Raw genomic sequence first — 48,783 nt, 5'->3', positions numbered from 1 at the left:
TGATTTCCGTTCCGCCAGCGTCCTTTCCAGGGGGCGTCCGATGAGCCGCTTCACTCACTTCCGTTCGCTCCAGGGTCTCAACTGTGACGCTAAATCCCCTTGGAGTGACCTAACTCCACTCCAACCAAAATGTCTTTACTTTTCTCATGCTAGCATAGCAATCAAATAGTCCAATATCTGTATTCTTAGGGGGATGGGATTTTTATTTTCAATATGGAGAAGTGATGCGTGACAACACCTCTCCATAAAAAGTAGTGAAGACCTTTGCTAAAAAGGTAACACTTTTGTAGGTTGGAGTAGAAGGCTACTTGACTCTCATGGAATAGCTAGCCCACAGGAAAGCAAGTAGCCTGCAACGGAAATCCAATTCTTTCAATTGAATGTTTTGTTTTTCAATACTAATAGAGCCTTCTCAAATTTTGAGAAGGCTCTAATTTATATTACTTTTTATCGTTATATGCTTTTACAAATTCTTTTACTTTTTCGCTATCTGCTTGAAGTTTTAAACCAGTATCAATTAATGGAGAGACTGTAGATACAGCTGGTTTTTTATTGCCTTGATAATAGCTAATGAATTCATCTTGGTTAATAGAGTATAGAATTGCTTTACGTAAATCTGCAGAATCAGAAACTGCACGGCCAGATGTATTCATTTGTAGGTAGGACACAGCATTACTATCTGCCGTATTTAATGTTAATTTCGTATCTGATTTGACAATATCCAGTTTCGTTTCTGGTACTGTTTGCAGAACATGAATTTCACCATTACGTAATGCAGATAGGGCACTATCAACATCAGAGATAAAACGAACATTGATTTTAGCAATTTTCGGCTCGTATTCGCTGCCAGTACGATATGCAGGGTTTTTCACAAACTGTGCTTCATAATCATTTTTTTTCACCAAAATGTAAGGACCACTTGCATATAGCTGGTTATTGAATGTTGCTGAACCTTCCGTTACAGTAGCTTGATCACCATAGGCAATGTCCTTGTCAGGATTATAACTAGCTACATCATACGTATTAATACTTGTTACTTGTTTTTCAGATACGATACCACCAGATTGGTGTGCTAAGTAATTTAATACTTGTGGGAAAGGTGTAGGTGTTGTAATTTTAACAACTTGGTATGCACCTGATGCATTATTAACAGCACCTTTATCTTTTGCTAATTGCGCTACAGAAGCAGGTAGGTTTTGTGATAATGCTTCTAAAACGGATTGCTCAGAGCCTGCTACTTTTTTATTTTGTAATTCGGATAAATCAGAAACGATTTCGACTGTTTCAATATTTTCATGAATGCTGTAGGTACGATGATCCGGTACTGAATTAGCATCTTTTGCACGGTTTAGTGAGAAGACTACATCCTCAGCCGATACTAATTCACCTGTATCAACAGCTGCACCATCTTTCACAGCAGCAAAATTGATATCATCGCGTAAAATGAAGTAATATTCTTGATTCCCTTCAGCCATTACATGGTTATAAGATAATGAACCATCTGACACAACTTCATCTGTGTCTGTTAAGTTAACAAGACGAACATACATATTCGTGTTTAATGTGTTGATTGAACCATCATTCCCTTTAATCGGATCAAGTGAAGTAAGAGAATTGATTGTTTGGTGCAAAATTAAAGGTTCTTTTGCATTTTTAGATGGATCATTAAATTCGATTTTTTCCCAAACTTGTGCACGAGATTTTGGTAAAAGAACTGTTTTAGGGTTAACAAGTTCAGAGTAGATACCTTGATACTTATTGGAAATATATAAAGGCGCAATATAAGCCTGATCGAATACTAATAATTGCTCTAAATCTTTATATTTAGCTGCAGCTTCTTCACCAGTCAATGTGCTCGCTTCATCAATCAACGCATCTAGTTTTGAATCTGCCACCACACTGTAGTCACCGCCAGTTTTAAATAAACCACGAACAGCATAGTCAGGGTTCCCTGTAACTGTCGTCCAACTTGAAAGAGCAAGATCATAGTTACCTGCTTCTTTTTGAGCAGAGAAAGAACCGTAATCTGGTTGAATGTTAAGTTTTACATCAAAACCATTTTTCACTAATTGGTCACGTACAATGTTCATGTCTTCTTCAGAAGCTGCCATGCCTAATACTTCAATGGCAATCTTGCCATTGCTCTTGTCACTATCTTTTGAATCTTTACTGCCCTCTACGTCAGTTTTTGTTTGTACACAGCCAGCCAAAGCTAGTACTGCAACGAATAAAAATACAAGTAATTTCTTCATAGTTACCTCCGATTAATTTGTTTTTGGATCTAAAGCATCTCGTAAACCATCTCCTAAGAAGTTAAAGGAGAGGACAAGAAGCATAATACAAAGACCTGGGAAAATCGCGACATATGAATGTGTTTCCAGGTACGTACTACCAACTTTTAAAATATTGCCCCATTCGGGAATATGCGGCTCAATACCAAGCCCTAAAAAACTTAAACTACTCGTTGAAATAACAGCTCCACCAATCGTTAATGTTGCTTTCACAATCATTGGTGCTAAAGAATTGGGGACAATGTGCTTGAAAATAATAGCTGCATCAGATGCACCTAAAGCTCTAGCCGATTCTACAAACTCATAATTAGCAAGCTGCATAACATTTGCCCGCATTGTACGGGCATAGGTTGGAATTGCTCCAACACTAAGTGCAATAATAAGATTCACAGTATTAGCACCAAATGCGGCGATAATAGCAATGGCTAACAATATTCCAGGAATGGCATATAAAATATCGAGACTTCGCATGATGATATTATCAGTGGACTTACCGTAATAGCCTGAAAAAGCTCCTAATGCGCCGCCAATAACTGCGGGGATAATCGTGGAGAAAAATCCGACGATTAACGATATTTGTGCCCCGAATACTATGCGAGAAAATAAGTCTCGGCCATAATTATCTGTACCTAATGGGTATTCTAATGTCGGTGTTTGTAGCAATGCTCCATAATTATTTTCCGTAGCGAAATCATAGTCGAAAGTCCAAGAGCTTGTAACGGACAATGAGAACATGAAAATGATAAAGAATAAACCGAATACAGCCATCGTATTGCGTAAAATCTTCTCCCATATTTTTTGCCATTTCTCAATAGAAGATGGATTTGCCTTTCGAGCCTTTTGAATAAGGCTATATCCTAGTAAAGTCGCAAATAGATTACCAGTGAAAGTCGCCAATAGTAGGACAATACCTGGAATGAGCATCCATTTAGGTGCCTCAGTTGCTGTGACGTATTTTGTACATAAAATGGCCATCACGATATAAAGAAGTGAGAGTACTAAGAAAACGCCCATTGCCAGTAAAAAGGTATCTGTTACATATGGCTTAAATAAATTTAATGCTGCAATACCTAAGATGAATAGTTGTGTTATAAAGGCATAGGCAGCAAAAGTATATTCTGCAGTCTTTCTTTTTGACACAAGCATAAATGCAAAGGATGTCGAAAAAATATTGCCTGACAGTATCGTTATTAAAAGGGGATAGCCAAACATTCGAGTGCTTTTTTGAATGTCACCATACTTGGCTAAATCCTTTTTAATTCGCAAATTCACGAAGGCAACATATGCCGTGGTAATGGCATAAATAATAAAAAAGAGCAGAACAACAGGTCGCCAGCTATTGCTGGAAAAATTATAGCTATAGGCTAGAAATAGTAAAGAAAACAGTAAGGAAAAGACAAAGGTAAAATGAGAATTGACATATTCCTGTGTAATCTTCAAGAGTAGTTTGACATGTAAGATGTTTTTCACAGGCGATCCTCCTTTAAGACTTCTTCATTTTCGAGCGAATGCGTGGATCAAAAAAGGCATACATGATATCAATGAATAAATTGACAATTGAAATGGTGATGGCGATATAAACAACGCCCCCAAGAATGGCCGGAATATCAGGGATAAATTGTTTATCGACGATATAGCTACCTATCCCACTAATGTTGAATACCTTTTCTGTTACAGATGCGCCTCCCAACATACCTCCAAAAAGAAGTCCAATCACCGTAATAATCGGAATCATAGCATTGCGAATGGCATGTTTTGAAATCACTTTGAATTCATTTAAGCCCTTTGCTTTTGCTGTAATAATGTAATCCTCATGAATCACCTCAAGCATACTTGACCTTGTCATCCTAGCAATAGATGCCGTAATCGATGTTCCCAAGACAACAATTGGCATGATGAGCGATAGCCAATTATGAGGGTTATAGGTAGCTGGAAACCATTGTAGCTTTAAAGCAAATGTCAAAATAAAAATTAAACCTTGCCAAAAGCTCGGAATGGATAAACCGATTAAAGCAATAAACATAAATGTATAATCCAAATATGAATTTGGACGAACAGCTGAAATAATACCGACTGGAATGGCAATAGCAATAGCCATTAGCAAAGACAATACGGCGATTTCAAGAGTGACAGGAAATTTAGTAGCAATGCTGTGTGTGATATCTTCTTTACCTGCAAAGGATGTACCTAAATCAAATGTAAATAGGCCAGATAATGCGTTCCATAGCTGTGATAAATAAGGTTGATCTAAACCATGAATGCGATTAAAGTTCACTATTTGCTCGGGTGTTGCTTCAACTCCGAGTAGATTTCTTGCTGGATCAAATGGTGATAAATATAAAATGGTAAACACTAATGTAGCCACACCAACAATCACAATAAAGCTTTGTAAAATACGTTCAATGATAAATTGCAGAAATGGATTCGCAAATAAGATAAGTACTACATAAAATAAAACAGCTGGTAGAAAGGTAAGAGCCACAAAACGTTTGTTAGTTAATTGCTGATTAAAAAATTGGTCATAGGATAGTTGTTGTATGCCCTCTTTTTGTAAATCCTGATCCACTTGCTGTTGGAGTTTTCTTTGAGCTAATTGCTTGGCTGTGGACTGAATTTGTGACTCCAATACAGCCTCTTTAAAAAATGTAGCTTTTGCAATTTCTTGTTGCCCAAATTCCTTTTGCCATTGGGCTACCAATCCATGCTCTATATAGTACTGACTACGCAATGCAAAAGCCTGATCATAAGTGTTTGAATGATTTCTTTTCCGATAGATAAAGTATGTAAAAGGGTGGACTAAAATACTAAAAAGAAAAAGAAGTAGATGATAAGGCTTTTGATGCACTAGTTTTTGATAAACCGTAGAAAAGAAAATAAATTTCTCGGGTTTTAAATAAATTTTTGAAGTAACCATGCATTTCCTCCAAACGTAAATAAAATATTCAGCATTATATTGTATAATTCCTATCAGTATTGTAAAGTATGGATTATACTTGAAAGTAAGTCAATCACAAATTTTAAAAAGGATGGGTCGAATGAGTGAAAAGCTTTTAGAAATCAATAATCTTCGCGTATCCTTTATCACAGGGGAGACAGAATTTGAAGCCGTTAAGGACGTTAGCTTCCATCTAAATAAAGGTGAAACACTCGGAATTGTAGGAGAGTCTGGTAGCGGGAAAAGTGTAACGGCTCGCTCCATTATGCGTTTATTACCATCGCCACCTTCATTTTTGAAATCTGGCACTATTGTGTTTAAAGGGCAAGAACTCACTGAATTTAGTGAAAAACAAATGGAAGGGATACGTGGACAAGATATTAGTATGATTTTCCAAGATCCAATGACATCCACAAACCCTACTATACGAATAGGTGATCAAGTGGCTGAAAGTTTAATCAAGCATCAGTCAATGTCAAAAACTGAGGCCTATCAACAAACAATAGAATTATTAAAACTGGTTGGTATTAGAGACGCAGAAGAACGGTATCGACAATACCCTCATGAATTTTCAGGTGGTATGCGTCAACGCGTAATGATTGCAATGGCGCTTGCTTGTAATCCCTCGCTGCTTATTGCAGATGAACCAACAACAGCATTGGACGTTACGATTCAAGCTCAAATCCTAAAATTAATGCGCGATATGCAAAAGAAAATGGGAACGTCTATTATTTTAATTACACACGATTTAGGTGTAGTTGCAGGTATGTGTGATCGCATCATCGTGATGAAAGAAGGAGAAATAGTTGAACAGGGCACAACAGAAGAAATTTTTGCAAATGCCCAGCATCCGTATACCCAGAAATTATTAAATGCGTTACCAAAGCTGCATGAGAAAAAGCAGCCAAAAGAGATTGCTACAATTCAGCCAGGTATCGATCTACATAAGCCGTTAATCGAAGTAACCCATCTGTCCAAAGAATTTCCATTAGGCCGTGGTCAAACGTTGAAAGCAGTGAACGATTTATCATTCTATATATATCCTGGTGAAACATTGGGCTTGGTTGGTGAATCTGGTTCAGGTAAATCGACTACAGGTAGGACGATTCTTCAGCTTCATCAGCCTACAAATGGAGAGGTACTATATCAAGGAATACCTGTAACAAGGTTATCGAAAAAACAGCTAAAGGCAATGCGTCGCCATATGCAAATTATTTTCCAAGATCCCTATTCATCGTTAAATCCTCGCAAAAAAATCTTAGACATTATTGGCGAGGCTCTTGATATTCATGGTCTGGTGAGGACACATGAAGAGAGGCGACAACGGGTAGAGGAATTGCTTGAACTTGTCGGTTTGAAGAAAGAGCATGCCATGCGGTATCCTCATGAATTTTCAGGAGGTCAGCGTCAACGAATCGGTATTGCGAGAGCGTTAGCAGTTGAGCCAAACTTTATTGTTTGTGATGAACCATTATCAGCACTGGATGTTTCCATTCAAAGGCAGATTGTTGATTTATTAAAAGAATTACAACAAAAGCTTGGATTGACGTATTTATTTATTGCTCATGATTTATCCATGGTGAAGCATATCAGCGATCGTGTAGCCGTTATGTATGGTGGGAAGATTGTAGAACTGGCAGAAAGTGAAGAGCTATATGCTAACCCACAACATCCATATACACGTGCATTATTACGCTCCATTCCTATTCCAGATCCTGCAATAGAGAAGCAGAAATATAGTGAGGCTGAACATGCAGAAGATGTGAAAATACGTTATGAGGTAGAAAATAGTCAACTAGTAGAGGTTTCTCCTAATCATTGGGTAGCTGTGACTAGATGATAGCTTGAATGTAGTAGCTTGATATTTTACAATAGAAACATCGTGTAACTTGTTATCTTCATGATGATGAGGTACACACCTTATACGAACCGCTCGTATAAGAAATGATGATTAGTTGTGAGGGGCCTACTACATGAAAATGCAAGATATAAAAACATTAATAACAAGTGGTACGATTATTTTGGCTGTAGCATTGTACATGATATTTGGCAGATCACCTGCGGAAGATCAAGATACTAAATCAGTTACAGATCAGCAAGGTACTATATCCATTGAACAGGTGGAAGAAAAAACAGGAAATAAACGCTTTGAGCTAGACTATATTAAAGCATATGATGGAGATACGATTCAGGCGACAATTAATGGTGAGAAACGAAAAATTCGTCTGTTAATGGTGGATACACCTGAAATGAATTACAACAAAGGTGGCGCCCAACCATATGCTGAACAAGCAAAAGAGTATACGATCAATTTAATGGAAAAGGCTAAAAAAATTGAAGCGGTCTATGATGTTGGACCAGAAACAGACAATTATGATCGTCTTCTAGCCTATGTGTTTGTAGATGATGTATTATTGCAAGAATCTTTATTAAACGAAGGACTTGCAGTTGTACGTTATATTCATAAGCCAAACAACACATTCGAAGATGCCTTTAGAGCTATTCAACAAAAAGCTCAGAATGCAAAATTAAATATTTGGTCACATGATGACTACTTCCAAAACGATGGTTTCCATCCTGAAGTAGTTCAATAATCTACCCCTTTACTATACGCTTTTTAAAGGATAATTTTTTAATAGCTGCTAGGCAGTAGCTTCTATGTTGAAATATGACGATTTCATTCGCAGAAACTTTTGACAAGGTGAGAGGGCGTCCGATAAGCCGTACACTCAAAATATTGGAATTAAAAATCTAATGTTGGGGTGCTAGTTCATAATTACGCTCCTGAACCTCCTCATTTTTGGGAACGTTAAAAATTGTAGACGGCTCATTCTATTATAGAATGAGCCGTCTACAGTCTGAATCCATTTACTAATGAGTAGTAAATGGATTATCTTTTTATGCATCCACATCTTTCGTCCATTCGGCTACTTTATCTGGATTGTTATCAATCCATTTTTTCGCAGCTTCTGTGGCACTCATACCTTCCATAATATCAAACATTACACTTTCTATATCGTCGGCACTCCAGTTGAAACGGTCAAGGACACGATAGGCTTCAGGGGCATCCTCTTTTAAACCATTTCGCGCAAAAGTGCCAATATATTCTTCTGCTCCATATAAGCCTTTCGGGTCATCTAAATACTTTAAATCATAGGCATTAAAGATCCAGTGTGGTGACCAGCCTGTAATGATGATTTCTTCATTATTGGAAATGGCTTGGCTAAGGGCTGCGGTCATTGCACCAGCAGACGAGGTCAATACATTCCAACCTTCCAGATTCTTATATTCCTTATAGGCATTTTCAGTCGTAGCCATCATATTGGCTCCTGGTTCTATCCCAGTAATGGTTTGATTAGCTTGGTTTGTTAAATCTTCAATAGAATCGACATCCATATAACTTGGAACGACTAAACCAATCTTAGCACCCGTTAGATTTTCACCTAAATTCTCTATTTTATCTTTGTATTTCTCTACTTGTGGGGCATGTGTTTGCGGTAACCAGGCAGATACCATACCGTCTACCTCTCCGTTTGCAAGTGCCTCCCACATGATCCCATTGTCTAAAGGCGTCAATGTTACCTTATATCCTAATTCCTCTAATACTTGTCCTACTACATGTGTAGAAGCAACCTCAGTATCCCATTCAACATATGCTAAATTGATTTCACCTTTATCATTATTCTTTGTATCCTCTTTTTCTGAACCACATGCAGTTAACACTAAAATGCATATAAATACTATACCTATTTTCAATAATTTTATGATTCTCATATTACATCTCCTTTCTATTATTTCTTACATATAATTAAAAATATTTACAAGTAACAACCTAATTTTATAAACAAGTTGTTACTTTTGTCAAATTGATGGTTTATTCAAACAGTCGAAAAAGATGGTAAATAGTCAACTAAACTTCCCTGTGCCCATAAATTTTTTTATTGGTGACATACGATAGGTGAAAATGGAGAGATGGAGATTTGAGGAGGCTTAGTATGCATTGGATTACAATTATTCTAATAGGAATTGCTGCGAATTTAGATAACTTGGGGATTGGCCTAGCTTATGGCGTCAAACAAGTTAAAATCCCGATTTTATCGAATGCTGTGATTGCGATTATGTCGATGATTGTCACATATGTCGCAGTAACAGCAGGTAGCACAGTTGTTGAGTATATTTCACCGCATACTGCCAATTTATTAGGGAGTTTACTACTGTGTGTAATTGGTCTATGGACTTTGATGTCCAATAATCTTTCTAATCAGCGGATAGCAAGAAATCCTGAATTATTTGATGAAGATAAAAATCTAGTGATTTCAACAAGAGAAGCAATGGCACTAGGCTTCGTATTGTCAGCGAACTGTTTAGCAGGGGGTATTGCAATAGGCGCAAATGGCATCTCGGCCGTTTGGACAGTTATTTCCATCGGGGTATTTTCCTTTATCACAGTTGGGGTGGGAAGTAGATGTGGCTCTTTACTAGGAAAAACGTTTATTGGCAGGCATTCTACTGCAATATCAGGATGGCTACTAATTATGATTGGTATTTTTGAGATTTTTGCAAAATAATGTATGTTGTGCCAAATATCACCAAATTTTGGTGATATTCTTTTTGTTAGGAGGGAAATTTGACATATTGAGGACGAATTTGGATTAGTGTTGACATACACTGGTAGAGGAACCTATACGACCACAGTTTCATGATTTATTAGCGATCAATACTCATATTGTTGGGTGGATTTTAGTGGATGGGACAAAACTTAATAATCCGATATAACAAGCTAATACCAATGACTATTATTTAAAACTTTAAAGATCAGGAGAGTCGGGCTGGAAGTGTGTTTATGGATTACTGAAATAATATACTGAGTATGGACAAAAACACGGTTTTATATGGACATGCTATGAAGAATAATACAATGTTTGGTAATCTTAAAAATTACTTTAAGCAAGGCTATGTGGATAAACATCCAATCCTATACCTCGATACCTTATATGAGGGCTATGAACAGGAGCGGTCTGCTATTCAGATGGATGTTGATTTAAGTCCAGAGGATAAAATTCTTACTTTATCGACATGTAAGAATGCTGTGATGAGTGACGATTATCGCATTGTTATGCAAGGCAAGTTAGTAAAACGTGGAGGGTAGAATAGATAGGGATGTACCGATAACTCGTACATCCTTTTTTATATTTTAAAAATTTACTTTTAATTACTTGACGTAACTAAATTATTAATATATAGTAAGTTACATAAAGTAATTAAAAACTTTTCATAAGCTAAGATGTAAACAAATAAGTAACTACAAATGTTTATCCTATCCCATTTTGGGTAACATAAAAGATGTAGTTGCTTCATATTTTAAAATATATCTCGAAATCGAGATAAAATCAACCAATTGGAGGAATTTATAATGGCAAAATGGAACATTGATTTAGGACACTCAGCAATTAACTTTCAAGTAAAACACATGATGGTATCAAAAGTTAAGGGTGTATTTGACAGTTACTCAGCAGATATTGAGGCAGCAGATCTTGCAGATTTAACAACTGCTAACATTAGCTTTACAATCGACCCAGCAAGCATTAATACACGTAGCGAAGATCGTGATAATCATTTAAAAGCAGCAGATTTCTTTGATGCAGAAAAATATCCAACGATTACGTTTAAATCTACAAACATTGCTAAAAAAGCAGGCGATGAATATGCAGTAACTGGTGATTTAACAATCAAAGACGTTACAAAATCAGTAACGTTTGATACAGAATTTAATGGAAAAGGCACAAATCCATGGGGTCAAGAAGTATACGGCTTTGAAGCTGAAACAACAATTAATCGTGAAGACTTTGGTCTAACTTGGAATGCGGCATTAGAAACTGGTGGGGTCCTTGTTGGGAAAGATATTAAAGTAACGGTTGAATTAGAAATTAATCCAGCTTAAAAATAGATAGCTAGGGCATGTTTGAAATAATTTTCAAACATGCTTTTTATATAGCTTAAAATAGATACTTGTTAATGAATCAAACTAGTAAAAAGAATTTGAGAAAAATTACCAACAAATAAGTTTCTTGCATATTTTTAGTAATTACTGCATATAAATCATCATATTGTTTTTGGGGGCGATAGGATGAATGTATTAGTGACAGGTGGCTATGGTTTTATTGGTAGTGCAGTAGGTAGGCGCTTTTTTGAAGAAGGTGCGACGATTTATATTATTGATAATTTAAGTACGGGGCATTTACGGAATGTTGACTTTGAGCATAAATCCTATCTTTTAAATGTTGAAGATGAGGTTTGCGAGCATCTTTTTAAGGAAATAAACTTTGATGTGGTCGTCCATTGTGCAGCGCAAACGAGTGTGCAGCAATCTATCCAGGAGCCAGTAAAGGATATTTTGACAAATATCGTTGGGCTTAGCCAAATGCTCTTTTTATCATCTAAGTATAAGGTACAGCACTTTGTCTTTGCCTCCTCAGCAGCTGTTTATGGAGATAGTCACTATCCACCATTAGAAGAATCCGATGTCTGTGAACCAATATCTATGTACGGATTAAATAAGAGCATTGGCGAAACCTACTGTGAGAAATGGCAAAAAGATTATCGTTTGCCCGTTCTCATATATAGATTTGCCAATGTTTTCGGTCCAGGACAGCAAATGCAAGGTGAAGCGGCCGTGATTCCAAGTATGTTAAAAAGCAGTATAGCAGGTAAACCATTTACAATTTACGGTGATGGTGAACAAACGCGTGATTTTATTTATGTAGATGATATTGCTGATGCTATTTATGCAGGTGTATCAGCGCGTTTACAAGGCACGTATAATGTATCCACTAATGAGGCTTGGTCTATTCACCAAGTCATCTTACTGCTCCAACATTTAAATCATCCACTAGAAATTCAATATGCCCCAGCACGAGAAGGAGATATTGAGCATTCATTTTTAAATAATGATAAATTAGCGAATGCAATTGGTTGGAAGCCTAAAATTTCTTTTGCAGAAGGCATTGAACGTACACTGCACGCGCTACAAAATGAAACATTAGCAGAAATTCAACAAAAAAGTGGATAAAGTTTAAAGGCATATTACATTGCGTAATATGTTATGCGGGCTAGAAACCTTGTTGTATTAATGTTTCTAGCCTGTTTTTTTATTGATTGGCCCCACTTTTAGCCCCACTTGTTTGTAAACTTTGACTAAATAACAATACAGATTCAGTTTCCATTTCTTTTAATACATGGCCATACACCTTATAAACCATATCAGCAGTGTTACCCAATCTTTCAGCTATTACCTTAACATTTACTCCTCGATTCAACAAAACGGTACAGTGGGTATGACGTAAACCATGTACAGTTATTCTAGGGAGCGATGTTCTTTTAGTGATTCTGTCGACAATTCTTTTTGATTGTCCAGCTAAAACAGGTTCAGCCGTATATTCAGAAATAAATACATAAGTATTGTCATTTTCATTTAGCTTTTTCCCATACGATAACAATTTTTGTTTACACCATTTTTGATATGTCTTTAATTGTTTCATAACTACAGGATCAACTAAAATTGTTCTATAGCTATTTTTCGTTTTTGGTGAGCGAGCTCCTCGATCATCGCGGGTACGTTCAATTTTAATTGTATTATTAACAAAGTCGATATTTCTCCATTGCAAACCCATAGCTTCACCTTTACGAATATCAGTATAGGCGATAGTCAACAAAAAACTGTAACTAGTGATGCTTTCATTTCGTTTTGCATCATCTAGGAATGTAACTAGTTGATCAGGAGTAAGATAATTCAATTCCTTTTTCTCTTCTTCTACGTTAGAAAAAGTTACTTTTGTAATACGATTACGAGAAATTAGTTCATTCTCCACAGCTGCATTCATAGCTATTTTGAAAATTGTATGCCACAATCGAATTGAGCTTTGGTTAAACTGTCCATCTAGTTTATTAATAAATTCGCGTTCATAAGTAATTTTATCAAGCTTTTGAAGTTTATAATGGCCTAAGATAGGTGTTAAGTGAAGGCGAATGGCAGCTTCTCTTTGAAGACGGGTATTGACCTTCCACTTTTTATGGTTCGTTTTATACCATATATCTAGCCATTGGCCAACAGTTAGGTTATCATTTTCTATATGTTTTGTTTCACCACGCAGCGTTGCAGCCTTTACTTCCAGGAGGGCCTTCAAGGCTGCTTTTTCTGTTTTAAAGCCACTTTTCTTCTTTTCTCTCCGTTTATTAGCAGCATCATAATACTTATGGCGATACATCCATAATTTCTCTTTGTTTGCATTGAAATAGTGGTATATTTCAGGTTCTTTAGCAGATTTATATAACTTCACCTTGTCCATTCCTTTCATGCTTGGGCGAAGCGTGTGTACAGGAATAGGTAGGCGATTTGAAAGGATTAGTGATTATTCGAATTCTTTTGCTAAATTTCTAATTTCAATTTGTGCATTCTCTATTATAAAAGTTATTTTTTCATACAACTCATAGTTTAAACCTTCTTTAATATTGTCGTCTTTCAGATAATAAAAGTAGTTTACAGGAAGATCGTCATTCCTAAAATAGTCTGTGATTTTGTATTTGAAAAGAGAATCTAATTCGTCATAAGCAAAATAAATTGCATTCTCATTAGAGTAAGGTTTGTACTTGCGTTCTAATTCCGTTTTATCTAGATATTTTTCTAACAACTCCCTTGTATAACTTTTAACTCCGATATCAGTTAAACCATCAAAGTTATAATGTTTTACTAAATACTCTACAGTTTGTTTTTTAAACGTAGGATCATATAACAACTTATACTTTTGTGACTGATGTTCTCTTATTTCTAGCGTCATTATTTCATCTGTATATAATGCGACTTTTTCTTTTAACTCCTCATTTAGTCTGTTTAATACCTCCCTGGTCATATCCTCATAGCCAGCTTTAATCAAAAGTTCACCTAATGGTATCTCTAATTCGGAACTAATTTTTTTTAACACTTCAGGAGATGGGTTTTTCTTTCGATTATTTTCTAAATGAGAAATATAGCCTTGAGATAAATCAACAATTTCCGCTAATTGCGTTGTTGTTAATCCCTTCTTTTGTCTAGCTTCTCTTATCAATTCGCCTAATTGTGTCAACATTTCACATCCTAAAAATCATTATTGATATTTACAAAAATAATACCAATAGAATTAAAAACTTGCAAATTGTTTAATAATGGTTTAAATTAATTCTAATGGTATTAATACTGACAGACATATTAAGGGGATGTTAATTCTATGGAAAAAGTAACTTTATCAGTAAATGAAGTTGCTGAATTAATTGGTGTAAGCGCAGCAACTATTTATACGATGGTTCGATTGAATGAAATTCCATGTAAAAAAATTCGAGGTCGTATCATTTTCCATCGTGAAACCATTGATAAATGGCTAGCAACACCAACAGCAAAGTAAGGGGGCTATGAGATGTTACCAGCAAATATCGAATTGCAATTGGACAAACAAGCCATTCGGCAATACATAGAGAAACGGCTTGATGAAGAAGTGAGGGAAGTTTTCTTCTTAATCGATTTAAAAAAAATGTCTGAATTGCTTTGCATGTCGGAAAGATATATTACTGACGAGTTACTACATGACCCGAGGATTCGAATTTGCGAAGTGAGACGTAATCGAAAGCGATGGTGGAAATATAAGCCTTTAATACAGGCGATAGAGGAAATTGTTTCAGAATGGTGAAAAATATACAGCTTGGGCGAAGCGTGTGTACAGGAATGAGTGATTTTAACACGAGCGAAATTAAAGGTGGCGAGAAAAATGAATGAAGAATATTTAATTGGACGTATAACTGTGTATTTTGGAGTGGATATTGTTTCCTTAGTGCACAAAGTACATGGCCGTTATTCGTACATGGATTTAGTAGAAGGTGATCTTATCGAAGTAAAAGAGGGTGACCAATACAAGACTATTACTATTAAAGATATATTAAATAAAATTGTTGAACACGATTCAAGTCAGGTATGGAATCATGGTTCATCAATTTATGAAGGTGCTCAAGTTAGGGTGAAGATAGATCCTCAAGGAAACAAACTAGCAGTTTTAACGGAAAAAAGCCTAAAAATAAGTAAAGTAATGTTTACCCTTAAGAATGGGCTCATAACCCATGAAGAAGCTACACAAGCATTTTTGCGGCTTAAATTAGAACATGATGAATAAAAGAGCACTTACACAGTTTAAGCAACATAGGCATTGACAAGGTGGTGATATAACAATGCCTGATAGTTTCTATTTTCCAGTTTTCACTGGTTTACTAACAGAAGAACATGTCGAAAAAATTGGTCCAGCTTTATGGGAGTTCCTTTGGTTGATTGCGAAAACAACAAAAGAAACCACTGAGAACGGTGAAACTATCGGTATTGTTCTTGGTGGGAGACCAATTAAAAATATGGAAATAGCTGAATCACTAGGAACGAGTTTGAGGAGTGCAGAACGCAATATTTCCAGACTGAAAAAATATGGATATATTGATACAAAACGAACTCCATACGGAAATATTTTCAAGGTTAAAAATTCAAAAAAATTCTATAAAGACAGAACCGCCAAAAATGGCGGAACTAAAAAAAGAGAACCGCCAAATATGGATAGAGAACCGCCACTTTTGGTAGAGAGAACCGCCAAAAATGGCGGGAACAAAGAAGATATAAAAGATATAAAAGATATAAATACTACTCGTCAAAAAAAATATGACGAGGACAGCACCTATTTCAAAATGGCAATCTACTTTCATAAAAAAGTTTCTGCAGTTGCAAATGAAGCTGGCATATCTCATTTAATTAAAAAGTCTAATATGCAAACTTGGGCTGATGATATGCGAAAGCTGATTGAAATAGATCAAGTTGATAAGCACCAGGCTAAACAAGTCATGGATTGGGTAACAGAAGATTCATTTTGGAAAACCAATGTACTATCGGCCAAAAAGCTTCGTGAGAGATTTATGGAATTAGCTATAAAAATGAACGCTGATAAAAAACCTTCTCAACCAAAGCAAAAGCCGCAATATGATCCTAGAGATAAAGAAATAGAGTTCCAACGCTGGATACAAGACGGGAATGATCCAAATGACTTTGATTGGAGTGATTGAAATATAGATTGTCAAAAGTAAGAAGCGAGGATGATACCAATGGAACTATTAAAACACTTAACTAGAGCAGAGAAAGTGAAAATTCGTAAAGCTGTTGTAAAAGAATTGGCACGATATCGAATTTCTAAATTTACTGACCCAGATAATAATAATGTTGCCTTTCACCAAATGATCGAACGAGCTATTGAGAGATTACCGACACCAGAACGCTTTCTAATTGAAGCAAGGTATTTGTCAGCTAATAGTGAATACTTGACAGATTATCATGTCTACAATTTAAAGTTTGATCCACCAATAAGTTCAGTGACTTACACAAAGATTAGAGATACAGCTATGATAAAGATTTCATTGTTTTTAAATCTTGATACAGGTGTGGAAATTGAACATTTAATTCTAACAAACTATCCTGCTAGGTTTAGTTGAAAGGAGGCTGTGCTGCATGAATCAAACTATTATTTCGGAAGCTTTCGGTGAACAATTAGCGCTTATTACAGCTAACACACCTTATGCAATTGAAAGTGATTCAGATGATTTTGTTTCAGAGCTAGAACATAAAGTAAGGGAGTATATGTATTCATTGTGGATGGATGCTCAGGCCAACAAACTAGCAAACTATTTGGAGAAAAGACAAGCAGCACACTTTGCTCAGCTGTATGAATTTAGTTATGGCGTGTCTATGTATGATAATGATCAATCTCTTTCGAGTAGGGCAGATATTCTAGCATTTATGATTATTGACGAAAAAGAATCATATAAGAAACGCTTAGAACGCATACGGCTTCAATACAAGCGTTTCAAGGAGATATGTGAACTAATTGGTGCGGAAGATAGAAAACTGTTTATACGTTATTTTGAGCATTCTCAGAAGATGGATTATGAAACCTTAAAAGAAGCTGTCATAAATAATCTAACATCGATTGGTGAACGTTATAGACGTGATGAAAAAATGAAATAGGAACACACGCGTGATTCTCTCAATACTTAAAAGATAATGAGGTGAACTTATGAAAGAACTACGATGCACAAAATGTGGAAAGCTATTACTTAAAGCGAATAAAGAGTATGAAGTAAGTACAAGTGATTGCGATTTAGAAGTACAATGCACACGCTGTAAAGCAATCAATCATTACAAAGTTAAATAATATTAGAGACTCTCGAAGTCCAGTAGCTGCACATTGATGTGTATGTTATTGGCTTTTTTATTTTCTATTAAAAATATTATTTTGGAGAGTACCCCCCGGGTATTCGGTGAAAAATTGTGAAATTCCTGTACACCGACTGCCCACATTTGCTCTAAAAAAATTCCCTAAATGCAAATTTTTCTAGGAGTTGTGGTAATTGAGTTCAATTAGAAGTCCAGCCAGCTTATGGGTCCTCCTGAGCCTTTATAATCCATGCGGGGCTCGCGAGCCCCAAAAGTCAGCTATTTTTCTATTGAAAATTTTACTTTCGCTTTCGCATGAAGGAGCTGAGAGCCAAAACTTTAAAAAAAGCCCTTCATTTAATGCTTTAAATAATGAAGCAAGGATTTAAGCATAAAAGCGAAAGTAAAGAAAGAATACAAAGCGAAAGTAAGAAAGGGATTGAGAAAAAATGAATATTCATATTAGTGGTCCAATAATTTCAGATAGCGAGCAGCAGATTTACGATTACTTCAATATTCCTGCTACTAGTCCAGGTGTGATTAATAAACAACTGGAAACTGCTAAAAAAACAAAGACATCGAAATTGACCGTTTTAATTAACAGTGGAGGAGGTTCTGTTTTCAGTGCCTCGGAAATTTATACAGCTCTAAAATCCTATGCTGGAGAAGTAACAGTTCAAATTGTGGGTTTAGCTGCATCAGCAGCAAGCGTAATTGCGATGGCTGGTAGACGTGTTGAAATGTCTCCTACAGCTCAACTAATGATTCATAACGCAAGCGTTTCTGTACAGGGAGATTATCGTACGATGAATCATACAAGTGAGTTTCTTCAAAACATTAACAAGTCAATTATCAATGCTTATACTGCCAAAACAGGTTTGAATGAAACAAAACTAAAAGCCATGATGGATAAAGAGACTTGGATGAGCGCACAGAAAGCTAAAGAATTAGGCTTTATCGATGCGATCATGTTTGAACAGGAAATAGCAGCTGTTGCGAGTTTTGATATGCCACTGTTAACAAATGGTGTTTTACCACAGGCTGTAATTGATAAAATGCGCCAGGAGTTAGCGCAAAATAGTAACCAGATAGAAACAAATAATAGAGCCATTCCACCACAAAATAGAGACATGCAATTATTGAAAGCACATGAAAAGCAGATAGGCAATACGGCACCTCAATCATCTTCGTATACCAAAGAAGAGGGAGAACATGCCATCCAGGTAGCAAAGGCAATGAAAGTGTTGAGTGGAAAGGGGATAAAGTTTGATAATCTTTCACCAGAGCAAATCATGCAAACCTATTGGATGGTCGAAGCCTTTACAAAACATCAGTAAAATATTACTTCCAGTTTTTCTTATAACAAAATTAATAAAAGAAAGGTGATTACTTATGTCAAAACAAATAGAATCCGTTGAAAATATGAAAATCTTGTTAAATAATTTTTTAGAAAATACTTTGAGTACCGTTGCAGCTGAAAAGCAACGGTATGCAAAAGAAGAAAAAAAGCTTGTTGCAAACATTGAAGAAGTTTTACATGCAGCAACCGCTGTTACCTCCCTTCTAAAAAGTAAAGTGGGCCTTTTGAATGCAGATATTGAAGATATGGCCAATAAGCAGCAAGAAGTTGCGAAGGAAATCGCAGAAAAGGAAATGCAAGGAGACCAGGACGGCATTGAAAAACTAGAAGAAGAATTAACGAGTGTTACGGCCAAGAAAATGACACTGGAAATAAGAAGAGATACGTTAGGTAAACAGGAAACAAATATGGGTGCGGAAGAAAAGCAAAAAATTGTGGCAGCCATTCATAATTTTGGGGCAATCAAGTTTAATTCCACACTCGTGCATGATCGGGTTAAAACTTTAGAAAGTTTGATCGAACAACTAACAACCTACAAAGAGCAACTTTCACGAGAAAGTGATGTAGATTTACAAAACTTTAATTCGAAGGCTGCCTTACAGCTTGTAAGTAAACCATTAATCAAGGCTATTTTTACAGAAGAAGCTCGAAAATATATTAATGAAACACGTGAAATGAATGCTCATGATTATTCAGGAGTTCAATTTGTTGCAATGTGGTTAGATGATGAAGAAAATAATACGTTTACAGAGTTCTGTCGTAAATATCATAAAATTGTAACTGATCCACTTGGAGAAAAGGTATATTACGTGAATAAAGATATTAGAAACAATGGTTATCAATATAAACCAGGAAACATTTTAACTATCTATGACTTAAATGACTTTACGTCTGAAGGTATCGAGCGTTTAGTAGAAAATGGCGCCATTAGTTCGGAAAAATATTGATAGGTTCGCTGGTAACTCTTTAGTTTGACAGGGCCACTCGTTATGAGTGGTCTTTTACAACTGGTTAAGTGTGCCGAAGTTTGTAGATAAAGTCTATATGTGGGTTTTTGATGCATAGGAAGCCTGTACAGCGATTTTAAATGTTAGATGATGAATATTACTATTTAGGGTTTAAAACGCCTCGCAGGAAGTGAAATCAAGGGAAAATGCTTTGTGCATGGTTAGTGTAGGTTGAATAAAGGCTAAAATCAAACCCTAAACAGGTAAAAATAATTTTAAATATTCAAGTATCCGCTTCAATCGTAAGTTTTATTACAACATTATTATGTAGGTACTACATAACTTGATAGAGTAACTACATAAGAAAAGGGGGGCGTGTATATGTTTTGTGTCATTCAGAAAATACAAAAGAAGAAGCAGGATCCGTATGGCACCCACAAAGAACTGCAAGTGACAATTAATAATTGGAGTATAGGAAATAATAAGCCAGCTGTACATTATGGCTACATGTATAGCGATGAGCGTTATGAAAGGCCTATACTAGATGCCTATAAAATCAGTATTCACCACTCTTATAGAGAAGAGGGCAAAGTGAAAAAGAAACAATGGGTGATCTGTACAATGGGCTACTATGATTTCATAGATTCTTGGTACGGCGATCATTATTCTGACCGTACATTAAAGGAAAAACTAAAAGAAATGGGTATTGAAGAAGATACGTTTCATGAGCTTGTCCATACTAAACTAGAGCCATTAATAAAGCGAATTGAGCAGGAGTTTCAGCAGACAGAAGAATATAAAGTGAAGAAAGAACAAGAAGCGATTCTTGCAGCACACAGAACCGCAGAAGTAGCATTTGAAAAGGAATATGGTCAGGATGAATACAAGTACTGCTATGACGTATTTGGAACATTACGTAATCCTGCATACTTAGAGGAACTAAAGGTTAAGAAAAAGATGCAAGAAGAATACACAAGGCGTAGTTACGAGGGAAGCAATAAACGTAACTACAATTCGTATGGCAGTAGTAGTTACTACACCGCTTCACAAAGTAACTACACAGATGACGAAAAGAAAGTGCTGCATGAAATCTACAGAATGGCATCCAAAAAATTTCATCCAGATGTATCTGGGGATGATGGAAGTAAGATGAAGTTTTTGACTAAATTAAAAGAGCAATGGGATTTGTGAAAATGACAGGATATTAAGTCAAATTTGTATTAATGACTTCTACTTCTTATAGATTTAATATTGTAAATATATAGGAGGTGATAGAGTGATACTTAATACAGTTTGGATAACAGATACAATCAGTGAACCATTAGAAAAGTTCAGCAAGCAATTAATTACATTTGCAATAATTATTGTTGCTACATATTTAATATGTTTTTTGCTATTAAAGGCTATTAGACTTCCATATAAGCTAGCTCATTTGATTTCTTTAGGAGTCACATTTTTCGCTATGTATAAATCGTATTTTTATATCTTTTATGAAAGTATCTAGTTAAGGTACTAATGTCCATACGTTATATTTCTTATAATGACAATCCATTCCATTTATCCTATGATAAAGGTAGATGGGAGGTGATTTATACAATGAGAAAAATAACAACAATAACTACTTTTATACATGAATGCTCTTACTTAATAGATAAAAAAGTAGAATTCAGTGTGCAAGAAGTTAACAAACACATTGAGAATAAAGATGTCCTTGAATGGCTAGAAAAAGAATTCCCATCCGGTTCCGATATTATTGTAGATTTTAGTATGTTTAAAGATTCACATAGGGCTTGGATTCATGAAGAACTATATTCTCTTTTGGTTGGTTATGAAGGTCAAGAGCGTCGGAAATGGGGTATTGAAAATAATGGTTTGTGTTTATTGATTAGTTGGTCTATTGAAGTGGTAAGGGATATACATGGAAGATTTGGAGAAACAAAAGAACATGAAGATGAATGGTTATAGATTTTAAAGTCACATCTAACAAGGTGTGGCTTTTTATTATCCTTCATATTTCTAGTAGTGACATATGATTCCATTAACACTGTGATTAGTGTGGGGGTGATAAAATGGATGGAAATAATCAAATTAACTTAAATGTTGTTCATACGGCAAATCCTCAAGTAGGAAAACAAAATGAAGTAAACAACATTGATGTTTTTAATGAGTTAAAAAGAAGATTGGATATTACTAGAAGGGCAAGAATTAAAGCTTCAACTAGATTACGAGAGAAGCATGAATTTTACGAGTTGACGTCATATGTCTATTCATTAGCAGTTCTAATATTATCAGTTTGGGTTATTGGGATTAGTGGTGACTCGTCGGATAGTACAACAAAGATGTTATTAATAGCTTCATTATCATTAACATTTTTCACAATGTTCTTAGGCATAAAAAATTATAAAGAACGAGCTAGCAATATTGAAAGTAATTATCAACAGTTAAATGTTTTAATTAATAAAATGCAGAGACTTGAGGCTGATCCAGAACGCATTACTCAAAGTGTATTAAAAGAGTTACATCGTGATTATGAAAAATTAATTGTAGGTAACGAAAATCATTTACCAATAGATTTTATGATGTGCAGTTCAGATAATGAAGCAAAATTTAAAGATGAAATAAAAAAGTTATAAACGATGGTATAGAGTAAAAAAAGTTTTATTATACATACCTTTAGTTTTTCTTTTTGCATTTGTTATTATCCAGCATTTCAATAATACAGCATCTCAATAATTGAGGTGCTTTTTATTATGCATTAAAAGGTGGTGAGAAGGTCATGAGCATGATTGTATACATGACACTAGCATTGGACTTAATCATACGTGCGCTATGTGTAATGTTGTTGATTGCTGGTATTGTTCATGTAGTAGTTTCTATTGGAGAGAAAAAGAAAGCTGTTAATGAACTCAATGTTATATCTAGACGGCTTCACATACTAATGGACATTCCTATTAAGAAGGCTAGAGAGTTCATGAAGGGTAATGATGATCACAAATAGTAATACGTGAACCATCATAAACCCAGTGATACCAAGGATTTGGGTCCTTCCTGGGTGGGTAGGGCTAAGCGGGGCTAGCGACGCCCGCGGCTTGCCTATTTTTATTTTAAAAATTTTACTTCGGAATTGTAAGTATAGAAATATTGAGCGAAAACGGAGCTAAAAATGTTTTACGAGTTATTGAACCGAAGTGATGTTATATTACAAAAAGTTAAAATAATTTAAAGAGCAGAACGACTTGCTTTAATGATTATTGCGGAGAAAGAGAACAGGAAACGACAAATAGACCGTTTAGAGAATGCATACGAGCGTTTTCGTTCCATTTTGGATAGTTTACCTCCACAAGATGTGGAAGTGCTACAGCAGTACTTTAAAGAGCGAAAAAAGGTTGATTATGAATTGTTACGTGGAGTTGTAAAAAAACACCTTAAATTTATTGAGGCATACTATGATACGGACACAGAAGCTGCAGAGCAGCGTTCAAAAGTAATCAGTGCAGCTATCGAGGGTCCAGCTCCAAAAGTAAAGTCGATAACGGTGCAACAGCTGGAGAAGAATATGAACAGAGCTGTGAAACAACTGAATAAATTGTTTAAATAGACACTTACCTTTGGGTAGGTGTTTTTCTTTTGTCATCCTCCGTGTTCAAGCCGGAAATTTAAAATGCGCATTATTAGACATATTTCGGTATTTTTCCTATAATCGGTAAAATTAGTTTTATAGATTCTCAATTTTATTTTATAAGAGGTGAAAATAATGTCTGAATTTATTAAAGAGGAGAGCAAAGAGAATTCAGAAGTGGCCAGTAATCCTATTAAATCGCTTAAAAATAATTTATTGAAAGGTATGACTTTATATACATTCCCTCAATATTTCCTACTTGTTTTAATTTATTATTTAATGGTCAATTCTATTTTATTAACTGTTTTTAAAGATATGAAAAATGTCCAAAGTATGATTCCAAGAATAGCAATTGAAAAGAATGAAGAAATATTAGCGTTGATTCATACTTGGTTACCCTTTATTGGTTTATTAGGTATAACTTTATTTGTTTCTGGCTTATTTATAGGTGTATTAATGCATATTCCAGGTTTCTTAGGATATAGGGTATTTTATAACTCGAGTTTTGGAATAACAATTGGTCCGTGGTTAATATTGAGTTATATTGCTTATTTGATTTTTACTATTAGCCAAATATTATTTATGTTTAGTATTATAATAAGTTATTTAATAATAGAGGGTATAAAGTTATTGAACAAAAAATTAGGAATTAGCTTTGGATAAAAAACAAGTAGAGTTATTACATAAAAAGCGTTACACAGTTAAATGATGTGGCTTTTTATTATGGTGTTTGTAATTAAAGAAAAATGCTTTTATGTATTTTGTTAATTAAACCGTATGACAATGCCTTTTCCTTTAGCATTGTCACCTTCTTAACTAAAAGAAGATTTTTTCGAGTAAAAAGAAAACCAAAAGTAATTCAGTACAAGTGAGCTTTAATTCAACTTTCATATTCTCACCACCTTTTTATTCAGTTAAAAACTATTCTGTACTGTGAGGGTAAATTATATTCAAACTATGAAAATAATTGTGGAGGGATGAACAATTGATTCCAATCAAAGTTCTGATTATTAATTGAAGTCGTTGCTTATTGGTCATGGCTAGATAAATTTGACAAGGCTATATTGATATTATTTGGTGGTAGTAGAAAAGGGGGAAGGCAGAATTATGTTAGTAAATGAGATTACAAAATATTTTGATGAGAATGGAGAAATAGAAAAGGCAAAAGTTTCGAGGTCTGACAATAGTGATGTTGTATCAACTGTTTCTATTACAATTGGAAGTGAACTAGTAGTAGCTAATAAAAGGTTAAAGCACTTTGAAAGAAAAGTTAAAGTAATAAATTTTAAAAAAGAGATTGAAAACAATGAAAAATACGGACTAAGGGTGAATGTGAAATTCCTTGATAATGGTAGACGTGGAATTATTTTTGCTGAGGACTTAGATGTAGAAGTTTAATGATTCCATCGTTAATACAGATAAGACCACTCCATGGAGGGTGGGCGATAAATAGGCATTATCAAAACACTTACTTCGGTAGCTGTTTTTAATTTATCACTTAATCAAGTAATTAGGATTACTAAAATTTGTAGTCTTTTTTTATACAAGCATTTCTTCGGAAGTGCTTTTTACTTTAATTTGAATCCCTTTTAGGTGAGTTACCGTATTAAGAACAAAAAATAGTTAGGAGGTTATGGTATGGAAGATAAAATAAAAATTGTTGAAGGAATATCAGTTGCTTTGGCTTTCTTCATATGTTCAATTTTATTGTATTTGAATCCAACATTTTTAGGTAATGAGTTTATTACCAGCCTTATTGGAGCTGTGCTAGGATTCATTGGTATCGTAGGTTTTTTACTAGAAATTTCAAAGGTTTTTAAGGAATCATTAAAGTCAGCGATAATAGATGTGGGAGTAGCACTTTTTTTCGGAACCATCTTAGTATTATTACATTATTTCTTCTCAAATATTTTTGTTAATTGGGTAATAATTATATTATTATTGATAGTTATATATGGTTTTTTTAGAGGGGTACTTAAAATTGTTATTCTATCTAACTTTAACGGGAAAAATATATTATTAAAGGTTCCACTTTTACTTCTAAACTTATCTGTTTTTACAGTATCTATACTTCAAATTCTTAAAATGTTCAAGATACTTTAGTAATCCAGCACCCTTCTAAGGGGTGCTTTTTACTATGCCTGAAAGATCTGGTGCAGCATATAGAATCAAAGCTATATCTATAAATGATTGAGGACAATAACTTCCTCAAAATGAATTAGAACATGTTACTAGTACATTAAGAGTAGTATTTGAAGGGACGTATAGTAAGGCTGTGGAGCGTTCTAATAGAAAGTCGATTAATTTTTCATCTGTGGAGGATATAGCTCACAAAGAGATCCTATGCCTTTGTACAATTGGTAGAAAGAAAGGGATAGCCTTCCACAATTAAATAGTAATAGAACTGGTTGTTTTGGTGAAAAGGTAAATAGAACATGACTCATTTTGAATACATGGAGCAGCAAGGAAAATTAACGATTTAGATGTTAATAAATTTAACAGTTTATGAACTGATTAACTAAGTATATATGAAAAATTGTTATTAAATAAAAGGGCTGTTATATTTAAATATGAAAATTTAATTATCAAAAATATTATTTATAACTAGAGGTGATAGAATGATCGATTCAGCGTTCAGATGGATTGGAGGATTAATAAAGGATACTTTAGATATAAAAAATTCACCGAAAAATTCTTATTCATATAAACCGAGTCAAGAGATTAATAAAGTATTAAGTGAAAAAATAAGTGATCGTATTCGTAATAACAATCAAAATTTATTGCAGGGAAACCTTACATTTATCAATTTTGTTCAAGATTCTAGTAGAGAATATATAGAAGAAAATGTAAATTTCGTTTATGATAGTTATGCTTCAAAATATGGTGATGTAAGCTTAGGCGAGGCAGGAGCTATTGAGTTTGTTGCAGCTATTATGTTAGCCAATTTCGATAAAACAACTACTTCGGCGATAAAAGCTGGGATAAGAAATATTTTTAGAAAGGATTTTAGTCCACTTGATTTTAGTAATTATTTAGACGAAATTGTTCATAAATCAAATGTTCCTTATAGTATTTGGAGTGAAGTGTATAGATATTTAAAAGCTAATCATTATTGGATTCAAAATCATCTAATTAGTCGAGATGCTAATATTTTAAATTCACAAATTGGAGATATTGTTCATCAGAGCCCAATAAAGAATACTGCTTCGACTTCTAATGTTAAACTTAAATATAAATTAGTTGATGTGATTAATGATAATAGACAAAGAACGATTAAATACTCAAAAGTAAATGAAGAAATTCTTGCTATCAAAGATGAAAATAATGTACTCGATTCAAATGCTGTAATTGTGAAAAATTTATTTGGTCAGGAACTAGGTAATATTATTAAAGATGAAACAAGTTTTATTAGAAATCTAATGGGGGATAGTTCTTCAATAAAAGGCGTCATAAAAAGTATATATGGTGGTGGTACTCGTAAACGCCATGGTAGTAGTTCTCAATTCTATGGTGTTATCGTAGAATTCCAAAATAATGATTACACCGATCCTTTGATGAACAGTAAAAAAATGACCTTTGAAGAATGTTTTAAAAAATATTTTCCTTTTGGAGCAATGATGTATGCACAAGATGGAAATATAGAAAATAGAACCTTAATGTTATTAAGATTTTATGATGGTAGTTATGAATTGGATGAGCCTATGTTAGGTGCATTAATCATGCATGTTAAACTAGGGAATTTTACTAATTATAATCTTGAAGAATTACTTTCTCAATTGAATATGGGAAAAGAATTTGAAAATGATGTCATGTATAACTTAACAAAATAATAAGCAGTTATTATACTATTAATGTCCCACCGCAATGTCCTAACGTTGAAATGTTGAAATCCATTGGTGGGGTAAGCGTGAACACATATAAAATGAATCTTAATCATTTATTCTTTTAATCTTTTAATCTTTTAATCTTTTAAAACATGCTCTTAATAATTAATATATAATCAAGCAGCTGCAGAAATGTGGTTGCTTTTTGTAATAGTAGACCTTTAAATTTCATATATAAATTTAGAGGTGATTAGGTTGGATAAACCAATATATTTAATAGATTTAGGGATAAAGGTGGTAGTTACTCATCTTGAAATAGGCGGAGAAAAAATCCCTACCCCTGTGGGCTTGTCAGAGTTATTAGAACCTGCATGGGTAATACCTACTGAAGAAATGCTTGAAGAACGTAAGAAATTAAATCAAGAAATTGAAGCAAAATATGAATGCTCTACATACAAAAATGAAAAGGGACGTTGGGTGACATGTTATACAAAGAAGAAATAAATTTTTAGTAAAGCACTTTCAGCTGGGAAATAAGCTGAGAGTGTTTTTTATTTTATACAACTTAATAATTGGCAATGCTAAAAATGAATGGAGGGATAGATGTGGATGGATTTAAGGATTTCAAAATGACAGAAGAAAAGGTTCGAAAGTTGCTGCCGTTAATTGAAAGTATTCTGTCTAGAGAATACGGAAGAAAAATCAAATTAAAGGATTTGACAGTGGGTGGGATAACAGTTAGAAGGGATGAATTAAATAATAAAAGGTATGATAATTTAAAAATCAAAAATAAGATTGATAAATAGTGAAAGGACACCCGAATTATTGGGCGTCCTTTTGTTTTTATAATTCACCATCGAGCCAGCGATCTATTTTGTCTAAGTCAAAAAGTAAAACGCCTGGTGTTGGCTTATTAAATGGAATACTCTTAGTTCTCATTAAATTATAAATAGTTGATTTTCCCATAGGGCAATTGATTGATTTAAGATAATTTACTAATGCCTCTACACCTCTTACTTTTCTCAAAAATATTCCCTCCATTTTTTATAAATATTCTACAAGCTAAAATTACTTGTTAATTCTAGGGATTTGCAATATTTTTTACAAAAAAACAACAAATAAAATTTTTGGAGGTAATTATTTTTAAAGCTCAATTAGATTTTTCATTGTCCTCAAGTGATAAAATATCCGAAATTTCTACATTTAATGCTTTGCACAAAGCCCCTAATGTATCACGTTGATACTGCATTGTTGTGTCATTATACATCCTGCGTACAGTTTCCTTCTTTAATCCTGCCATTTCAGCACATTTTCCAATAGAAATACCACGTTCATCTAAAATTATTTTTAATGTTGATTTTACTCTCATAATACTCACCTTTATCTTTCTTTTTAGTTTAAGTATATAAAAGTGTTTTTATTATGACAACGGAATGTGGTTGACAACGAAGCGTAGTCGTTTTATTATATCTTTAATGACTACGTTTCGTAGTCGTTGTTTGTTTGACACTTGTAAGTGAAAGCGAGGTGAAAACGATGGCATTTGAATATTTAGCACAATACACAACATTTGAATCAATAGCAGACATGGACACAGCTGTAGAAAATCATATGACGGCTCATTACTACGATTTAACGGAATCAGAACGTGCCATCGTTTTCAAGCTTGCTAGTCATGCTTTGGAATATCCAGGAGCCTGTCATTTGAAAGCTGCCACAATTGCTGCAGCATTGGAGATAAGCACAAAGACAGTTTATCGGGCTATTTCAAAACTGGAATCGCTAGGAATCATTAAGAGACAGAAAACTACGAAGGTAAAGGGAGGTCGTGGTGCAAACATTTATATTATTTTGCCTAGCCAATCTGAAACATGCGAAGATCCTGCCGAGCCTATCGAGGAATATGAGGTTGTTCTATTACAAGAAGCCTATAACCTGGTTCATGCCGATGGGGAAGCATGTAAAGAGTTTATGAATGAGTACCAAGTAATGCTTTTTGATTTTATGCATTCGTTACCACTTCCAGATAACTTTAAAGATGAGCTGCATAAAGTGGTACTAGCATCCAATGTAAGTAACATTCAGGAATTTATATTGGCCAAGAACGTTATTTTTAAAATGACAAACGATATTAAAGAAGGGGTACTGACGGTTACTAAATCATTACGTGCCATATTCGTAGGGGCTCATAAGAAGGCATTACAACGTAAAGATAAGCATCCAACAACAAACACATCATTTATGAAGAAAAAGCCTGTAAATGTACGTCCAGTACCTTTCTACAACTGGCTAACCGATAGAGATGGACCAACAGAAGTATCTTAATAAGAAAGGAAGTGAATTCAAATGAAAGTAACGGTTAAAGAATGGCGTGTAATGTCTGATTGTAACAAACAATTACTATTAAATGCAGTAGCAAACAAATAAACAGTGAAAGAAGGTATCAGAATGGAACAAGTAGCAGCGAAAGTAAAATCATTGGTACATGAAAATAGTCACAATGCCTATAACTTATCAGCACAGATGATTCAGTTAGAGGTTGTGAAGAACGCAGTATCAAGGTTAATGGAAAAAATTGATGAAATCACTTATAAAGGTTGGGATAAAGATCCTGGCATGTCATATCTATCAATCAATGAAATACGTGATACTGTTCGTTTAATTGATATGGGATTCTATCCATTGTTTAAAGAAATGGCAAAAGAAGTTGAAGCAATTAACATTCATTCAGAGGAACTATTCAACACAGTAGTTAAGGGCGAATCAGAGCAATCTATCGATGTGGCTACAAAGCTTGATATAAACAGTGCAGAAGGTTGGAACGCTCTTGCCATGGAAAACAACATAAAAACATTCACTAAAGAATTTGGTAGAGAACCAGAAAGCTTTGAGGAAGTATTAACGTATATTAATGAAACTATAGCAAAGGTTATGGCTAAAAAAGAGGAAAATAAAAAAGCCGATGCGCTAACATCGACTAAGGAAATACAATCTAAATAACACTTTAACACAAAGGTGGGGATTGCGCAAAATTGCGCAGTCCTAATTAAATTTGCAAAGGGATAAATTGACCTTTCATTTTAACGATACGCAATTTGTGTATTGTTCACAAATCCTATATTTTCGAAGTGGCGCAATTCATCAATTTCGTGAATTGCTAAAATATGAAGTAGAAAGATGAGCTGAAAAATCAGCCGCCATATAAGATCCTGCTCAAAATTGAGTAACCTTCATCAAATTGAAGGAGGTGTCTTATGTCAACGGAGTAGTGAGGTTAATAAAGTATACACAGTTTTATTTTATTGTCTAAATGAGCAGGAAATCATTTCCTTCTGTCGAATTAGGTATGATGAAGGGAGGTGTGTGAATGTATAACTACAATATCATTTTAGGATATTTAACACCTGGTGGCGTATATTTACCATTGGACAATATCGATTTGGCGAAACCTCTTAAGGAAGGGGATGAGTTTATACTATCTGGTGAATTGTTAGAACATGCAAATAGTATTTTATCTTTTACAAATGAAAAAGAACATCCGTTTAGGGTGGTGAAAATTAATGATTTATCTGGAAATCATGAATCAGAAGTTGTTGCTGATGTGTATATAGTTAGTGAATCAGACTATAAGGAGTAAGATTAAAACAGCACTGGCTAGAGCTGTTTTTAATAGTTATCTTTTTATGGACATTTCTCCAAATAATAAAACTTGTGGAGGAAAGGTGGTACATAAATTATGGCGCAAAAGAAAGAATCTAAGATAAAGAAAAATACACTATCGCGGCACGAAAAAGATGTGGACCGTAATTTAGGTGTATCAATAATGAACGACTTTTTACAGTTGAGCAAAGCGTTAGAAAGGTTAAAAGAGTCAGATCCCGAAGCTTTTCATGCTATGTTTTGTTTGGTGGAGGAGAATTTAGAATTGAAAGAAGAAGTAAAAGAACGTGGGAAGAGAATAGCAAAATTACAAAAGAAATCATAATGGAATTAATTAAGTTATAAAATCCTTTATATTTAGAATATTTGAGGATGCGTCAATCGACGTATCCTTTTAGTATTTCATAGAAATGTAATGTTTCCAAAGTGCAATATTTTTATGTAATAAAGCGATCTTATAATTGACCAACAAAAAAAGATTGGAGCAGGTAGCCCCAATCTGTTATAACTCACACATTCCTGTACACACGCTCGCCGTATTTTATTAGCCCCAAACTTGCCCCACTTAGCCCCAAAAACATACTTCATTATGCTTTATTCTGCATTATTGATTTAACATATATAAGATGGAAACCCTTGATATGACTGAATCTAAGGCATTTAAAGCGATGTTTTGCATTCAATTAGTATTACATTGCGTAATATGTCTTTTTCTATGTCTATAGTATAATAATTCATTAAAGAAATGGTTGTGGACGGAGGCTTACATATGCTTGTAGATTTTAGAGTAAAAAATTGCTTAAGTTATAAAGATGATACGTTGTTTTCAATGGTAGCGGGAAGTCGCCTACGAAAATGGAAGGACACCCATACAATTCAGTTTGATACACTACGTCTTGTAAAAAGTGCATTTATTTTTGGCCCAAATGGAAGCGGAAAATCTAATCTTTTTACGGCTATTAAAGTATTACGATCCTTGCTTTTTAATTTTGAAAACTTAAATAATGTAAAGCAGTTACGTTTACCCTATCAACCGTTTAAGTTAGGAAGTCAGCAAGACAAACCAACCGAGTTTATGATATCGCTTTTTTTGGACGGCGCTTTATATGATTATGAAATACAGTATAATGCTTCTCAAGTTCTCTATGAACGTCTTGTGAAAACGAACAAGTCACTGAAGGAAGAACTATTTGTCAGACAATGGGATGGTACAGAATATTCTTATGAAACATTTCAAACAGCTTCACAGGAATTGACAAAATATACACGTAATAATACAGCCTTTCTATCAGTATTACATGTTTTTAATGATCCAGACGCTTTAAAGATATTCGATTGGTTTTTACATAAAATTCTTTTCCTAGATGAAGCAAATCGGTTATCAAGTCATCCTCTTATTCGTAAACTTGAAGAGGAGCCCTTTAAAAAGGAAGTGATTAAACTTCTAAAAATTGCAGACCTCTCCATTCAAGATGTCACGGCTAGACGTGTGGAACGCAGAGAGAAAAATACAATTGGCTATGAGTTTGATTCATCTGAAGTGATTCAAGAAGTAGATATTGATCTACATTATTTATCGTTTGATGAAGCAGGTGCACCGATAGGGACAGAAACAATTAATTGGACAATGGACTCTAAGGGGACAGTGCGAATGCTGCATTTAGCCTGTGTGATGGTGGATGCTTATAATAAAGGAAAAACCATTTTTATAGACGAATTCGACACAGCATTCCATGTATCGATTTGTGAGTTTTTAATGGCTATTATGAATAGCAAACGCAATAGCAGTAATCAATTCGTCGTGACGAGTCATGAAATAGAATTACTAGATCAGCCATTACGCTCCGATCAAATTTGGTTTGTTAATAAAAGTTTTAAAAATGAATCGGAATTATACTCCTTATTTGATTTTGCAGATTTACAAAAAGAAACGTGGAGATCTTTCTTATGCGAAACGCTATATGAAAGGGGAATTTGGTGCAACACCTGTTATTAATGAGTATTTATCTGAACAATACTTAGAAGAAGCGGAGGTATCTGAGCAGTGAGAGTACGTCAACAAGGGAGCCGAACACTGCGTAAAACCATTTTAATTTATTGTGAAGGTGAAACAGAACGCATCTATTTTGAACAAATGCGTATTTTAAAGCGCTCTAAGATGGTTAGCGTCAAAATAAAAAACGTTAAACGTTCAGCGATCAAACTGGCCCAACATGCTTATCGAGATTCCAGCTATCAATACTTTGATGAGGTTTGGATTGTTTTTGATAAGGATGATCTAACCGAAAAGCAATTAGAGGAAGTAAATCAATTTTGTGAGGAAAAAAATATTCATATTGCCTATACAAATGAAGCATTTGAATTGTGGTTACTCTTGCATTTTGAGGAAGTCGACAGTACAGAAAAATACCCCCGGGCTGTCCTAAATGACAAAATGGAACAGCATCTTGGTGTGAGTCGTTATTTTCGGCATAAGGCTGATGAATCCATCATAGCCCCCATTGCATTACGACATGAGGTAGCAATTAAAAATTGCACAGATATGATGGCCCTCCGAGAGACAGAGAGCCGTGACAACCCATACTGTAACATACATGAAATGATACGATACATATTTTAAAAAGGAGCAGGTTTTCTATTAACAAATAGAAGCCTGTTTTTATCTTTACATAGGGCTTTGTCTAAATGAAGGCATGTTTCTTTTTCAAAAACATATAGTGTATATGGAGCGAAATTCAGTACATGTATGAAAGGGGATTGCGTGGATAACTCAAAGTCGAATCAATCCAAAAATGTAGAAGGAAACGCAAAGGATCATCAACTTGAGCCGTTTCGTGTCGAGAATGAGGGCACGAAAATGACAACGAATCAGGGACTAAGGGTGTCCAATGATGAAGATTCGTTAAAGGCAGGTGTTCGTGGCCCGACAATTATGGAGGATTTTCATCTTAGAGAAAAAATCACCCATTTTGATCATGAGCGTATTCCAGAGCGTGTTGTACATGCCAGAGGTTTTGCAGCACATGGCGAGTTTGAACTATATGAATCCATGTCAGAGTATACGAAGGCGAAATTTTTACAGGACCCGAAAAAGAAAACACCGGTGTTTGTCAGATTTTCGACAGTGGTAGGGAGCTTAGGTTCGATGGACACAGCTCGTGATGTACGTGGGTTTGCAACGAAATTTTATACGGATGAGGGGAACTATGATTTAGTCGGTAATAATATCCCTGTCTTTTTTATTCAGGATGCCATTAAATTTCCCGATTTGATTCATGCCGTAAAGCCTGAGCCACACAATGATATGCCACAAGCAGCCTCAGCTCATGATACGTTTTGGGATTTTGTAGCGAATAACCAAGAGATTGCTCATATGATTATGTGGCATATGTCTGATCGAACAATTCCTAGAAGCTTTCGTATGATGGAGGGCTTCGGTGTGCATACGTTCCGTTTCGTCAATGACAAAGGTAGATCAAGATTTGTTAAATTCCATTGGAAGCCTGTGTTAGGAGTGCATTCTCTTGTGTGGGATGAAGCTCAAATAATTGCAGGGAAGGATCCCGATTTTCAACGTAGAGATTTATGGGAAGCCATCGAAATTGGAGATTATCCAGAGTTTGAGTTAGGTATACAAATACTAGAACCTGAGGATGAATTTAAATTTGATTTTGATATTTTAGATGCGACAAAGCTATGGCCAGAGGAGCTAGTGCCTGTAAAGAAAATTGGAAAGATGACCTTAAATCGCAATGTGGATAATGTCTTTGCTGAAACAGAGCAAGTTGCCTTCCATCCAGGTAATGTTGTACCTGGCATAGATTTTACGAATGATCCTCTACTACAAGGTCGATTGTTTTCCTATTTAGATACACAATTGATTCGCTTAGGTGGACCAAATTTTGCAGAAATCCCTATTAATCGCCCGATTTGCCCAGTGCATAACAATCAACGTAATGGCTTTAGTCGACAGACCATTAATTTAGGCAGGGTAAGCTATCATAAAAATTCATTAGCAAATAATACACCAGCTACTTCTACTGCAAAAGAAGGCGGTTATGTTCATTATGAAGAAAAGGTTGAGGGACGAATCACAAGAGCACGTAGTAAATCCTTTGACGATCACTTTTCACAAGCAAGGCTCTTTTGGAACAGCATGTCTCCACCCGAAAAACAACACATTATCGATGCCTTTAGCTTCGAAGTGGGAAAAGTGAAAAGTAAATCTGTTCGTCAGCAAGTAGTAGATATGTTTGTTCATGTGGATAAAGTAATGGCTACAACAGTGGCAGACAATGTTGGCGTTAATCGACCTAATGGCGAACAGTCTAAGGTAACGGCCTCTTCACCTGCACTGAGTCAAGCTAATACCGTTAAATTGCCTTATACGCTGAAAGTAGGTGTCTTAATTGGTGATGGCTTTGATGCAAATGAAGTCGGGGAAGTATTGAAATATTTGACAAGACAAGGTGTGCGCTACAGCATCATCTCTGATCGACTAGGTGTTGTGACAGGGAATAATGGTGTGCAATTAACAGCAACTGACACATTTATTACAACCGATGCTGTATTATTTGACTCATTATATGTTGTTGGAGTAAAGGCAAGTAATCAGGCCAAATTTAATACTTATATCGTGAATTATATAAATGAAGCATATCGTCACTTTAAGCCCATAGGATTTGCTGCAACTGGCACAACCTTCTTCAATATGTCGAATGCCAATGTAGGACCAGGCATCGTTTTAGCTACAGGTAACAAAGATTTTCCGAAAAAATTTGTAGCCGCCATTGCCCAGCAACGATTTTGGCAACGAAATATTTATTAAACACTCAATGATTGTCGAATACTCGAGAAAGAGAAACAAATACCCGAGAGCAGGTCAATACCTGTGAAAGAAAACTGAATGCTCACAAAATGTAAACAAGTATATCAAAGGGCCTTTCATTGTATGGAAGGCTTTTACTATGTCTGTCATTGCATTCAAAATTTGCAAATGATATGGTGGTACATGAGGTGAAAATTATGGAAAATTTTGATATTACTATTATTGGAGCGGGACCAGGTGGCTATGTGGCTGCCATACATGCAGCCAAGAATGGCAAAAAAGTAGCGCTAATCGAACGAGATAAATTGGGTGGAGCCTGCTATAATGTTGGCTGCATTCCGTCAAAGATTTTATTGGAGCATAGTAAACTTGTGCAGGAAATAAAAAGAGGGAATAGCTGGGGAATAGAAGTGCCTAAAGTAGAAATTAATTTTCCTCGACTAATGCAACGAAAAGATACGATTATTCATGAACTAATAACAAACATTGAGCATGATATTGCCAGCAATCATATTACTTTATATCGTGGTGAAGCTTCAGTCGTAAAGGATTTAACGATAACGATCGGGAATGAGACGATAAAGTCATCACATATTATTTTAGCGACTGGTAGTAAACCATTTGTTCCACAATTTGAAGGATTAGAGACATCTACCTACTATACGACGGACACCTTTTTCGATATAGACAAGCTTCCAGACCAGTTAACGATTATTGGCGGGGGCGTAATTGCAATTGAAATGGCGTTTAGTTTAGCACCACTTGGTACAAAGGTAACAGTACTTAATCATAGCGAGGATATTTTACAAACGGAAGAGGCTGAAGCAAGACCGCTGATTCGAGAAAAGATGAAGAAACTGGGTATTGATCTTGTGACAGATTTTCAATTTGAAAAATTTGAAGGTAATACCATTCATACATCTAAAGGATCTTATACATATGAAAACCTATTATTTGCAACTGGACGTCGTCCCAATATCGAAATTGCTACGCAATTAGAATTAGCTCTTGATGGTCGATTAATCGCTGTCAATGAGCATTTTGAAACAAGCTTGCCAAATATTTATGCGATTGGTGACTTAGTGGGTGGTTATCAACTTGCACATGCTGCCAGTGCAGAGGGAATATATGTTGTCGATTATATAGTAGGCAATCAACCAATACCAATTGATCAAACATGCATTCCACGTTGTGTTTATACACATCCTGAAATTGCCACTTTTGGTTTACTAGAAGAGCAAGTCAAATCACCGTTCATTGTAACGAAAATGCCACTACAAACAAATGCAAAGGCATTAATGGAGGGGAATACCGAAGGCTTTGTGAAGCTAATTTCATCCAAGGATAATGGGCAAATTTTAGGTGCTTGTGTAGTAGCTGATGGTGCAACAGAAATGCTTAATGCACTATTAGCAACAAAAAATGTCGGCGGTACAGCTCAATCACTTGCACATATGATTTTTCCACATCCTACTGTATCAGAGCATATTGGTGATGTAGCAAAAGCTGTATTTGGGAAAGCAATCCACCAATGATAAAAAGCTGTTGACATTCAAGAAATTTATGTTAAATTAATTTTATAAGAATACTAGGTATTTAAGTTAACTAGACATCTAGAGGCTTCTATTTTACAAAACGATTATCCGTCGAATTGTAGAATAGGGGCCTTTTTTAATAACAATTGCTAAGGGGAGTGGGTAAGATGACAAAAGCAGTCATTATTAATGGAAGTAATTCAAAAAATTCTAGAGTTACCGCCATTCATGAAAAGGTGGAGAATCATTTCATTGCACAAGGAGTAGAGGTTCACTCAAATTATGTACATGAGCTCCCAGCTACAGATTTATTAACAGCGAATTTTTCTAGTAAGGAAATACAATCTGAAAATGAGCATGTGAAGGGAGCAGATTTTATTGTCATCCTCACACCTATTTATAAAGCATCCTATACAGGTATTTTGAAAACCTACTTGGATTTACTACCCCAGAAAGCCTTGCTCGATAAGGCTATACTCCCGATTGCCGTAGGAGGGTCAATCAGCCATTTACTGGCATTGGAATATGCGCTTAAGCCAGTATTAGCTGTACTGGGAGCCACATCCATTACTAATTCTGTTTACATTGTAGATAAACAAATTATTCGTTTGGAAGAGGGTGGCTTTGCGATAGAGGAAGAGGCCATCAGTAGACTTGAAGCACAATTAGAACAATTGCGGCAAGTATTTATTGTTAATTAGAATAATAAAAACGCATTATAGGGGCATCCTATAATGCGTTATTTTTTAATTTCCTTCTGGAATTTCTTCATTCTCCACAGGTATTGTAGAGAGATATAAGAAAGCCTCATCTTGTAATAGCACTATTTTTTCTTCACAAATTCCATGCGATAATGGTCCAGAAAAAATGGACTCCCACCATGTTCCTGTTGTTGTTGTCATTCATCTACGCCCCCGTTTCGGTTTTAATATGTAGTTGTATATTTCCCGAGATGAAAAAACTAAAACATTTCATTTCACATATTGCCATTACACCCCCTTGATGTAGAAAGAGGATTTTTGCCTCTCGATGTTGTATCGTATAGACAAAGATAGTTTGTTTCAAAATGAAAAAAACTATGTATGCCATTTTAAAAAAAAGGGGTGCTTTATTGATGAATTTTACGTTACAAGATGTAGAAAATATGATTACAGAGCAACGTCAATTTTATTTTTCCCGCGCTACAAAAAGTGTGAAATTTAGAAAAGAGCAACTAAAGAAATTAAAAACTTCAATTTTGAAATATGAGAAAGAAATATTGAATGCGCTTTACTTAGACCTTCGTAAAAGTGAATTTGAAGCATATGCAACAGAAATTGGCATTGTATTAGATAGTATTTCATATATGGTAAAGCATGTAGAAGAATGGATGGAACCAGAAGCAGTCAAAACACCGATACAATATCAAATGGGCAAGAGCTTTATTGTTCGTGAGCCATATGGAGTTACATTAATAATCGGGCCTTTTAATTATCCATTCCAGCTTGTAATGGAGCCACTAATTGGTGCCATTGTTGGAGGAAACACAGCAATCGTCAAACCGTCAGAAACATCTGTACACACAGCTGCCATTGTGAAAAAAATCATTGAGGAAACGTTCCCTTCTTCATACGTACGTATTGTAGAAGGTGAAAAGGAAGAGGTTACGGCTCTTATCCATGCTTCCTTCGATTATATCTTTTTTACAGGTAGTGTAGCCGTAGGTAAAGTAGTAGCAAAAGCTGCTGCAGAACGTTTGACACCGGTTGCTTTAGAGCTTGGTGGCAAAAGTCCTGCAATTGTCGATCAAACAGCAAAATTAGAAGTAGCGGCAAAGCGGATTGTATGGGGGAAATTTACTAATACTGGACAGACATGTGTGGCCCCAGATTATCTGCTTGTACACAAAGACGTTTATGACCGGTTTATGAAAATATTAAAAGAAACAATCCGTTCGTTTTATGGCAAAAATCCTTTGAAAAGCCCTGATTACGGACGTATCGTCAATTTGAAACAATTCGATCGTTTACAGCAAATAATAGTGGAAGAACGTGATGCCATTACATATGGTGGACGAATGGATCGAGATGATTTATATATTGAACCGACAATTATCGAATATGTAAAATGGACAAGCCCTTCAATGCAGGAGGAACTATTTGGCCCTATCTTACCTGTTATGATGTATAATGATTTGCCACTTGCAATTCATCAAATTCGCCAATTACCGAAGCCTTTAGCGGCATATTTCTTTTCAGAACATGAAAAAGCAATACAATACTTTTTGGAAGAATTACCATTTGGAGGAGGATGTATTAATGATACCATCACACATGTTGGAAATTTACATTTACCATTTGGTGGTGTAGGTCCTTCAGGTGTAAAAGCATACCATGGCAAAGCGAGCTTTGAAAACTTTACTCACCCGAAATCTATCTTGAAGAAATCTTCCAAGCTGGAGACAAATGTGCTGTTCCCACCATATAAACAAAAAGTGAAAATTGTACGCTCAATTATGAAATAGCCTAACAATGGAGGTATCTTCTCATGCCTCCATTGTAACTATAAGCTTCAAATGCATAGACGATTGTTCTCTATATAAACCTTTCTCGCTATGTCGAAAAATGCCGATTGGTGATTATAAATGAAAATTTGAAGAAAACATGATTTTTTCTTCGAATGAAAGCGTTTTCGTCGAAAAAACACAAGAGAGGCATTTTATTTATCATGAAATAAGTAGTAAAATAAGTTCAATAGAACGTGGGGGATTTTGTATTGTCGTTTTTTGTCGATGATTAAGAATGATGATATGAGTGTAGAGATTGATTGGAGGACTATGAAATGTATGCAGAGGAATTGTTAAGCGCATTACCTTTGAAAAAAATAATTGGCGTGCTGCCAGATCAGGTTAGCGATATCGTAATAGATTCGAGAAGTGTGCAACCAAATAGCATGTTTGTTTGTATCAAAGGTTATACAGTAGATGGGCATGATTATGCGCAAAAGGCTGTAGATGGCGGCGCAACAATTGTTGTAACAGAGCGTGAATTACCGCTAGGAGAGACGATTGCACAAGTGATTGTGAAAGATACAGATCGTGCAGTAGGTTTACTAGCTGCAAAGTTCTTTGATTATCCTTCTAAGGACATAACAATGATTGGTGTAACAGGAACAAACGGTAAAACATCTGTAACAGGAATTATTCAAAATATAATGCATGGGATGGGCGAAAAATCGGCCTTATCCGGCACAATTGGCTTTAATTTAAATGGTATCTTATATGAATCAGCTAATACAACGAGTGATGCGTTATCAACACAACAAATGATTTTCCGTGCAAAAATGGAAGGCTGTCGATTAATGACAATGGAAGTTTCATCACACGGGTTAGCACTTGGACGTTTAGCAGGTGTTGATTATGATATCGCTATTTTTACGAATCTAACGCACGATCATCTTGATTTCCATGGTACGATGGAGGAATACGGCCATGCAAAAGGCTTATTATTTTCCCAACTTGGACAAGATTTAGAAAAAAATAAATTTGTTGTGTTGAACGCTGACGATGCTTGGTCAGAGCGTTATGCTGCAATGACACCATTTCCAGTGTGGACATATGGTTTAAAAAATGAAAAGGCTGATTTCCGCGCCATTAACTGTGAGTATCACGACTATATGACATCATTTGACGTGGAAATGCCTGAAGGAATTTATCGTGTAAAAATGAATTTGCTTGGGGAATTTAACATTTATAATGTATTGGCAGCCATGATTGCATTTTATGGTCGCGGCTATTCAATGGAGTCCATTATTGAGCAAATCGAGCAACTACCGCCCGTCAAAGGTCGTATGGAGAAAGTATGTTCAGATCTACCTGTACAAATTTTTATTGATTATGCACATACTCCAGATGCAATTGAAAAGGCGATTGAAGCAGCACAACCTTATAAAAAGGGCAAGCTGATTTTCTTAGTTGGAACAGGTGGTAATCGTGATAAATCGAAACGTCCTGCCATGGCTGAGAAAGCGTCTGCTGCGGAATATGTCATTTTAACGACAGATGATCCACGCTATGAAGACTACGATAGTATTACAGGTGACCTTGCTAAAGGTATGCTTCATGATAATTATGCTTGTATTGGAGATCGTGCAGAGGCAGTGCGCCATGCAATTGAAATTGCTGAGCCTGGTGACATGATTATTTTTGCTGGTAAAGGCCATGAGGATTACCAAATTATCGAAAATACCAAATTTCCACATAGTGATGCAGAAATTGCGATAGAAGCTGGCCGATTAAAATTCGTGTGATGAAAGCTAAATTCTTAGGAAACCCTTTTAGTAGTAACTAAAGGGTTTTCTTTTTTGAGATTTCATGTAAAAAGGTTGTACGAAAGGCAAGTCTTCTTTTATTATTATTAAGTATGAAAAAAGGAGAATGACGAGATGAATTCAAATTTAGAAAAAGATATACTATCGCGTCGTACTTTTGCCATTATCAGTCACCCTGATGCTGGGAAAACGACGATTACAGAAAAGCTTTTACTTTTTGGTGGTGCCATTCGTGATGCAGGTACAGTAAAAGGGAAAAAAACAGGTAAGTTTGCAACATCGGACTGGATGGAGATCGAAAAACAACGTGGAATTTCGGTTACTTCATCTGTCATGCAATTCGATTATAATGGCTCTCGTGTGAATATTTTGGATACCCCTGGTCACCAAGATTTCTCTGAAGACACATATCGTACATTGATGGCTGTAGATAGTGCTGTCATGGTAGTGGATGCTGCCAAAGGGATCGAGGCACAGACTTTAAAGCTATTTAAGGTTTGTAAAATGCGTGGTATTCCTATTTTTACCTTTATTAATAAGTTAGATCGACAAGGGAAAGAGCCGCTTGAATTGATTGAAGAACTTGAAGAGGTATTAGGTATCAATGCATATCCTATGAACTGGCCAATCGGTATGGGGAAAGAGTTCCTTGGTATTTATGATCGTTACAATAAACGCATTGAGCAATTCCGTACAGATGAAGCGGAACGTTTCTTACCAATAGACGACAATGGTGAGCTTGCTGTGGAGCATCCAATGAAGGTAACTTCTTATTATTCACAAGCAATGGACGATATTTTGCTTTTAGATGAAGCTGGAAATGCATATTCTGAGGAAAAAATTCGTCGTGGGGAATTAACACCTGTATTCTTTGGTTCAGCTTTAACGAACTTTGGTGTTCAAACTTTCCTTGAAACCTATTTACAATTCGCACCGACGCCGCAGCCAAGAATTACTGAAGATGAGCAGTTTATTGATCCTGTGGAGCATGATGAGTTTTCTGGTTTTATTTTCAAGATTCAGGCCAATATGAATCCTGCACACCGTGACCGTATTGCCTTTGTACGTATTGTTTCTGGTAAATTTGAACGTGGAATGAATATGACGTTATCTCGTACAGGGAAGTCATTTAAAGTCACACAATCTACACAGTTCCTTGCAGACGATCGTGAGACAGTAGATGAAGCAGTTGCTGGGGATATTATTGGTTTATACGATACAGGAACATACCAAATTGGTGACACTGTTGTAGGTGGCAAGAAAACATTCCAATTTGAAAAATTACCACAGTTTACACCCGAATTATTCGTCCGTGTAACTGCGAAGAACGTTATGAAATCAAAGCAATTCCATAAAGGGATTTTACAATTAGTACAAGAAGGTGCTATTCAATACTATAAAACGCTGCATACAGAGGAAGTGATCCTTGGAGCAGTTGGTCAATTACAATTTGAAGTATTTGAGCATCGTATGAATAATGAATATAATGTAGAAGTAAAGATGGAGCCAATTGGCTCGAAAATCGCCCGTTGGATTGAAAATGAAGAGGATGTCAAAGAATCAATGTCCTCAGGTCGATCAATGCTTGTAAAAGACCGTTTTGACAATCTTGTTTTCCTATTTGAAAATGAGTTCGCTATGCGTTGGTTTGCAGATAAAAACGAAAACATTAAACTTTATAGCCTTCTATAATCATAAAACACGAATCGACAATTTTGCGATTCGTGTTTTTTTGCAAGGAAAAATGACACTGTTTGTAGAATATATACATTATTAGGAAATATAAGTTTCCTTAGAGGTAGGATCTCAATAACGGGAGCTTATTTATAAAATAATCTCCTTTTCGGCTATCATAGAAAGGAAGAGGTAGAAAAGGAGTTTGTTGATATGAATATTAGTCATTTTTCCATTAAAAGACCTGTCTTTACGATTGTTACTATGCTTTTAGTTATCATACTAGGCGGTGTATCATTATTAAAAATACCGATTACGTTAATTCCAGAGTTAAATCCTCCTATTGGAGTGGTTGTCACCTCTTATCCTGGGGCAAGCCCGACGGAGGTAAATGAAAAGATAACGAAGCCATTAGAGGCTACACTTGCCACCTTACCTGGTATCAAAAAAATCCAGTCAACCTCACAGGAAGGCTCCAATTTAATTGTGCTTGAGTTCAACTGGTCCACGAACATGGAAGTTGTCCAACTTGATATTTTACAGCGAATTGATATGACCCCATTGCCTAATGATGCTGGCAAGCCTAGTTTTCTAAAATTTGATCCGTCTCAATTTCCCATTATTCAGCTATCTTTACGTGCAGAAAATAATCAAGTAGATGTCCGTGTATTAGCAGAGCACTTAGAGAAGGAGCTACTACGGACAGATGGTGTTGCCAGTGTGAATGTTTCTGGCAAATTGATTGAAGAAATCCAAATAACATTGGATGAAGCAAAGCTAGTTGAAGAGGGCTTGACACAGACAGATGTAATGCAAATAGTTCAAGCGAATAATGTGTCTCTTCCTGGCGAGCCTGTTTCAACAGATGATGGCAAAATGCTAACAACACGTATTGTTAGTACATTATCGTCTCCGGAAAGCATTGCCGATTTAATTGTTTCTGTGAATCCTTTAACGGGCAAATCACTAACCGTTGGTGATCTTGCAACCGTCGAGAGGACAGAACAACAATCTATTACCACAACACGTGCAAATGAGCATCCAGCAGTTCTTATGTCTGTATTACAGGAATCTGGTGCAAATACAGCAGAGGTTTCTAAGGAGTTCCAAAAGGCCTTAGAGGCTTTACTAAAGAAAGAACAGTATAAAGGAATTACAGCAGATATTTTAGTTGATCAAGGTAATTATGTGGATTTAGCGATTAGTAACATTGGCTCTTCCTTACTACTAGGTGGATTATTTGCGATGTTCATCCTTTTTGTTTTTTTACGTAGTGTAAAGAGTCCAATCATCATTGGTATTGCGATTCCTTATTCCGTTATTGTTACATTTGTTTTGATGTTTTTTGCGAATTTTTCCCTCAATATTATGACATTAGGTGCTCTGGCACTTGGGATTGGCATGCTTGTGGATAATGCCATAGTCGTTATTGAGAATATAGAAAGACATCTAGGACTAGAAAAGGATCCGATTACTGCAGCAAAGGAAGGAACAAAGGAAGTAGCCCTTGCGATTACCGCTTCCACTTTAACCACAATAGCAGTATTCATTCCTGTTATGTTCATCGAAGGATTGATTGGTCAAATTTTTACAGAGTTTGCCTTAACAATCTCGTTCAGCTTAATTGCCTCTTTGGTTGTTGCGCTAACAGTCGTTCCGATGCTAGCAAGTCGACTTTTAAAAATGAAAAACAGTAATTTTTATGTCCAACGCAGTAAATCACGATTTTATAGGCATTACAAGGCGTCAATTGTATGGGTACTAAAGCATCGAATGCTTATACTACTTTTTACAGTGGTTTGCTTTAGTCTTTCTTTGTTTGGACTGACTAGAATAGGTACTGAATTTTTACCACCTACAGATGAGGGGTTCACCTCTATAAGTGTCAATCTTGAAAAAGGTGTCGCTGTATCAGAAACAGAAAAGATTGTTAAGCAAATTGAGGAACGATTAAAACAGGAAAAAGATGTAGATGTGTATGTTAGTTTCATTGGTGGTACGCAACAATCCCAAGCACGTGGACAAACTAGTGCCAATCAAGCTGAAATGTATGTAAAACTTGTCCCACTAGCAGAAAGAAAGCGTTCCATTTTTGAATTTGTGGAAGAACTAGAACAAGATATACAGGGTGAATTTGGAGAGCAAGCTGAAATTACTTTTAATGTATCGACAGCTACAGGCTCGTCACCACACACTTTAACATTCCGCTTAACAGACTCTGATGAACAGAGGCTACAGCAAACGGTTAAGAAAGTGCAGCAGAAACTACTAGCGATTCAGCAAGTGACAAATGTTTCTACGGATTTAGATAATACTGTTCAAGAGATTCAAATTGAAGTTGATCGAGAAAAAGCAAAAGACTATGGTTTTGTTCCAGCACAAATCGCTCAAACTGTAAATCAAATGACAAAGGGTCAATTAACGTCCCAATTGATTGCTGAGGACGGGGCAGTATTACCTGTTTATACAGGCTTTGGACAGTCATTTAACACTAGTATAGATGCTTTAAAAGCTATGCAGCTTCGTTCGCCAGCAGGATTATTTGTGAAATTAGAGGACGTGGCTACGGTTTCTATGCAAGAGGGGCCAGTATCCATTCGTCGTTCTGATCAAGCAGCAGCAGTGGCATTTTTTGTAGACTATGAAACAAAGGAATCGCTGGGGGGAATTTCTGCAAAGGTAGATAAGGCATTAGAGCAAGTTAATTTACCATCAACTACTCAAGTTGTGTTCAGCGGGGATCGAGAGCTCTATGATAGTGCAATCGATGATATGCTTCTAGCTGTGATGCTAGCAATCGTGCTTGTATATATTGTGATGGCAGCTCAATTTGAGTCATTTAAATATCCGTTTGTTATCATGTTTACTGTTCCATTAATGATCATTGGTGTGGCAATCGCTATGTTCGTTACAAATACTTTAATTGGTGTAACCTCTGTTATCGGTATCTTAGTGCTAGTTGGCATAGTCGTAAATAACGGCATTGTACTAGTAGATTATATTAATCAGCAAAAGGCAATGGGCATGCCAGCTTATGAGGCAATTTTACTTGCTACCCAAGATCGGCTTCGTCCCATTTTAATGACAGCCTTAACAACTATTTTAGGGCTATTACCACTCGCACTTGGCATTGGAGAAGGGACCGAGATGAATCAGCCAATGGGGATTGCTGTTATCGGAGGGCTTGTAACCTCAACTTTACTGACGCTGTATATTGTACCGATTATTTACAGTTTAATGGATAAAGAAACAAGAAAGATGCACTAGGTTCAAGGGGGAATGGGAAATGAAGGTTCATTTTTTTACAGGTTTTCCTGGTTTCATTTCGAGTCAACTAATTCGAGCGTTATTTCAAAAGAAACAAACACAACAAGTTATTGCAATTGTGTTGGCAGGTGAAATCATAAAGGCACATAAGGAAAGAGACAAAATATTAGAGGATTTTCCTGACTGTTCGATTCGAATAGTGGAAGGCGATATAACACTACCAAACCTTGGATTAGACAATCAGAACCTCAAAGAAATTGTACCGCAAATCGAAGTGCTTTGGCATTTAGCTGCAATCTACGATTTAGCTGTGCCACGTGATATTGCATGGAAAGTAAATGTTCATGGCACAACAATGGTCAATGATTTTGTCCGTACCTTACCAAATTTACAACGCTATATGTATTTTAGCACTGCCTATGTGGCTGGTACACGAGAGGGAGTACTGCGTGAAAATGAACTGATTCGACCAAGAGCATTTAAAAACCATTATGAGGAAACCAAATATGAAGCTGAGCATCGAGTAGAAGATTTAAAATCGGAAATACCATTGACAATTATTAGACCTGGCATTGTTCGTGGCCATTCACAAACTGGTGAAACCATTAAATTTGATGGTCCTTATTTCTTTTTAAACTTAGTGGAATGTTTGAAATATTTACCTTTTATTCCGTATATTGGTCAAACTACCTCGACGATTAATGTGGTGCCAGTTGATTATATTATAAATGCTTCTACTTTCCTGGTTAGTGAACAGCATGCAGAAGGGAAGACACTTCATTTAACTGACCCTAATCCTCACCCAGTACAGGAGGTGTACCGTACAATGGTGAAACTAGTTACAAATTCTTATCCAAAAGGACGTTTACCATTTATAGTGGCAAAGCTATCATTACAGATACCTTTTATTCGAAGGAAATTAGGTGTCGAACTAGAAACATTAGATTATTTAACATGGAATGCCACATTTGATACGGCTGAAGCACATCATATTTTACAAAAAGGAGGTATTACATGCCCTGATTTTATACAAACGATGCCAAAAATGATTGAGTTTTATTTAGCACATAAGGAAGACAAGAGCTATCAAATTCAGATTAAGTAACGAAAAAAACATATAGATATTTTTGTCAGCTGTAAATGATAGTGCTATAATATTTGAAAGAAGATACCTTCGACAATTTGTCAAAGGGGAGTAGCTAACAGGCAACTAACTTTACCTGGTTTCACATCCGTCAAGACATGGTACTACCATCGGGTGTGATAGTGAATGGCTCTATACGTATGACGTGTAGATTGAAGTACCGTAAAAAGAAAGGGTACGAATTTACTTAGCGAGACCTTTGCCTGAATTAGGGCAGGGGTTTTTTTCTTTTATACTTGGATGACATGGTCATTGAGGGTATAGAGAGCTTAGAGGAGGCACTAGAATGGAAGCGATTTTATTACAATATGGCTGGGTGTTAATTGTCCTTGTAGTATTAGAGGGATTACTTGCAGCCGATAACGCGGTAGTAATGGCTGTTATGGTGAAGCATTTACCACAAGAGCAGCAAAAAAAGGCATTATTTTATGGACTATTTGGAGCATTAATATTCCGATTCTCCGCACTATTTGTTATTACAGTTTTGGTTAATTATTGGCAAATTCAAGCAGTCGGTGCTGCTTATCTATTATTTATGTCTGCGAAAAATATTTATGATTTGCGGAAACATAAGGATGAAGAAGAAGAGGCAACTGAAAATGCTGGAAAAAAAGGTTCTGGTTTCTGGTTCACCGTTCTAAAGGTAGAGGCGGCCGATATAGCATTTGCTATTGATTCGATGCTTGCAGCCGTTGCAATTGCTGTAACATTACCACACTTAGGCGAATTTGATATTGGTGGTATCAATGGCGGGCAGTTTATTGTGATGCTCCTTGGTGGATTTATTGGTGTTATTATGATGCGTTTTGCTGCGCAATGGTTTGTAAAAATATTAAATGATTACCCGTCACTTGAAACAGCAGCATTTCTTATCGTTGGCTGGGTAGGCGTGAAGCTAGTAGTCTTAACATTGGCCCATGAAAAGGTGGGAATATTGCCTAAAGAATTTCCACATTCCACGGCATGGGAGTTAACATTCTGGATTGTCCTAGTAGGTATTGCTTTTGTCGGCTATTTAGTCGGTGTAAGAAAGAAAAAATAAGTAGATGAACGTTGGAGGAATAGTTATCACTATTCCTCTCAGACTGTAGACAAACTCAATGAATTTTGAGTTTGCCTACAGTCTTTT

General features: G+C 35.6%; 50 protein-coding genes. 41 read left to right on the top strand and 9 right to left on the bottom strand.

Annotated features, from left to right (window positions below; all coding sequences use genetic code 11):
* Positions 1-440: 440 nt before the first annotated feature.
* The 3 genes from CD31_RS01615 to CD31_RS01605 are packed head-to-tail and all read right to left on the bottom strand — an operon-like array spanning position 441 to position 5,205.
* Positions 441-2,252 carry an ABC transporter substrate-binding protein gene (locus tag CD31_RS01615; RefSeq protein WP_036075253.1) on the bottom strand — a complete coding sequence of 604 codons (1,812 nt, stop codon included), beginning with the start codon at positions 2,250-2,252 and terminating at the stop codon, positions 441-443.
* 12 nt (positions 2,253-2,264) lie between these two features.
* Positions 2,265-3,761 carry an ABC transporter permease gene (locus tag CD31_RS01610; RefSeq protein WP_036075252.1) on the bottom strand — a complete coding sequence of 499 codons (1,497 nt, stop codon included), beginning with the start codon at positions 3,759-3,761 and terminating at the stop codon, positions 2,265-2,267.
* Positions 3,762-3,774: 13 nt separating this feature from the next.
* The gene (locus CD31_RS01605; RefSeq protein ID WP_036075250.1) at positions 3,775-5,205 is read right to left on the bottom strand and encodes an ABC transporter permease; all 1,431 of its coding nucleotides are present in this window, start codon (positions 5,203-5,205) and stop codon (positions 3,775-3,777) included.
* A 121-nt stretch (positions 5,206-5,326) separates the two neighbouring features.
* Here CD31_RS01605 and CD31_RS01600 point away from each other — a divergent pair, with 121 nt between their 5' ends.
* Entirely contained in the window at positions 5,327-7,066 is a 1,740-nt protein-coding gene (locus tag CD31_RS01600) for an ABC transporter ATP-binding protein (protein WP_036075249.1), read from the top strand.
* Positions 7,067-7,199: 133 nt separating this feature from the next.
* Positions 7,200-7,820: a thermonuclease family protein gene (locus tag CD31_RS01595; protein ID WP_016995589.1), complete on the top strand. Its 621-nt coding sequence runs from the start codon at positions 7,200-7,202 to the stop codon at positions 7,818-7,820.
* Positions 7,821-8,124: 304 nt separating this feature from the next.
* Here the strand turns inward: CD31_RS01595 and CD31_RS01590 are convergent, their stop codons facing one another.
* Positions 8,125-9,000, bottom strand: a complete 876-nt coding sequence (locus tag CD31_RS01590) for a glycine betaine ABC transporter substrate-binding protein (protein WP_016995482.1) — start codon at positions 8,998-9,000, stop codon at positions 8,125-8,127.
* A gap of 221 nt (positions 9,001-9,221) precedes the next feature.
* Between CD31_RS01590 and CD31_RS01585 the strand changes: the two genes are divergently transcribed.
* From CD31_RS01585 to CD31_RS01570, 4 genes are all read left to right on the top strand, one after another.
* On the top strand, positions 9,222-9,794 hold the full coding sequence (locus tag CD31_RS01585) for a manganese efflux pump (RefSeq protein WP_036075248.1): 573 nt from the start codon (positions 9,222-9,224) through the stop codon (positions 9,792-9,794).
* 335 nt (positions 9,795-10,129) lie between these two features.
* Positions 10,130-10,375, top strand: coding sequence for a sortase family protein (locus CD31_RS23730; protein ID WP_244905111.1), 246 nt, complete (start codon positions 10,130-10,132; stop codon positions 10,373-10,375).
* 264 nt (positions 10,376-10,639) lie between these two features.
* Complete coding sequence (locus tag CD31_RS01575) at positions 10,640-11,167, top strand: YceI family protein (protein ID WP_004224534.1); 528 nt, start codon at positions 10,640-10,642, stop codon at positions 11,165-11,167.
* 186 nt (positions 11,168-11,353) lie between these two features.
* Positions 11,354-12,295 (top strand): NAD-dependent epimerase/dehydratase family protein, encoded by a 942-nt coding sequence (locus tag CD31_RS01570; RefSeq protein ID WP_036075245.1) that lies wholly within the window; start codon positions 11,354-11,356, stop codon positions 12,293-12,295.
* A gap of 79 nt (positions 12,296-12,374) precedes the next feature.
* On the opposite strand, the gene CD31_RS01565 is transcribed toward CD31_RS01570, so the two are convergent.
* The gene (locus tag CD31_RS01565) at positions 12,375-13,562 is read right to left on the bottom strand and encodes a tyrosine-type recombinase/integrase (protein ID WP_483403484.1); all 1,188 of its coding nucleotides are present in this window, start codon (positions 13,560-13,562) and stop codon (positions 12,375-12,377) included.
* Between the two features lie 72 nt (positions 13,563-13,634).
* Entirely contained in the window at positions 13,635-14,345 is a 711-nt protein-coding gene (locus CD31_RS22640) for a helix-turn-helix domain-containing protein (RefSeq protein ID WP_052125297.1), read from the bottom strand.
* A 141-nt stretch (positions 14,346-14,486) separates the two neighbouring features.
* Here CD31_RS22640 and CD31_RS22800 point away from each other — a divergent pair, with 141 nt between their 5' ends.
* From CD31_RS22800 to CD31_RS01455, 20 genes are all read left to right on the top strand, one after another.
* Positions 14,487-14,660, top strand: a complete 174-nt coding sequence (locus CD31_RS22800; RefSeq protein ID WP_081977439.1) for a helix-turn-helix domain-containing protein — start codon at positions 14,487-14,489, stop codon at positions 14,658-14,660.
* Between the two features lie 12 nt (positions 14,661-14,672).
* A complete protein-coding gene (locus CD31_RS01555; RefSeq protein WP_036075242.1) occupies positions 14,673-14,942 on the top strand; it encodes a hypothetical protein in 270 nt (89 codons plus the stop codon).
* A gap of 78 nt (positions 14,943-15,020) precedes the next feature.
* A complete protein-coding gene (locus CD31_RS01550; protein ID WP_036075241.1) occupies positions 15,021-15,419 on the top strand; it encodes a hypothetical protein in 399 nt (132 codons plus the stop codon).
* 55 nt (positions 15,420-15,474) lie between these two features.
* On the top strand, positions 15,475-16,344 hold the full coding sequence (locus tag CD31_RS23725; RefSeq protein WP_244905110.1) for an Rrf2 family transcriptional regulator: 870 nt from the start codon (positions 15,475-15,477) through the stop codon (positions 16,342-16,344).
* A gap of 30 nt (positions 16,345-16,374) precedes the next feature.
* Positions 16,375-16,767, top strand: coding sequence for a hypothetical protein (locus CD31_RS01535; protein WP_176408541.1), 393 nt, complete (start codon positions 16,375-16,377; stop codon positions 16,765-16,767).
* Between the two features lie 16 nt (positions 16,768-16,783).
* Positions 16,784-17,299, top strand: a complete 516-nt coding sequence (locus CD31_RS01530) for a hypothetical protein (protein WP_036075239.1) — start codon at positions 16,784-16,786, stop codon at positions 17,297-17,299.
* 49 nt (positions 17,300-17,348) lie between these two features.
* Complete coding sequence (locus tag CD31_RS23185; protein WP_140423013.1) at positions 17,349-17,486, top strand: Com family DNA-binding transcriptional regulator; 138 nt, start codon at positions 17,349-17,351, stop codon at positions 17,484-17,486.
* Positions 17,487-17,937: 451 nt separating this feature from the next.
* Positions 17,938-18,825 (top strand): head maturation protease, ClpP-related, encoded by an 888-nt coding sequence (locus CD31_RS01520; RefSeq protein ID WP_052125295.1) that lies wholly within the window; start codon positions 17,938-17,940, stop codon positions 18,823-18,825.
* Positions 18,826-18,880: 55 nt separating this feature from the next.
* Positions 18,881-19,795 (top strand): hypothetical protein, encoded by a 915-nt coding sequence (locus CD31_RS01515; protein WP_036075235.1) that lies wholly within the window; start codon positions 18,881-18,883, stop codon positions 19,793-19,795.
* 381 nt (positions 19,796-20,176) lie between these two features.
* Positions 20,177-20,986 (top strand): hypothetical protein, encoded by an 810-nt coding sequence (locus tag CD31_RS01510; protein WP_036075232.1) that lies wholly within the window; start codon positions 20,177-20,179, stop codon positions 20,984-20,986.
* A gap of 405 nt (positions 20,987-21,391) precedes the next feature.
* On the top strand, positions 21,392-21,760 hold the full coding sequence (locus CD31_RS01500) for a hypothetical protein (protein WP_036075229.1): 369 nt from the start codon (positions 21,392-21,394) through the stop codon (positions 21,758-21,760).
* A gap of 104 nt (positions 21,761-21,864) precedes the next feature.
* Entirely contained in the window at positions 21,865-22,428 is a 564-nt protein-coding gene (locus tag CD31_RS01495; protein ID WP_081977438.1) for an SLATT domain-containing protein, read from the top strand.
* 149 nt (positions 22,429-22,577) lie between these two features.
* Complete coding sequence (locus CD31_RS01490; RefSeq protein WP_156113255.1) at positions 22,578-22,793, top strand: hypothetical protein; 216 nt, start codon at positions 22,578-22,580, stop codon at positions 22,791-22,793.
* A gap of 246 nt (positions 22,794-23,039) precedes the next feature.
* Entirely contained in the window at positions 23,040-23,393 is a 354-nt protein-coding gene (locus CD31_RS01485; RefSeq protein ID WP_036075227.1) for a hypothetical protein, read from the top strand.
* A gap of 156 nt (positions 23,394-23,549) precedes the next feature.
* A complete protein-coding gene (locus CD31_RS01480; RefSeq protein WP_036075225.1) occupies positions 23,550-24,077 on the top strand; it encodes a hypothetical protein in 528 nt (175 codons plus the stop codon).
* A gap of 444 nt (positions 24,078-24,521) precedes the next feature.
* Positions 24,522-24,812, top strand: a complete 291-nt coding sequence (locus tag CD31_RS01475; RefSeq protein WP_036075222.1) for a hypothetical protein — start codon at positions 24,522-24,524, stop codon at positions 24,810-24,812.
* 240 nt (positions 24,813-25,052) lie between these two features.
* A complete protein-coding gene (locus CD31_RS22635) occupies positions 25,053-25,517 on the top strand; it encodes a hypothetical protein (RefSeq protein WP_052125294.1) in 465 nt (154 codons plus the stop codon).
* A 515-nt stretch (positions 25,518-26,032) separates the two neighbouring features.
* Positions 26,033-27,244, top strand: coding sequence for a hypothetical protein (locus CD31_RS01465; protein ID WP_036075220.1), 1,212 nt, complete (start codon positions 26,033-26,035; stop codon positions 27,242-27,244).
* A 249-nt stretch (positions 27,245-27,493) separates the two neighbouring features.
* The gene (locus CD31_RS01460; RefSeq protein WP_036075218.1) at positions 27,494-27,742 is read left to right on the top strand and encodes a hypothetical protein; all 249 of its coding nucleotides are present in this window, start codon (positions 27,494-27,496) and stop codon (positions 27,740-27,742) included.
* Between the two features lie 101 nt (positions 27,743-27,843).
* Entirely contained in the window at positions 27,844-28,044 is a 201-nt protein-coding gene (locus CD31_RS01455; RefSeq protein WP_036075217.1) for a hypothetical protein, read from the top strand.
* Between the two features lie 37 nt (positions 28,045-28,081).
* Here CD31_RS01455 and CD31_RS01450 read toward each other — a convergent pair whose 3' ends face one another.
* Positions 28,082-28,264, bottom strand: coding sequence for a hypothetical protein (locus CD31_RS01450; protein WP_036075216.1), 183 nt, complete (start codon positions 28,262-28,264; stop codon positions 28,082-28,084).
* Between the two features lie 124 nt (positions 28,265-28,388).
* Positions 28,389-28,607 (bottom strand): helix-turn-helix domain-containing protein, encoded by a 219-nt coding sequence (locus tag CD31_RS01445; RefSeq protein WP_036075214.1) that lies wholly within the window; start codon positions 28,605-28,607, stop codon positions 28,389-28,391.
* Between the two features lie 167 nt (positions 28,608-28,774).
* On the opposite strand from CD31_RS01445, the gene CD31_RS01435 reads away from it, so the two are divergent.
* From CD31_RS01435 to ssuE, 9 genes are all read left to right on the top strand, one after another.
* Complete coding sequence (locus tag CD31_RS01435) at positions 28,775-29,563, top strand: helix-turn-helix domain-containing protein (protein WP_052125293.1); 789 nt, start codon at positions 28,775-28,777, stop codon at positions 29,561-29,563.
* Positions 29,564-29,686: 123 nt separating this feature from the next.
* Positions 29,687-30,238: a hypothetical protein gene (locus tag CD31_RS01430; protein ID WP_036075213.1), complete on the top strand. Its 552-nt coding sequence runs from the start codon at positions 29,687-29,689 to the stop codon at positions 30,236-30,238.
* Positions 30,239-30,605: 367 nt separating this feature from the next.
* Positions 30,606-30,875 (top strand): hypothetical protein, encoded by a 270-nt coding sequence (locus CD31_RS01425; RefSeq protein ID WP_036075212.1) that lies wholly within the window; start codon positions 30,606-30,608, stop codon positions 30,873-30,875.
* 99 nt (positions 30,876-30,974) lie between these two features.
* Positions 30,975-31,223 carry a hypothetical protein gene (locus tag CD31_RS01420; protein WP_036075211.1) on the top strand — a complete coding sequence of 83 codons (249 nt, stop codon included), beginning with the start codon at positions 30,975-30,977 and terminating at the stop codon, positions 31,221-31,223.
* Between the two features lie 444 nt (positions 31,224-31,667).
* The gene (locus tag CD31_RS01415; RefSeq protein WP_244905109.1) at positions 31,668-32,894 is read left to right on the top strand and encodes an AAA family ATPase; all 1,227 of its coding nucleotides are present in this window, start codon (positions 31,668-31,670) and stop codon (positions 32,892-32,894) included.
* 48 nt (positions 32,895-32,942) lie between these two features.
* Complete coding sequence (locus CD31_RS01410) at positions 32,943-33,518, top strand: RloB family protein (RefSeq protein WP_016993453.1); 576 nt, start codon at positions 32,943-32,945, stop codon at positions 33,516-33,518.
* 126 nt (positions 33,519-33,644) lie between these two features.
* Positions 33,645-35,726: a catalase gene (locus tag CD31_RS01405; RefSeq protein WP_052125292.1), complete on the top strand. Its 2,082-nt coding sequence runs from the start codon at positions 33,645-33,647 to the stop codon at positions 35,724-35,726.
* A 197-nt stretch (positions 35,727-35,923) separates the two neighbouring features.
* On the top strand, positions 35,924-37,261 hold the full coding sequence (gene lpdA, locus CD31_RS01400; protein ID WP_036075206.1) for a dihydrolipoyl dehydrogenase: 1,338 nt from the start codon (positions 35,924-35,926) through the stop codon (positions 37,259-37,261).
* Positions 37,262-37,428: 167 nt separating this feature from the next.
* Entirely contained in the window at positions 37,429-37,962 is a 534-nt protein-coding gene (ssuE, locus tag CD31_RS01395) for an NADPH-dependent FMN reductase (protein WP_036075203.1), read from the top strand.
* 45 nt (positions 37,963-38,007) lie between these two features.
* Here the strand turns inward: ssuE and CD31_RS23455 are convergent, their stop codons facing one another.
* Entirely contained in the window at positions 38,008-38,163 is a 156-nt protein-coding gene (locus CD31_RS23455) for a hypothetical protein (protein WP_167334351.1), read from the bottom strand.
* 212 nt (positions 38,164-38,375) lie between these two features.
* Here CD31_RS23455 and CD31_RS01390 point away from each other — a divergent pair, with 212 nt between their 5' ends.
* The 6 genes from CD31_RS01390 to CD31_RS01365 all read left to right on the top strand — a co-directional run bounded on the left by CD31_RS01390 (position 38,376) and on the right by CD31_RS01365 (position 48,696).
* A complete protein-coding gene (locus tag CD31_RS01390) occupies positions 38,376-39,764 on the top strand; it encodes an aldehyde dehydrogenase (RefSeq protein WP_036075200.1) in 1,389 nt (462 codons plus the stop codon).
* A gap of 317 nt (positions 39,765-40,081) precedes the next feature.
* The gene (locus tag CD31_RS01385) at positions 40,082-41,548 is read left to right on the top strand and encodes a UDP-N-acetylmuramoyl-L-alanyl-D-glutamate--2,6-diaminopimelate ligase (RefSeq protein WP_016994940.1); all 1,467 of its coding nucleotides are present in this window, start codon (positions 40,082-40,084) and stop codon (positions 41,546-41,548) included.
* Positions 41,549-41,683: 135 nt separating this feature from the next.
* Positions 41,684-43,261, top strand: a complete 1,578-nt coding sequence (locus CD31_RS01380; protein WP_016994939.1) for a peptide chain release factor 3 — start codon at positions 41,684-41,686, stop codon at positions 43,259-43,261.
* A gap of 195 nt (positions 43,262-43,456) precedes the next feature.
* Positions 43,457-46,510: an efflux RND transporter permease subunit gene (locus tag CD31_RS01375; protein ID WP_036075197.1), complete on the top strand. Its 3,054-nt coding sequence runs from the start codon at positions 43,457-43,459 to the stop codon at positions 46,508-46,510.
* Positions 46,511-46,529: 19 nt separating this feature from the next.
* Complete coding sequence (locus tag CD31_RS01370) at positions 46,530-47,615, top strand: SDR family oxidoreductase (protein ID WP_036075194.1); 1,086 nt, start codon at positions 46,530-46,532, stop codon at positions 47,613-47,615.
* A gap of 325 nt (positions 47,616-47,940) precedes the next feature.
* Entirely contained in the window at positions 47,941-48,696 is a 756-nt protein-coding gene (locus CD31_RS01365) for a TerC family protein (protein WP_036075192.1), read from the top strand.
* Positions 48,697-48,783 lie beyond the last annotated feature (87 nt).

Source organism: Lysinibacillus boronitolerans JCM 21713 = 10a = NBRC 103108 (genome assembly GCF_000772935.1).
Lineage (GTDB): Bacteria > Bacillota > Bacilli > Bacillales_A > Planococcaceae > Lysinibacillus > Lysinibacillus boronitolerans.
This window is presented reverse-complemented; position numbering and strand designations above follow the sequence as displayed.

Coding starts and splice junctions, on each gene's coding strand:
- CD31_RS01615 (WP_036075253.1), bottom strand. CDS start 2,252: ATGAAGAAATTACTTGTATTTTTATTCGTTGCAGTACTAGCTTTGGCT.
- CD31_RS01605 (WP_036075250.1), bottom strand. CDS start 5,205: ATGGTTACTTCAAAAATTTATTTAAAACCCGAGAAATTTATTTTCTTT.
- CD31_RS01600 (WP_036075249.1), top strand. CDS start 5,327: ATGAGTGAAAAGCTTTTAGAAATCAATAATCTTCGCGTATCCTTTATC.
- CD31_RS01595 (WP_016995589.1), top strand. CDS start 7,200: ATGAAAATGCAAGATATAAAAACATTAATAACAAGTGGTACGATTATT.
- CD31_RS01590 (WP_016995482.1), bottom strand. CDS start 9,000: ATGAGAATCATAAAATTATTGAAAATAGGTATAGTATTTATATGCATT.
- CD31_RS01585 (WP_036075248.1), top strand. CDS start 9,222: ATGCATTGGATTACAATTATTCTAATAGGAATTGCTGCGAATTTAGAT.
- CD31_RS23730 (WP_244905111.1), top strand. CDS start 10,130: ATGAAGAATAATACAATGTTTGGTAATCTTAAAAATTACTTTAAGCAA.
- CD31_RS01575 (WP_004224534.1), top strand. CDS start 10,640: ATGGCAAAATGGAACATTGATTTAGGACACTCAGCAATTAACTTTCAA.
- CD31_RS01570 (WP_036075245.1), top strand. CDS start 11,354: ATGAATGTATTAGTGACAGGTGGCTATGGTTTTATTGGTAGTGCAGTA.
- CD31_RS22800 (WP_081977439.1), top strand. CDS start 14,487: ATGGAAAAAGTAACTTTATCAGTAAATGAAGTTGCTGAATTAATTGGT.
- CD31_RS01555 (WP_036075242.1), top strand. CDS start 14,673: ATGTTACCAGCAAATATCGAATTGCAATTGGACAAACAAGCCATTCGG.
- CD31_RS01550 (WP_036075241.1), top strand. CDS start 15,021: ATGAATGAAGAATATTTAATTGGACGTATAACTGTGTATTTTGGAGTG.
- CD31_RS23725 (WP_244905110.1), top strand. CDS start 15,475: ATGCCTGATAGTTTCTATTTTCCAGTTTTCACTGGTTTACTAACAGAA.
- CD31_RS01535 (WP_176408541.1), top strand. CDS start 16,375: ATGATACCAATGGAACTATTAAAACACTTAACTAGAGCAGAGAAAGTG.
- CD31_RS01530 (WP_036075239.1), top strand. CDS start 16,784: ATGAATCAAACTATTATTTCGGAAGCTTTCGGTGAACAATTAGCGCTT.
- CD31_RS23185 (WP_140423013.1), top strand. CDS start 17,349: ATGAAAGAACTACGATGCACAAAATGTGGAAAGCTATTACTTAAAGCG.
- CD31_RS01520 (WP_052125295.1), top strand. CDS start 17,938: ATGAATATTCATATTAGTGGTCCAATAATTTCAGATAGCGAGCAGCAG.
- CD31_RS01515 (WP_036075235.1), top strand. CDS start 18,881: ATGTCAAAACAAATAGAATCCGTTGAAAATATGAAAATCTTGTTAAAT.
- CD31_RS01510 (WP_036075232.1), top strand. CDS start 20,177: ATGTTTTGTGTCATTCAGAAAATACAAAAGAAGAAGCAGGATCCGTAT.
- CD31_RS01500 (WP_036075229.1), top strand. CDS start 21,392: ATGAGAAAAATAACAACAATAACTACTTTTATACATGAATGCTCTTAC.
- CD31_RS01495 (WP_081977438.1), top strand. CDS start 21,865: ATGGATGGAAATAATCAAATTAACTTAAATGTTGTTCATACGGCAAAT.
- CD31_RS01490 (WP_156113255.1), top strand. CDS start 22,578: ATGATTGTATACATGACACTAGCATTGGACTTAATCATACGTGCGCTA.
- CD31_RS01485 (WP_036075227.1), top strand. CDS start 23,040: ATGATTATTGCGGAGAAAGAGAACAGGAAACGACAAATAGACCGTTTA.
- CD31_RS01480 (WP_036075225.1), top strand. CDS start 23,550: ATGTCTGAATTTATTAAAGAGGAGAGCAAAGAGAATTCAGAAGTGGCC.
- CD31_RS01475 (WP_036075222.1), top strand. CDS start 24,522: ATGTTAGTAAATGAGATTACAAAATATTTTGATGAGAATGGAGAAATA.
- CD31_RS22635 (WP_052125294.1), top strand. CDS start 25,053: ATGGAAGATAAAATAAAAATTGTTGAAGGAATATCAGTTGCTTTGGCT.
- CD31_RS01465 (WP_036075220.1), top strand. CDS start 26,033: ATGATCGATTCAGCGTTCAGATGGATTGGAGGATTAATAAAGGATACT.
- CD31_RS01445 (WP_036075214.1), bottom strand. CDS start 28,607: ATGAGAGTAAAATCAACATTAAAAATAATTTTAGATGAACGTGGTATT.
- CD31_RS01435 (WP_052125293.1), top strand. CDS start 28,775: ATGGCATTTGAATATTTAGCACAATACACAACATTTGAATCAATAGCA.
- CD31_RS01430 (WP_036075213.1), top strand. CDS start 29,687: ATGGAACAAGTAGCAGCGAAAGTAAAATCATTGGTACATGAAAATAGT.
- CD31_RS01425 (WP_036075212.1), top strand. CDS start 30,606: ATGTATAACTACAATATCATTTTAGGATATTTAACACCTGGTGGCGTA.
- CD31_RS01420 (WP_036075211.1), top strand. CDS start 30,975: ATGGCGCAAAAGAAAGAATCTAAGATAAAGAAAAATACACTATCGCGG.
- CD31_RS01415 (WP_244905109.1), top strand. CDS start 31,668: ATGCTTGTAGATTTTAGAGTAAAAAATTGCTTAAGTTATAAAGATGAT.
- CD31_RS01405 (WP_052125292.1), top strand. CDS start 33,645: ATGAAAGGGGATTGCGTGGATAACTCAAAGTCGAATCAATCCAAAAAT.
- lpdA (WP_036075206.1), top strand. CDS start 35,924: ATGGAAAATTTTGATATTACTATTATTGGAGCGGGACCAGGTGGCTAT.
- ssuE (WP_036075203.1), top strand. CDS start 37,429: ATGACAAAAGCAGTCATTATTAATGGAAGTAATTCAAAAAATTCTAGA.
- CD31_RS23455 (WP_167334351.1), bottom strand. CDS start 38,163: ATGACAACAACAACAGGAACATGGTGGGAGTCCATTTTTTCTGGACCA.
- CD31_RS01390 (WP_036075200.1), top strand. CDS start 38,376: ATGAATTTTACGTTACAAGATGTAGAAAATATGATTACAGAGCAACGT.
- CD31_RS01385 (WP_016994940.1), top strand. CDS start 40,082: ATGTATGCAGAGGAATTGTTAAGCGCATTACCTTTGAAAAAAATAATT.
- CD31_RS01380 (WP_016994939.1), top strand. CDS start 41,684: ATGAATTCAAATTTAGAAAAAGATATACTATCGCGTCGTACTTTTGCC.
- CD31_RS01375 (WP_036075197.1), top strand. CDS start 43,457: ATGAATATTAGTCATTTTTCCATTAAAAGACCTGTCTTTACGATTGTT.
- CD31_RS01370 (WP_036075194.1), top strand. CDS start 46,530: ATGAAGGTTCATTTTTTTACAGGTTTTCCTGGTTTCATTTCGAGTCAA.
- CD31_RS01365 (WP_036075192.1), top strand. CDS start 47,941: ATGGAAGCGATTTTATTACAATATGGCTGGGTGTTAATTGTCCTTGTA.